This window comes from Brevibacillus composti, from assembly GCF_016406105.1.
Lineage (GTDB): Bacteria > Bacillota > Bacilli > Brevibacillales > Brevibacillaceae > Brevibacillus > Brevibacillus composti.
In genome coordinates this window covers 3,350,155-3,407,355 of sequence record NZ_CP066308.1, presented here as the reverse complement: position 1 = coordinate 3,407,355, position 57,201 = coordinate 3,350,155, and the positions used below count along the sequence as shown (strand labels likewise).

Annotated in this window: 54 protein-coding genes, 2 pseudogenes and 1 other annotated feature (2 of these 57 cut by a window edge); of the genes and pseudogenes, 40 read left to right on the top strand and 16 right to left on the bottom strand. The window is 57.1% G+C overall.

What is annotated here, in order from left to right; genetic code table 11:
- Both JD108_RS17165 and JD108_RS17160 read left to right on the top strand, forming a co-directional pair.
- Positions 1–631 carry the 3' portion of an MraY family glycosyltransferase gene (locus JD108_RS17165; protein WP_198827209.1) on the top strand. 338 nt of this gene lie to the left of the window's left edge, so only the last 631 of its 969 coding nucleotides appear in the window; its start codon lies beyond the left edge, outside the window; it ends in the stop codon at positions 629–631.
- A gap of 174 nt (positions 632–805) precedes the next feature.
- Positions 806–1,129 carry an aspartyl-phosphate phosphatase Spo0E family protein gene (locus JD108_RS17160; RefSeq protein WP_228728184.1) on the top strand — a complete coding sequence of 108 codons (324 nt, stop codon included), beginning with the start codon at positions 806–808 and terminating at the stop codon, positions 1,127–1,129.
- 68 nt (positions 1,130–1,197) lie between these two features.
- Here the strand turns inward: JD108_RS17160 and JD108_RS17155 are convergent.
- Positions 1,198–2,252 (bottom strand): annotated as a pseudogene (locus JD108_RS17155) (DctP family TRAP transporter solute-binding subunit).
- 178 nt (positions 2,253–2,430) lie between these two features.
- On the opposite strand from JD108_RS17155, the gene JD108_RS17150 reads away from it, so the two are divergent.
- The 6 genes from JD108_RS17150 (at position 2,431) to coaA (ending at position 9,116) form a co-directional block, all read left to right on the top strand.
- Positions 2,431–4,032: an ATP-binding protein gene (locus tag JD108_RS17150; RefSeq protein WP_198827208.1), complete on the top strand. Its 1,602-nt coding sequence runs from the start codon at positions 2,431–2,433 to the stop codon at positions 4,030–4,032.
- 4 nt (positions 4,033–4,036) lie between these two features.
- Complete coding sequence (locus tag JD108_RS17145; protein ID WP_267459350.1) at positions 4,037–4,738, top strand: response regulator; 702 nt, start codon at positions 4,037–4,039, stop codon at positions 4,736–4,738.
- A 75-nt stretch (positions 4,739–4,813) separates the two neighbouring features.
- Positions 4,814–6,508 carry a peptide ABC transporter substrate-binding protein gene (locus JD108_RS17140; RefSeq protein ID WP_228728183.1) on the top strand — a complete coding sequence of 565 codons (1,695 nt, stop codon included), beginning with the start codon at positions 4,814–4,816 and terminating at the stop codon, positions 6,506–6,508.
- Between the two features lie 28 nt (positions 6,509–6,536).
- Entirely contained in the window at positions 6,537–7,466 is a 930-nt protein-coding gene (locus tag JD108_RS17135) for a S66 peptidase family protein (RefSeq protein ID WP_198827206.1), read from the top strand.
- Between the two features lie 66 nt (positions 7,467–7,532).
- The gene (locus JD108_RS17130; RefSeq protein ID WP_198827205.1) at positions 7,533–8,021 is read left to right on the top strand and encodes a Dps family protein; all 489 of its coding nucleotides are present in this window, start codon (positions 7,533–7,535) and stop codon (positions 8,019–8,021) included.
- A gap of 159 nt (positions 8,022–8,180) precedes the next feature.
- Positions 8,181–9,116, top strand: a complete 936-nt coding sequence (coaA, locus tag JD108_RS17125; protein ID WP_198827204.1) for a type I pantothenate kinase — start codon at positions 8,181–8,183, stop codon at positions 9,114–9,116.
- Between the two features lie 94 nt (positions 9,117–9,210).
- On the opposite strand, the gene JD108_RS17120 is transcribed toward coaA, so the two are convergent.
- Complete coding sequence (locus JD108_RS17120; protein ID WP_198827203.1) at positions 9,211–10,350, bottom strand: glycosyltransferase family 4 protein; 1,140 nt, start codon at positions 10,348–10,350, stop codon at positions 9,211–9,213.
- A 240-nt stretch (positions 10,351–10,590) separates the two neighbouring features.
- The gene (locus tag JD108_RS17115) at positions 10,591–11,478 is read right to left on the bottom strand and encodes a LysR family transcriptional regulator (protein ID WP_198827202.1); all 888 of its coding nucleotides are present in this window, start codon (positions 11,476–11,478) and stop codon (positions 10,591–10,593) included.
- A 139-nt stretch (positions 11,479–11,617) separates the two neighbouring features.
- Here JD108_RS17115 and JD108_RS17110 point away from each other — a divergent pair, with 139 nt between their 5' ends.
- The 4 genes from JD108_RS17110 to JD108_RS17095 all read left to right on the top strand — a co-directional run bounded on the left by JD108_RS17110 (position 11,618) and on the right by JD108_RS17095 (position 19,765).
- On the top strand, positions 11,618–12,913 hold the full coding sequence (locus JD108_RS17110; RefSeq protein WP_198827201.1) for an NCS2 family permease: 1,296 nt from the start codon (positions 11,618–11,620) through the stop codon (positions 12,911–12,913).
- 214 nt (positions 12,914–13,127) lie between these two features.
- Positions 13,128–14,513 carry a class II fumarate hydratase gene (locus JD108_RS17105; RefSeq protein ID WP_407649441.1) on the top strand — a complete coding sequence of 462 codons (1,386 nt, stop codon included), beginning with the start codon at positions 13,128–13,130 and terminating at the stop codon, positions 14,511–14,513.
- 84 nt (positions 14,514–14,597) lie between these two features.
- The gene (locus JD108_RS17100) at positions 14,598–15,086 is read left to right on the top strand and encodes a demethoxyubiquinone hydroxylase family protein (RefSeq protein ID WP_198827199.1); all 489 of its coding nucleotides are present in this window, start codon (positions 14,598–14,600) and stop codon (positions 15,084–15,086) included.
- 257 nt (positions 15,087–15,343) lie between these two features.
- The gene (locus JD108_RS17095; protein ID WP_198827198.1) at positions 15,344–19,765 is read left to right on the top strand and encodes an endonuclease/exonuclease/phosphatase family protein; all 4,422 of its coding nucleotides are present in this window, start codon (positions 15,344–15,346) and stop codon (positions 19,763–19,765) included.
- Positions 19,766–19,829: 64 nt separating this feature from the next.
- Here the strand turns inward: JD108_RS17095 and JD108_RS17090 are convergent, their stop codons facing one another.
- Positions 19,830–21,551 carry a hypothetical protein gene (locus JD108_RS17090; RefSeq protein WP_198827197.1) on the bottom strand — a complete coding sequence of 574 codons (1,722 nt, stop codon included), beginning with the start codon at positions 21,549–21,551 and terminating at the stop codon, positions 19,830–19,832.
- A 290-nt stretch (positions 21,552–21,841) separates the two neighbouring features.
- Positions 21,842–22,828, bottom strand: coding sequence for a tryptophan--tRNA ligase (gene trpS, locus JD108_RS17085; protein ID WP_198827196.1), 987 nt, complete (start codon positions 22,826–22,828; stop codon positions 21,842–21,844).
- A gap of 59 nt (positions 22,829–22,887) precedes the next feature.
- Positions 22,888–23,163: a binding site (T-box leader), on the bottom strand.
- Positions 23,164–23,315: 152 nt separating this feature from the next.
- Here trpS and JD108_RS17080 point away from each other — a divergent pair.
- The 7 genes from JD108_RS17080 (at position 23,316) to JD108_RS17050 (ending at position 27,247) form a co-directional block, all read left to right on the top strand.
- The gene (locus JD108_RS17080; protein ID WP_198827195.1) at positions 23,316–24,611 is read left to right on the top strand and encodes a helix-turn-helix domain-containing protein; all 1,296 of its coding nucleotides are present in this window, start codon (positions 23,316–23,318) and stop codon (positions 24,609–24,611) included.
- A 52-nt stretch (positions 24,612–24,663) separates the two neighbouring features.
- Positions 24,664–25,089, top strand: a complete 426-nt coding sequence (locus JD108_RS17075) for a hypothetical protein (RefSeq protein WP_198827194.1) — start codon at positions 24,664–24,666, stop codon at positions 25,087–25,089.
- 129 nt (positions 25,090–25,218) lie between these two features.
- Positions 25,219–25,503, top strand: coding sequence for an autorepressor SdpR family transcription factor (locus JD108_RS17070; protein WP_198827193.1), 285 nt, complete (start codon positions 25,219–25,221; stop codon positions 25,501–25,503).
- Positions 25,500–25,736, top strand: coding sequence for a DUF1648 domain-containing protein (locus JD108_RS17065; RefSeq protein ID WP_198827192.1), 237 nt, complete (start codon positions 25,500–25,502; stop codon positions 25,734–25,736). Before JD108_RS17070 ends, JD108_RS17065 begins: the two co-directional genes overlap by 4 nt.
- Positions 25,737–25,746: 10 nt before the next feature.
- Positions 25,747–26,142 (top strand): SdpI family protein, encoded by a 396-nt coding sequence (locus tag JD108_RS17060; RefSeq protein WP_198827191.1) that lies wholly within the window; start codon positions 25,747–25,749, stop codon positions 26,140–26,142.
- The gene (locus tag JD108_RS17055) at positions 26,142–26,924 is read left to right on the top strand and encodes a CPBP family intramembrane glutamic endopeptidase (RefSeq protein WP_198827190.1); all 783 of its coding nucleotides are present in this window, start codon (positions 26,142–26,144) and stop codon (positions 26,922–26,924) included. The genes JD108_RS17060 and JD108_RS17055 overlap by 1 nt, the downstream gene beginning before the upstream one ends.
- 143 nt (positions 26,925–27,067) lie before the next feature.
- On the top strand, positions 27,068–27,247 hold the full coding sequence (locus JD108_RS17050) for a hypothetical protein (protein ID WP_198827189.1): 180 nt from the start codon (positions 27,068–27,070) through the stop codon (positions 27,245–27,247).
- A 45-nt stretch (positions 27,248–27,292) separates the two neighbouring features.
- Here the strand turns inward: JD108_RS17050 and JD108_RS22855 are convergent, their stop codons facing one another.
- Together JD108_RS22855 and JD108_RS17040 are read right to left on the bottom strand one after the other, a co-directional pair.
- Complete coding sequence (locus JD108_RS22855) at positions 27,293–27,439, bottom strand: DUF4367 domain-containing protein (RefSeq protein ID WP_407649354.1); 147 nt, start codon at positions 27,437–27,439, stop codon at positions 27,293–27,295.
- Between the two features lie 160 nt (positions 27,440–27,599).
- On the bottom strand, positions 27,600–28,259 hold the full coding sequence (locus JD108_RS17040) for a SurA N-terminal domain-containing protein (RefSeq protein WP_198827187.1): 660 nt from the start codon (positions 28,257–28,259) through the stop codon (positions 27,600–27,602).
- A gap of 302 nt (positions 28,260–28,561) precedes the next feature.
- Between JD108_RS17040 and JD108_RS17035 the strand changes: the two genes are divergently transcribed.
- On the top strand, positions 28,562–29,791 hold the full coding sequence (locus JD108_RS17035; RefSeq protein ID WP_198827186.1) for a Zn-dependent hydrolase: 1,230 nt from the start codon (positions 28,562–28,564) through the stop codon (positions 29,789–29,791).
- 24 nt (positions 29,792–29,815) lie between these two features.
- Positions 29,816–30,997, top strand: a complete 1,182-nt coding sequence (locus JD108_RS17030) for a M20 family metallopeptidase (protein WP_198827185.1) — start codon at positions 29,816–29,818, stop codon at positions 30,995–30,997.
- Between the two features lie 77 nt (positions 30,998–31,074).
- Here the strand turns inward: JD108_RS17030 and JD108_RS17025 are convergent, their stop codons facing one another.
- Complete coding sequence (locus JD108_RS17025) at positions 31,075–31,845, bottom strand: MerR family transcriptional regulator (protein ID WP_198827184.1); 771 nt, start codon at positions 31,843–31,845, stop codon at positions 31,075–31,077.
- 287 nt (positions 31,846–32,132) lie between these two features.
- Here JD108_RS17025 and JD108_RS17020 point away from each other — a divergent pair, with 287 nt between their 5' ends.
- The 5 genes and pseudogenes from JD108_RS17020 (at position 32,133) to JD108_RS17000 (ending at position 34,996) form a co-directional block, all read left to right on the top strand.
- The gene (locus JD108_RS17020; protein WP_198827183.1) at positions 32,133–32,327 is read left to right on the top strand and encodes a hypothetical protein; all 195 of its coding nucleotides are present in this window, start codon (positions 32,133–32,135) and stop codon (positions 32,325–32,327) included.
- A gap of 153 nt (positions 32,328–32,480) precedes the next feature.
- Positions 32,481–33,119, top strand: a complete 639-nt coding sequence (locus JD108_RS17015) for a cyclase family protein (RefSeq protein ID WP_198827182.1) — start codon at positions 32,481–32,483, stop codon at positions 33,117–33,119.
- A 125-nt stretch (positions 33,120–33,244) separates the two neighbouring features.
- Positions 33,245–33,940: a metal-dependent hydrolase gene (locus JD108_RS17010; RefSeq protein WP_198827181.1), complete on the top strand. Its 696-nt coding sequence runs from the start codon at positions 33,245–33,247 to the stop codon at positions 33,938–33,940.
- 123 nt (positions 33,941–34,063) lie between these two features.
- Positions 34,064–34,456: pseudogene (locus tag JD108_RS17005) on the top strand (ankyrin repeat domain-containing protein); the annotation flags it as partial.
- 81 nt (positions 34,457–34,537) lie between these two features.
- Positions 34,538–34,996 carry a TspO/MBR family protein gene (locus JD108_RS17000; protein ID WP_198827180.1) on the top strand — a complete coding sequence of 153 codons (459 nt, stop codon included), beginning with the start codon at positions 34,538–34,540 and terminating at the stop codon, positions 34,994–34,996.
- A gap of 143 nt (positions 34,997–35,139) precedes the next feature.
- Here JD108_RS17000 and JD108_RS16995 read toward each other — a convergent pair whose 3' ends face one another.
- Positions 35,140–36,432, bottom strand: a complete 1,293-nt coding sequence (locus JD108_RS16995; RefSeq protein WP_198827179.1) for an amidohydrolase — start codon at positions 36,430–36,432, stop codon at positions 35,140–35,142.
- A 243-nt stretch (positions 36,433–36,675) separates the two neighbouring features.
- Between JD108_RS16995 and JD108_RS16990 the strand changes: the two genes are divergently transcribed.
- The 9 genes from JD108_RS16990 (at position 36,676) to JD108_RS16950 (ending at position 45,726) form a co-directional block, all read left to right on the top strand.
- Positions 36,676–37,527 carry a MurR/RpiR family transcriptional regulator gene (locus tag JD108_RS16990; protein WP_198827178.1) on the top strand — a complete coding sequence of 284 codons (852 nt, stop codon included), beginning with the start codon at positions 36,676–36,678 and terminating at the stop codon, positions 37,525–37,527.
- A gap of 133 nt (positions 37,528–37,660) precedes the next feature.
- The gene (locus JD108_RS16985; RefSeq protein ID WP_198827177.1) at positions 37,661–38,701 is read left to right on the top strand and encodes a serine hydrolase domain-containing protein; all 1,041 of its coding nucleotides are present in this window, start codon (positions 37,661–37,663) and stop codon (positions 38,699–38,701) included.
- Positions 38,702–38,749: 48 nt separating this feature from the next.
- Positions 38,750–40,078 (top strand): ABC transporter substrate-binding protein, encoded by a 1,329-nt coding sequence (locus JD108_RS16980; RefSeq protein ID WP_198827176.1) that lies wholly within the window; start codon positions 38,750–38,752, stop codon positions 40,076–40,078.
- A 66-nt stretch (positions 40,079–40,144) separates the two neighbouring features.
- Positions 40,145–41,062: a carbohydrate ABC transporter permease gene (locus JD108_RS16975; RefSeq protein WP_323958382.1), complete on the top strand. Its 918-nt coding sequence runs from the start codon at positions 40,145–40,147 to the stop codon at positions 41,060–41,062.
- Positions 41,063–41,118: 56 nt separating this feature from the next.
- Positions 41,119–41,937 carry a carbohydrate ABC transporter permease gene (locus JD108_RS16970; protein WP_407649440.1) on the top strand — a complete coding sequence of 273 codons (819 nt, stop codon included), beginning with the start codon at positions 41,119–41,121 and terminating at the stop codon, positions 41,935–41,937.
- Positions 41,924–42,922, top strand: coding sequence for an N-acetylglucosamine kinase (locus JD108_RS16965; RefSeq protein ID WP_198827173.1), 999 nt, complete (start codon positions 41,924–41,926; stop codon positions 42,920–42,922). Before JD108_RS16970 ends, JD108_RS16965 begins: the two co-directional genes overlap by 14 nt.
- Positions 42,903–43,805 (top strand): N-acetylmuramic acid 6-phosphate etherase, encoded by a 903-nt coding sequence (gene murQ, locus JD108_RS16960; RefSeq protein ID WP_198827172.1) that lies wholly within the window; start codon positions 42,903–42,905, stop codon positions 43,803–43,805. The genes JD108_RS16965 and murQ overlap by 20 nt, the downstream gene beginning before the upstream one ends.
- A gap of 270 nt (positions 43,806–44,075) precedes the next feature.
- On the top strand, positions 44,076–44,408 hold the full coding sequence (locus tag JD108_RS16955) for a DUF3870 domain-containing protein (RefSeq protein WP_198827171.1): 333 nt from the start codon (positions 44,076–44,078) through the stop codon (positions 44,406–44,408).
- Positions 44,409–44,469: 61 nt separating this feature from the next.
- The gene (locus tag JD108_RS16950; RefSeq protein WP_198827170.1) at positions 44,470–45,726 is read left to right on the top strand and encodes a sensor domain-containing diguanylate cyclase; all 1,257 of its coding nucleotides are present in this window, start codon (positions 44,470–44,472) and stop codon (positions 45,724–45,726) included.
- Here the strand turns inward: JD108_RS16950 and nhaC are convergent.
- Positions 45,695–47,041, bottom strand: coding sequence for a Na+/H+ antiporter NhaC (gene nhaC / locus JD108_RS16945; protein ID WP_198827169.1), 1,347 nt, complete (start codon positions 47,039–47,041; stop codon positions 45,695–45,697). The genes JD108_RS16950 and nhaC overlap by 32 nt on opposite strands.
- 226 nt (positions 47,042–47,267) lie before the next feature.
- Entirely contained in the window at positions 47,268–48,239 is a 972-nt protein-coding gene (locus JD108_RS16940) for a cation diffusion facilitator family transporter (protein WP_198827168.1), read from the bottom strand.
- Positions 48,240–48,533: 294 nt separating this feature from the next.
- Here JD108_RS16940 and JD108_RS16935 point away from each other — a divergent pair, with 294 nt between their 5' ends.
- The 4 genes from JD108_RS16935 to JD108_RS16920 all read left to right on the top strand — a co-directional run bounded on the left by JD108_RS16935 (position 48,534) and on the right by JD108_RS16920 (position 50,967).
- Entirely contained in the window at positions 48,534–49,457 is a 924-nt protein-coding gene (locus tag JD108_RS16935) for an NAD(P)/FAD-dependent oxidoreductase (protein WP_198827167.1), read from the top strand.
- A 24-nt stretch (positions 49,458–49,481) separates the two neighbouring features.
- Positions 49,482–49,727: a glutaredoxin family protein gene (locus JD108_RS16930; RefSeq protein WP_198827166.1), complete on the top strand. Its 246-nt coding sequence runs from the start codon at positions 49,482–49,484 to the stop codon at positions 49,725–49,727.
- A 27-nt stretch (positions 49,728–49,754) separates the two neighbouring features.
- Positions 49,755–50,315 (top strand): peroxiredoxin, encoded by a 561-nt coding sequence (locus JD108_RS16925; RefSeq protein ID WP_198827165.1) that lies wholly within the window; start codon positions 49,755–49,757, stop codon positions 50,313–50,315.
- 124 nt (positions 50,316–50,439) lie between these two features.
- Positions 50,440–50,967 carry a hypothetical protein gene (locus JD108_RS16920; RefSeq protein ID WP_198827164.1) on the top strand — a complete coding sequence of 176 codons (528 nt, stop codon included), beginning with the start codon at positions 50,440–50,442 and terminating at the stop codon, positions 50,965–50,967.
- A gap of 120 nt (positions 50,968–51,087) precedes the next feature.
- On the opposite strand, the gene JD108_RS16915 is transcribed toward JD108_RS16920, so the two are convergent.
- From JD108_RS16915 to JD108_RS16895, 5 genes are read right to left on the bottom strand one after another with little or no spacing between them, the layout of a single operon-like run.
- Positions 51,088–51,558, bottom strand: a complete 471-nt coding sequence (locus JD108_RS16915; protein ID WP_198827163.1) for a GNAT family N-acetyltransferase — start codon at positions 51,556–51,558, stop codon at positions 51,088–51,090.
- A gap of 6 nt (positions 51,559–51,564) precedes the next feature.
- Complete coding sequence (locus JD108_RS16910) at positions 51,565–52,878, bottom strand: YheC/YheD family endospore coat-associated protein (RefSeq protein ID WP_198827162.1); 1,314 nt, start codon at positions 52,876–52,878, stop codon at positions 51,565–51,567.
- A gap of 37 nt (positions 52,879–52,915) precedes the next feature.
- A complete protein-coding gene (locus tag JD108_RS16905; protein ID WP_198827161.1) occupies positions 52,916–54,289 on the bottom strand; it encodes a YheC/YheD family endospore coat-associated protein in 1,374 nt (457 codons plus the stop codon).
- Positions 54,290–54,303: 14 nt separating this feature from the next.
- Positions 54,304–55,383 (bottom strand): YheC/YheD family endospore coat-associated protein, encoded by a 1,080-nt coding sequence (locus JD108_RS16900; protein ID WP_198827160.1) that lies wholly within the window; start codon positions 55,381–55,383, stop codon positions 54,304–54,306.
- 5 nt (positions 55,384–55,388) lie between these two features.
- Positions 55,389–56,804, bottom strand: a complete 1,416-nt coding sequence (locus tag JD108_RS16895) for a YheC/YheD family endospore coat-associated protein (RefSeq protein WP_198827159.1) — start codon at positions 56,802–56,804, stop codon at positions 55,389–55,391.
- A gap of 93 nt (positions 56,805–56,897) precedes the next feature.
- Here JD108_RS16895 and JD108_RS16890 point away from each other — a divergent pair, with 93 nt between their 5' ends.
- Positions 56,898–57,201, top strand: partial view of a DUF445 domain-containing protein gene (locus tag JD108_RS16890; protein WP_198827158.1) — the 5' portion only. 857 nt of this gene lie beyond the right edge of the window; 304 of the gene's 1,161 nt are visible here — the first part of the coding sequence; the start codon lies at positions 56,898–56,900; its stop codon lies beyond the right edge, outside the window.

The window sequence follows — 57,201 nt, the reverse complement described above, 5'->3', positions numbered from 1 at the left end:
ACTGTCAGCGGCGGTCCTCGTCTACGCTTCGGGCATCGCCTTTACCGGCTTTTACAATCCGCTCAGCGGCGAATACGTGCTGCTGCCGGTCTGGCTGCAGTTTATCCTGACGATCCTCTGGATCTTCGGCGTGACGACCGTGATTAATTTCTCCGACGGGATGGACGGGCTTGCGGGCGGACTTTCCGCCATATCGGCGGGGACGCTGTTTATCGTCGCCCTGGCCAAAGGGCAAGGCAATTCCGCGATCATGGCGATCATCCTCGTGGGGGTGGCTGTCGCTTACCTCAGGTACAACAAGCCGCCGGCCAAAGTGTTTATGGGAGATGCCGGTGCGACTTTCCTCGGGTTCATTCTCGGGGTGATTGCCCTGGACGGGGCGTTTAAGCAGGCGACGGTGCTCTCGCTGTTCATTCCGATCCTGGCGCTGGGCGTGCCCATTTTTGACAATCTGTTTGTGGTAACCAGGCGTTTTCTGGAGGGCAAGCCGATCTATCAAGCGGATGCCAGCCAGGCGCATTACCGGTTGCTGCGCACGGGCATGAATCAAAAACAGGTCGTAGCTTTTCTCTGCTTGATCAGTGTCTGCTTCAGCCTGACATCCATTATCCTGCTGTTGCTGCAGGTATAAATCACCGACAAAAGGCCTATTCCACTCGGCAGCGAGGGGGAATAGGCCTTTTTTGATGCATGTAGCAATTTGTCGTATTTTGTAAAACGTTTCCAATTTCTTGTCGACACGATTATGAAGGAACCCGTAATAGTATCATAGTAAAATATTCGCAGAAAGGGTTGAGCACTGGCTATGACCGTAGTCTTAGAAAAAGAAATTACTCTGCCCGCCAACCAGAAAGAAACGGATAAAAATAAACGACCCTCGTTGATGGTATACAGGAAAAAGCAGAAAAAAAGGACGCCCCTTCCGCAGGCAGGGCCGAAGGCAAAAGCATCCAAAGACCTATGGAACGAAAAGATAGACGAAGTGCAGCTGCTGGAGATGATCGAAACGCTGAAGGGAAAAATGAGCCAGCTGGTCAAAGAAAAAGGATTGGGTCACCAATCGGTTGTTGAAATCAGCCAGCAGCTCGATGAATATATCGTCCAATTTCAGCGAATGATTCGCAAGTAATTGGGATACAGGCTTTGGTGTGAACCCCCGAACGCTTCCCGGCGTTCTTTTTTTTGTCCGGTATCCCCTTATCGCGGCGCATGCAGCTTTTCCAGCTCCTCCATGATCCTTTGGCCGATCACCGGCGTAAACATGTCGTACACCGGCTGCAGCGCTTCCTGCCAGACGGCCAGCTCCTCGGGGGATAGCACATGGATCTCCAGCGACGTTTTCTGCAGCTGCTGCCATTGCTGCTCGTTGATGGAGAGGGCCAGCTGGTTGCTGTAGGCGGTCGTCTCCGCCAAAGCGTCGCTGATGATCGCCTGGGTCTCGGGGGAGAGCTGGTCCCAAAAGCGTTTGTTCATAATCACGGCGTAGCCGAGGTAGCCGTGGTTGCTCAAGGTCAGGTATCGCTGCACCTGATACAGCTTGCAGTGTAGATGTTGGAGATGGTGTTCTCTTGCCCGTCCACCTGGCCACTGGCCAGCTTCTGATAGACATCGGTGAAGGAAGCGCCGTAGCCTTTGGCTCCCAGCGCCTGAAACTGGGCTTCCAGCACCTTGCTCTGGATGATCCGGAAGCGCTGTCCGGCAAAATCCTCCGGGGTGCGGATCGGCCGATTGCTGGTCATCTGCTTGAACCCGTTGTTCCAGAAAGCCAGCCCTTTCATATCGAGCGGCTCCAGGCATTGGAACAAAAGCCGCCCCATCTCCCCCTGAAACGCCTCCTCCGCTTCGGCGTGGCTCCGAAAGACAAAGGGCAGATCGAGGACGGCCCACTCGGGTATCTGGTCCGCCAGATTGGAAAAGGCCGGGGCAATCATCTGGATGTCGCCCCTTCTCAATGCGGCATATTCCGTCTTGTCCGAATAGAGGATGCCGTTGGGAAAGACCTGCACCTCGATGCGGCCGTTTGACTTCTCTTTGACCAGCCGGGAAAAGCGTTCGACGGCCAGCCCTTTCGGCGTATTCTCCGCGACGACGTGGCTGAATTTAATGATCAGGCGCTCCTGCAATCCCTCCTGCTCCTCGTCGTATTCCAGCGGAGCAAAAGGCAGGTCGGCTCGAAAACCGATCAGGATCGCGCTCAAAAAGCCCAGAATGACGATCAAGGTGATGCTGAGAAATGATTGGTTGACAGACACCTGCGAATCCCTCGCTTTTTCCAGCTGTTTCCTGGCATCACTCCTATCATAGCAGATTCATTCGTCGGAATAGTATAAAAATTTCAGCCCCTTTTTGGTAGAATAAGGGATAGATTGAAACACTCGCGGGAAAGGAAGAGCCGCACTGATCACGAAACTGAAAATCCAAGGGAAAATCATGCTCCTGTCCGTCGGAATCGTCCTGTTCTCGCTGTTGATCGGCGGCATCATCCTCTTGGGCAGCATCATCCGCATCACCGAGGATGATCTGGAGCTGCGCCTGATGACCACAGCGCGGACCGTAGCCGAAATCTCCGCGATCCAGAAAAGCATCCAGGAGCCGGACGGCTGGAAGGTGATTGCCCCTGTCGTGCGCAGGATCCGCATCGTCAATGATGTCACCTATATCGTGGTGATGAATATGGACAGGGTTCGCTATGCAGACCCGCTGGACGAGCGCATCGGCACGGTCTTTCGCGACAGGCATGCGGAAGCGGCTTTTGCCGAGCACAGCTACCTGCAAAAGGTGCGGGGGGAGATGGGAACGGCGCTGCGGGCCTATGTTCCCCTGATGGACGAGGAGCATGAGCAGGTGGGCGTCGTCATGGTGGGCCACGTGCTGCCCGGCCTCTGGGAGATCGTCAGCAACCAGCGGGAGAATATCGTCATCACCTTTCTCCTCTCGCTCTTTTTTGGCATGTGGGGCTCCTATCTCTTGGCCCGCCATATGAAGAGGCAGATGCTCAATATGGAGCCGGAGGAAATCGCCCGCATGCTGGTAGAGCGGACCGCCACTTTTCACGGCATGCGCGAGGGAGTCATCGCCATCGATCTGCAGGAGCGGATCACGATCTTCAACGACCGGGCCAAGCAGATTTTTCACATTGAGGGAGACGTGCTGGGCAGGCCGATACGCGAGGTGATCCGGGATACCGCTCTGCCGGAGGTATTGGAAAAAAGGCAGAATTTCTACGATCACGAGCTGCGTGTGGGCAATACCCTGCTCTGGTCCAACCGCTTCATGATCAAAGTGGACGAAAAGGTGGTGGGAGCCATCGCGATTTTTCAGGACCGGACGGAAGTGGCCCGGATGGCGGAAGAGCTGACCGGGGTCAAAGCATTCGTCGAGGCACTAAGGGTTCAAAATCACGAACACATGAACAAGCTCCATACGATTGCCGGCCTGCTGCAGCTGAACCAGCAGGAAAAGGCGCTGGAGTACGTGTTTGACATTCGCGTCCAGCAGGAGGAGCTGACCTCCTTCTTGAGTGCGCGGATCGAAAGCGACAGCGTGTCCGGGCTGTTGATGGGCAAAGTCAGCCGGGGCAAAGAGCTGGGAATTCGCGTCGTGATCGACAGGAGAAGTCATCTGGAGCGTTTTCCTCCCCATCTGGACCAGCATCATTTTGTGCTGATTCTGGGCAATTTGATCGAAAATGCCTTCGATGCGCTGGAGAGCAGCAGCCAGCCCGACAAAGAAGTCTCGATCAGCATCGCCCAGGACGAAGAGACCTGCTCGCTGATGGTGGAGGACAACGGCGATGGCATGGAGCCCGAGGTGCAGCAGCGGATGCTGGAGCGGGGCTTTTCCACCAAAAAGACGGAGCATCGCGGCATCGGGCTCTACCTGGTCGATCAGCTGGTGAAAAAGGGACGGGGAGAGCTGAGCTGTCAATCGCAGCCCGGGCATGGGACGAGCATCGTGATTACATTTCCGATGAAGGAGGCAGAGGCCGGTGAACAAGCGAGATTCGCTGCGAGTGGTCGTCATAGAGGATGATCCGATGGTGCAGGAGGTGAACAGGCGGTTCATCGAACGCGTCCCTTCCTTTCAGGTGGCGGGTGTCGCGGTGAACGGAATCGAAGGGATCCGCATGGTCCGCGAGCTGCACCCCGATCTGGTCATCATGGATGTGTTCATGCCAATGCAGGACGGCATTCAGACGCTAAAAGAGCTGCGTGCCCAGGGGCTGGCCGTCGACGTCATCGCGATCACGGCGGCAAAGGATAAGCGGACAATCCAGACCATGCTGAGAAGCGGTGTCGTAGACTACATCATTAAGCCGTTTACCTTTGAGCGGATCAGACAGTCGCTGGAGAGCTACCGGGCCTATCGCTCCGGATTGGATGCGGAGGGAGTCGCCTCCCAGGAGGAAGTGGACCGGCTGCTGTTTCGCACCAGCATGGAAGGCAGCCCCCTCGAAGAGCGAGGCTTCGGCGGGTCATGGTCCCACGGCTTCGCTCCGTTGAGGGAGGAGACTCTTCCCAAAGGACTGCATCTGATTACGCTGGAGCAGATCATCGGACAGCTGCATAGTGCCACCTTGCCGCTCTCGGCGGAGGAGGTGGCGGAGAGGGTAGGCATCGCGCGGGTCACGGCCAGGCGCTATTTGGAGCATCTGGAGAAGACGGGACGCGTCAAACGGGATGTCGCCTACGGAGGCGTCGGCCGCCCGACGAATCGCTACGCGCTGCTCGTTACATGAGATAGGGCGGACGGGAGACAATACACCTGCATCGCCTCGTGCCGGGGCGGGAGTAGACAGCAGGAGGTAGTAGATGTGAAGCGCTATGTCCCCCATCTGCTCAGTATGGTTTTCTTGTGCTCGGCGCCTCTGACGGGAGCGGCGAGCGGCGACGGTGCAGCATTGGCCGGCCGGTTCGAATCCGCTGTCCGCGCAGAGCCCGTCATGCGAGCGGAATCTGCCGTACGGGCCGGATCTGGAGTTCAGGATGAGACGTCCCAGATTCTCCGCTTGAACATAGAGGAGCCGGCGACGCTGGACCCGGTCTTCGCCGAGGATACGGTCTCCGGCGCGGTGATTCGCGCCCTCTTTGACGGCCTGACGAGGCTGGATGAAGCAGGCAAGCCGATCGCCTCGGTGGCATCGGAGATGAAGGTATCGGCCGATCGGACGACGTATACCTTTCGATTGAGGGACTCCCGGTGGAGCAACGGCGATCCGGTGACAGCCCACGACTTCGAATTCGCCTGGAAGCACGCCTTGGATCCCCAGACGGGCTCGCCGGCAGCTTACCAGTATTTCGCGCTGAAAAACGCCAGGGCTTTTCACGCGGGAAAAGCGGGCAAGGGGGATGTCGGCGTCCGCGCACTGGATGACCGGACGCTTACCGTCACTTTGGAGTACCCCATGCCGTACTTCCCGACGCTTGTCTCCGGCTGGATGCCGATTCCGAAAAAGGTGGCAGCCGCCAATCCCGATTGGGCCAGAAAACCGCAGACGCTGGTCGGCAACGGTCCCTTTACGCTGCACGTCTGGGAGCATAAAAACAAGCTGATCCTGGTCAAAAACGACAGCTACTGGGAAAAGGAAGCCGTCCGGCTGGAGCGGATCGAATTCTCGATGATCGCGGATGCCAACACGGAGCTGGCGCTGTTTGAAAACGGCGATTTGGACTGGGCGGGCGGGCCGATCAGCAGCTTGCCCACGGATGCCATCGATCCGCTCAAGCGGGAGGGCAAGCTGAAAACCGAGCCGAAGGCGACGTCGTATTACCTCCGTTTCAATGCGGAGCGGCCTCCGTTTACCCATCCCAAAGTGCGAAAAGCCTTTGCCTATGCGATCAATCGGCAGGAGATTGCGGAGAACATCGGGCAGGCCGGCCAGACGCCGCTGATGGGAATCACGCCCCTCGCAGCCTCGCTCAAGCCGGAGGGATTTTTCGCCGACTGCCAGCCCGATCTGGCCCGCAGGCTTCTCGCCGAAGGGATGAAGGAACTGGGGCTGGACGAGCTGCCGGAGATCACCTATCTGTACAATACGTCGGACCGCAACAAAGCGATCGCGGAAGCGCTCCAGGCCGCCTGGAAAAAAGAGCTGGGCGTACAGGTCAAACTGGTAAACAAAGAGACAAAGGTTATCCTGGACGATCAGGTACAGGGGAAGTTCTCGATCACCCGTTCCGGCTGGACAGCCGACTACCTCGATCCCGTCAATTTTCTGGAAAAGTACGTGGATAAGTACAGTGCCAGCAATATTACCCGCTGGCATCATCCGGCCTATGCGGAGTTGATCCGCAAAGCGCACCGGGAGACGGACGAAGTTCGGCGCAAGAAGCTGTTGCTGCAAGCGGAGACACTGCTGATGGAAGAGATGCCGCTCACAGGCCTGTTCAGCGATGTCCATGCATGGGTGCAGCATGAGAAAGTAAAAGGAGTCCGCATCGATCCGCTCAGCAAGATTGACTGGAAATGGGCGTATATCGAGGAGAGAAGAGATTTTTCGCAGGAATAACCTACCAGGGGAGAGGAGAAGGGTGAAGATGAACAAAGGAAAGGCGATTCGCCCCGGAGATACCATCGGTCTGACTGCTCCGGCCAGCCCGTGTCCGCCGGAGGTTTTGCCGCGGGCAGTGGCCTGTTTGGAAGCGTGGGGATTTCGCGTCCAGGTGGGCGAGACCTGCACGCAGAGCTTTGGAGGCTATTTGAGCGCGCCGGCGGAGATCAGGGCGGCGGAGATCAACCGCATGTTTGCCGATCCAAAGGTGGATGCCATCATGTGCCTGCGCGGCGGGTACGGCACGCCGCAGCTTTTGGAGCTGCTCGACTACGCGTGCATCGCCGCCCATCCCAAGCTGTTGATCGGCTACAGCGACATTACGGCTTTGCATGCCGTTCTTCAGCAGGAGGCTGGCCTTGCGACATTGCATGGACCGATGGCTTCTTCCGATCTCGCCGGAGACTTGGACCAGCCGTCGCGGGACTGGCTGTTTCACGCGATGACCAGTGCGGAGCCTCTGGGGGAGATTCGCAATCCGCACGGGGAGGAGATCCTCTGCTTGATGGATGGATCGGCCGCAGGTCCCATCATCGGGGGCAATCTCTCGCTCGTCGCCGCGCTGGCCGGCACTCCCTATCAGCTCGATACCAGGGGGAAGCTGCTGTTCCTGGAGGATGTGGACGAGGAACCGTACCGCGTTGATCGCATGCTGACGCAGCTGGCTCTCGCGGGCGCCTTTGACGACTGTGCCGGCATCATTTTTGGCACCTGGGAAAACTGCATTCCGAAAAAACGGGACAGCTTTTCCGTGCTCGAGGTAGTAACCCAGATCGTCCTGCCCTACCGTAAGCCGACGATCTGGAATGTTCAGGCCGGCCATGGTTCCACCCACCTCGCCCTGCCGTTTGGCGTGCATGCCCGCCTCGATGCGGAAGCAGGCAGGCTGGTGATCGAGGAAAGCCTCGTCGAATAATTGCCAGTCCATAGCGGGACAATAACTAGCGATCTCACTTACCAATCCGGAAAGGATGAAAGACTGATGAGCAGTTCTTTGCACGCCGTGCTCAACAAGCAGATCGCCAACTGGTCCGTTCTGTACAAAAAGCTGCACCACTATCACTGGTTCGTGAACGGGCCGCACTTTTTTACGCTGCATGCCAAGTATGAGGAATTCTACAACGAAGCGGCCCGCTATGTGGACGAACTGGCAGAGAGGCTGCTGGCCATCGGCGGCAAGCCTGTATCTACGATGAAAGCCTGTCTGGAGACGGCCAGCCTGCGGGAAGCATCCGGAGGCGAGTCGGCAGAGGCTACTGTTGAAGCGATTGTCGCGGATTTTCAGACGCTGATCCGGGAACTGGAGGAAGGCATGGCGGTTGCGGAAAAGGAAAATGACCAGCCGACCCTGGACATGTTCGTCGGAATCAGCGGCAGTCTGCAAAAGCACGTCTGGATGCTGCAGGCTTTTTTGGGCAAAGAGGCCGTGGAACCGCCGCGCCGCACGCCGGTTATGGCTGGCTCCCGCTAGCAGTATCCCCGCAAAAAAGACGCGAAAAAACCCGTATGCCGAAAACACCGGCGACGGGTTTTTTGCATCAAAATTGTTTGCAAGAGCAAATGCAGGTGTTACACTATGGGGGGATTACCGGAAGAGAGGATTCGACCGAGGAAAGGATGTACGGTTCCGATGGCATCACCTTATGTTACCTTCAGTAGGGAGCAGTGGAGAGGACTGCGGGCTTCCACACCGCTCACCATTTCCGATGAAGAACTGGCGTACTTGCAGGGATTGAATGAAAGGCTCTCCCTCTCGGAAGTGGCTGATATCTATCTCCCGCTTTCCCGGCTGCTTAATCTGCATGTAGGCGCCACGCAGGAGCTGTATCAGGCCACACATACATTTTTGGGCAATCTGGAAAAGAAGGTGCCCTTTATTATCGGGATTGCCGGCAGCGTCGCCGTCGGCAAGAGCACAACAGCCCGTATTTTGCAAACGCTTTTATCCCGTTGGCCGAATCATCCCAAAGTGGATCTGATTACGACGGACGGTTTTCTCTATCCCAACCGCGTACTGGAAGAGCGCGGCTTGATGAAGCGCAAGGGCTTTCCGGAAAGCTACAACACCGGGCGGCTGATCTCCTTTTTATGCGATGTAAAGTCAGGGGTCCCGGAAGTGGCCGCCCCCGTCTATTCCCACCTGGTCTACGACATCGTCCCGGATGAATGGCAGCTGGTGCGCGAGCCGGACATCCTGATCGTCGAGGGCCTCAATGTCCTGCAGACTCCGGTGGATGAGAAGCAGCGGCGGCTGTCGGAAGTGTTCGTCTCTGATTTCTTTGACTTTTCCATCTACGTGGATGCCGACGAGGAAGCGATCAAAAAGTGGTATATCGACCGCTTCAAGCTGCTGCGCCAGACGGCCTTCTCCAATCCGGCTTCCTATTTCCGGCGCTACGCCAGCCTGTCGGATGAAGAAGCCATCGAGGTGGCGACCGGCATCTGGAACGAGATTAACGGGATCAATCTGCGCAATAATATCCTGCCGACGCGTGGACGAGCCCGCCTCATCCTGGAAAAGGGCGAGGATCATATGATTCAGACTGTTCGCTTGCGAAAATTATAAGGGAAATAGGAGAAGGGGCTGTCCCAAACGTCTGATTTGCAGACGGAGGGGCGGCCTCTTTTTTTATGGCCATGGACACGGATACATGGGGCATCTATCGAGAACCAATCTGTCGATACTGCCTTTTTAACTGATGTACAGTGCGGTGCCAGCTGAAAGAGGAGACGATTCCCTGTCTTCCGCCGTGAGCCAGCCGCCTTCTCAGCTCGGGGGAAGCCATGATTTTGCCGATGGCGCGCGCAAAGGCAGCGGGGCTTGTATAGGCATGGACGAGCAGACCGCTTCTGCCATGCGTGACTACATTGCGAACCCCTCCCCGGCTGGAGGCTACCAGCGGGATGCCGGATGCCATCGCTTCCGAATTGACGGTGGCGAAACCTTCCCGGAACTGGGTCGGACAGACAAAGACATCGCCGAGATGGTACATACGGTGGACATGGGCGGGCGGGATGTAGCCGGTAAAGCGGATCGGGACGCGCAGACGGGAGGCCAGGCTGCGGACGTGGCGCATGTACGGCGTCTGCCGTCTCACTCCCGGCCAGGAGGAGCCGACTGCGACGATTCGCATGCGCGTATGCTTCTTTCTCAGCAGGGCCACGGCGCGGACGATGGTGTGCAGCCCTTTTTTATAGATGATTCGGCCGACAAACAGCACGTTGAACGAACCTGCCACCCCCCATCTTCTGCGGATCTGCTGCTTTTCGGACGGGGAGCGGGGCCGAAATTTGGCCGTGTCGCAGCCGAGGGTAGCTGTCCGAAATTTATGGGCGTACCGGGGATAGCGCCTTTTCATGGTGTGGGTCACAAAGGAGACGACGGAGGTGACCCCGTTGACCTGACGCAAAATGGAATGGGCTCTCTCGCGTGACAGGAATGACATGAAGGTCAAGGAATGAAGCGACAGCAGGATGGGGGTGTGCGGAAAATAGCGGCGAACGATGGGGACAAAGGTGGGGCGATTTTCAATCTGGATGACATCGAAATGCTGGCCGGAGACGCTCTGCATCGCTTTGTGAATATAAGCCGCCCTGTTGCCGGTAGAGATCCGGATGAATTTCAGATTGCCTCCCAGCGAGCTGCTGGTACGCGGCAAACGGCTGTGGGAGCGGCTGATCAGGACGACTTTATCCGTCTCTGCCATGCGCCGAAAGATGTTGTAGATCGCGGACTCGACCGAGCCCCCTTTGATCGGGGGGACGGGGAGCTGCTCTGGTGCGATGACCAGTATTCGCATGCATTCACCTCCTTTCCGTCCAGTCAATCGTGACATTCTATGCGCAGGGCTTTCGCGATTCTATAGGCGGCTGTTCCCTCCGCTCCGCAAGAGGCGCGGCGGATGGCTGGCCGCCCTTCTCTCTCTTCACTTCCGGAGCGGAGCTACCGAGGAACCCGTCCATTTCCCACTCGGAATGGAGCCTCCAGAGGCCTCTTCGGTCGTCTGTCCCGAACTCGGAGGCTGCACACGCCTCACCAATCAGTGCTCGATTTCTCCCAAGGCGAACATGTCAATAAAGCGGAGGGCGGCTTTGGAGAGGTGGCGCTCTGTCTGCCAGACGATGGCGGAGGAGGAGCTGATGGAGGTGCCGGTGATGTCGAGGCAGCCGATGTTTGCCTGCGGCTGTGTCTCCCATGCTGAACGGGGGACGATCGCGGCAGCCACCCCGGCTCTCACCATGCTGACGATCAGCGGCAGGTCCGGGCACTCGCAGATGACGTTCGGCGTGACGCCGAGCCGGGCGAACTCTTTGTTCAAAAGTTCATAGATGCCAAGACCGGGCGTGCTGGGCATGATAAGAGGGTGGCGGGCGATCTCCTGCATCGGGATGCTGGACTGGCCGAACAGCGGCGACGCGGCAGGGACGATCAGGACAAAGCGCTCCTCCAAAAGCGGGATGGTGGTGCAGTTGGTCAGCGAGTGGGGAAGGCGGACGACGGCGACTTCGATGGTGCGCTGATCCAGCCATTGGCTGAGGAGCTGGGTGTCTCCTTTCCACACTTTGTACGTGATCAGGGGATAGCGCGACTGGAACTGACGGATATGGTCCGGCAGCCGGTACGAAGAGAGCGCGCTGACCCCGATCGAGAGCGTCCCGCGCACGCCATCCCCCGTCTCTTTTACTTCGGCTAGCGCTTCCTCCATCTGGTGTACGATATTGAGGGCTTGTTTGTACAAGGTCTGGCCGGCTTGCGTGAGCGCAATTTTTTTGCCCACCCGCTCCACCAGTTCTACTCCCAGCTCTTCCTCCATCTGCTTCAACTGCTGGCTGAGCGGAGGCTGTGCCATGCGCAATCGGCGGGCGGCTCCTGTAATCTGGCCTTCCTCTGCGATGGCGATAAAATAACGAAGTTGCCTGATATCCACGCAGGTATTCCTCTCTTTCATAGGGAAACGATATGATTTTTAGATAAAACAAATATTTTTTATATTGATAAACCTATGATAGCATAAGTCTCGTTGTCAAAATCAAGAGATAGATAGGAGAGAAAGAAGGGACAGATGCGTGCGCAGTTTGCTGGAGAGGCTCTTTCAGCTTCGTGCTGGAGAAACCACTGTAAAAAGAGAAGTTATTGCCGGAATGATCGGCTTTATTACGATTGTCTACATTGTCGCGGTGAACGCTTCGATTCTGGAGGATGCCGGCATCCCTCTGGAAGCGGGGATTTTGGCGACGGTCCTGACTGCCTTTGCGGGATCGCTGCTAATGGCTTTTTGGGCCAATGCCCCCATCCTGCTGGTGCCGGGGATGGGAATCAATGCCTTGTTTACGTATACCTTGTGTCAGACGATGGGCTTGCCATGGCAAGAGGCGCTGGCCACCGTTTTTCTGTCCGGCGTCATTTTTACCGTCCTGGCGTTTACTCGGGCGGCGGCATTGCTCTCGGCTGCCATCCCGCATTCGCTGAAAGAAGCGATTACGGTCGGAATCGGCCTGTTTCTCACGTTTATCGGCCTGCAAAAAGGGGGACTGGTCGTTACCCATCCGACGACCTATCTGGCGCTGGGCGATTTGGCCAGTCCCGAAGTATGGGTGACGCTGGCAGCGCTGGCCGTCACCGTGGTGCTGTTCGTCCGCGGCGTTCCGGGCCATTTTCTGATCGGGATCGGGGCCGGGACCGGTCTCGCGTGGCTGCTGGGTCTCATCGAGCCGGGTCAGGGAGCGAGCGGGATTTCGCTGGATACCTACGGCCAGGTGTTTGCCGGTTTTTCCTTCAGCCAGATGGCGACCCTGCCTTTTTGGGCGGCTACGTTTTCCCTGACCATGGTGATTGTTTTTGAAAATATCGGGTTGGTGCACGGACATACGGAGATGATGGGGCAGCCGGAAAAATTTCGGCGCAGTCTGCAGGCCACCGCGATTTCGACGGCTTTGTCCGGTATCTTCGGCACCAGTCCGACGGTATCCACCGTGGAATCGGCGGCGGGAATCGCGGCCGGGGCCCGGACAGGACTTGCCTCGCTCGTGGCGGGCCTGTTGTTTCTGCTGTCGCTGTTCTTTCTGCCGGTGATGAGGATGATCCCGGACAGTGCGATTGCTCCGGTCCTGATCATCATCGGGGCATTGATGCTGCAAAATGTGCAGAATATCAACCTGCGGGATTTTACCGAAGGATTCCCCGCCTTTCTCATTATCGCCCTGATTCCGCTGTCGTACAGCATCGTAGACGGCATCGCCTTCGGTTTTGTCGCCTACCCGCTGCTGAAGCTCGCGCTCGGAAAGAGAAAGGAAGTGCCGGCACTCCTGTATGTCGTCGCCGGCCTGTTTTTGCTCAATATGGTATTGCCGATCCTGGCATGACGGACGGCTGCCGCGATCGAGTGAGCCGTCTCTGGCGCACAGCTGCGCCGGAGGGGGCTTTTTGCCACGCCCGCAAGGCCCAGCAAAAAGACCATCCCGCCGGATCCGTTAGCAGCCTCTCTCCACGCCCCCTGCTCCTGGCAGATGACTGGAAACGGGAGCGCTGGGAAAAATAGTCCTGTATGACAATGCGAACGTACCGAAGGGGGAAAGTATAGTGAACGATCAGGCAGTACGCATCGGACGAGATACCCTGGGGGAAGTGAGGATTCCGGCCAATGCCCTGTACGGGCCGCAGACGCAGCGGGCCGTCGAGAATTTTCCCATCAGCGGCCTCAGGCTGCAGCGGGCTTTTATCCGGGCGCAAGGGTTGATCAAGGCTTCTGCTGCCTACGCCAATATGGTGACCGGCCAACTGGACGAGCAAAAGGCCCGGGCCATCATCCAGGCGGCGGAGGAAGTGATCGACGGGATGTGGGACCATCAGTTCGTCGTCGATGCCTTTCAGGCAGGAGCGGGGACTTCGCAGAATATGAATGCCAATGAAGTGATCGCCAATCGGGCGACACAGCTTCTGGGCGGACAGATCGATCAGGGGCTGGTCCATCCCAATGATCATGTCAACATGGCCCAATCCACGAACGATACCATTCACGTCGCAATCAACATCGCCGGGGCCGAGCTGGTGCATCACGTGCTGCTGCCCGTCCTCGACAGAACCGTGCAGGTGCTGTGGAGCAAGGCAGAGCAGTTCATGCCGATCATCAAGGCGGGCCGCACCCATTTGCAGGATGCCGTCCCGATCCGGATGGGACAGGAATTTTCCGGCTATGCCCAGACGCTGGCGAGCGCGGCGGAACGCATCCGTCAAAGCTCCGCCCGCCTGTATGAAATCGGGCTGGGCGGAAATGCCGTCGGCACCGGGATCAATGCGCATCCGGAGTACGCCGAGCGGGCGATTCAGGAGATCGCCCGCCGCACCGGTCTTCCTTTCGTCCCGCCGCGCAACCGCTTCGCCTTCATGCAGAACACGTCGGCGGCGCTGGAGGTGCACGCGGCGGTAAAAGAGCTGGCCGTTCACGTGATTAAGCTCACGAGCGACCTGCGGCTCCTCAGCTCCGGTCCCCGGACGGGGCTGGCCGAAGTGCAGCTTCCCGCCGTCCAGCCGGGCTCGTCGATCATGCCGGGAAAAGTGAATCCCGTCATCCTGGAGATGTCGTATATGGTGGCCGCGCAGGTGATCGGCAATGACGCGACGATCACCCTGGCCGGATGCGGCAGTCAGCTGGAGATCAACGTGATGATGCCGGTCATCGCGTACAATCTGCTGCAGTCCCTCTTGATCATGTCCAGCATGCTGGATGTGCTGAGGGAAAAATGTCTGGTCGGACTGGAAGCGAATGAGGCCCAGTGCGCCAAGTGGATGGCGGCGAGCCTGTCCCTGGTGACGGCGCTCAATCCGCTGATCGGATACGACAAGGCGGCGGCGCTGGCCAAGCAAGCCTTTTCGGAGGACAAAACGCTGGAGCAAGTGATCAGGGAGGCCGGGCTTTGGACGGCGGAGATCGAGCAGGCGCTGCGGCCGGAGAGGATGGTCTGACTCCGGCTGTGCTCTTGCAGACATGCATCATTTGATGGGTGGGTGCATATCCTGACAGGGAAAAAGCAGGAGGAGTCAGAATCGATGAATGGATATTGGTACGGACCCTATGGCTATTCCACGTATACGCCGATCAAGCCTGTATCGATGGACCGCTATGATGATCGCCTGGATGTCGTGACCGGGATGATTCGGGAAGGAATCGCCGGCGAGCGATCTGACGAGCTGTTCTACGATTACCTGATCAGCGTCGCCCCGACTCAACAGGAGAAGGACGTCATCACCAGCATTCGCGATGATGAGCGGAAGCATCGGCGCCTGTTCCGGCAGCTGTATGCGCAGCTCACGGGACAGCGTCCGGGCGCGGCGGAGGAAGGGGAGGCTTTTCAGCGTCCAGCCAGCTACCTGTCCGGGATCGAGCAAGCGCTGATGGGCGAGTTGAAAGCCTTTGAGCGATATCGGACGATTTACCGCCACATCCCGCAGCAGTACCGGGACACCCTCTTTGAAATCATGACCGATGAATTAAAGCATGCCAGCTACTACAATTGGCTGTACGCCAAAAATAAATAAAAGCGGCCTTCGTCCCGCTCCGCCATTGGTAACAGATGGCGAGAAGCATTCTTGTCACGCAAGACAGGGGGGAGAGACAGGACAGATAGGGCCACAGTCTTAACCGTCTAGAGCCTTTCCATGGCTTTAGGCGGTTTTTTGCTGATCAGAGGAGGAGTGTGCAAAAATTTATGTAACATTCACATAACATTTAGACATGTCTTATAAAATCAGGAAATACAGGGAGGAAAGTGCAAACTCCAAAGGAGGGATAAGAAATGAAGTTGACCCAAAAAAGCCGGAGGCAAGGCTGGCGGAAGAGCTTGCGAAATCTGGGGCTGGCCGCGGCAGTGATGTTTTCTGCGGTGCTGCCGGTTGGACTTGTGCCCCAGGCTTATGCCGCCGTAGCGGACCATGTCGTGATCAGCGAAATCTACGGCGCTGGCGGCAATGCGGGAGCGGTCTATCAGCATGATTACGTAGAGCTGTACAATCCCGGCAGCGAGGCCGCAAGCGTAGACGGCTGGTCTGTGCAGTACGCCGCGGCCGACAGGGAAAATTGGCTGGTCACCAGGCTGTCCGGCAGCATTCCCGCACACGGCTATTACCTCGTCCGGCTGGCAAGCGGCGGGACAATCGGGGCGGGGCTGCCTGCAGCAGATGCGACGGGCGGGACCAATATCTCCGCCACCCGCGGCAAGCTGGCTCTGGTCAAACATGCGACAGCTCTGAGCGGAAATCCGGTCACCGACCAGAATGTAGTCGATTTTGTCGGCTACGGTTCGGCGAATGCCTATGAGGGAGCCGGTCCTGCATCTGCTCCGTCCGCGGCGAAGAGCATCGTCAGAAAGAGCGATGCCGACAGCGTGGTGCCTGGAAGGGGGAGCGCCTGGGACAGCGACAGCAACGAGAGCGATTTTCTCGCCATGGACCCTCAGCCGCAAAACAGCATGAGCCCGGCAGAACCGCCCGGAGAAGACGACGGGCAGCCGCCAGGCGGGGAATGGCCGGATGCAAGGCCGATCAGCGAAGTGCGAAATATGGCGGGCGGAACCAAGGCCACGATCGAGGGCATCGTCATCGCAGCTTTTGAAGCGGGCGGCAAGACCAATGTCTATCTGCAGGACGAGACCGCCGGGATGCTGGTGCGGGCCGCCGGACTCGGAAGCATCGTCCAGATCGGGGATAAAATCAAGGCGACGGGAAGCGTGAATGATTACTACGGCCTCCCCCAGCTGGAGCCAGCCAAAGCGGGCGATGTGGCGATTACGGAGAAACAGGCAGGCGCACCGGTTCCGCAGCCGGTTACCTCGGCTGACTTCTCTCTAGCCCGTGGGGAAGCGTTCGAAGCGGAGCTGGTGACCATCGAAAATGTCACCGCGCTGACGCGGGATTCGCGGGGCAATGTCACCCTTCAGGACCAGTACGGCAGCTTTCTCGCAAAGCCCTTTGACGCGGCGCTGCTGAAGCCGGGGGCCACCTATGAGCGGCTGACCGGGGTGGTCACGTATGATTTCAATGAATACAAGCTGGTCCCCCGCTTTGCTCAAGATGTGATCGGGGAAGGCGGAAGCCAGCCGGATAAGCTGCACATTCGCGATATTCAGGGAAAGGGACATCGCTCGCCCTATGAGAATGCCATGGTGTCAATGGTCGAGGGCATCGTCACGGCTGTCGTGCCCAGCGGAACGGGCACGGCGGGATTCTATATGCAGGACCCCACTCCCGATGACGATCCACTTACCTCAGAAGGCATCTATGTATACGAGCCCAATGCGCCTGTCCGGGCCGGCGATCACGTCGAGGTCAGCGGAGTGGTCAAGGAATACGTCACGAAAAGCCGGGAAGCAACCGATCTGACGCTGACAGAGATTGACGCTGCGGGGGTTGTCGTCAAGGCGCGAAACCTGCCGCTTCCCGAACCGGTGACTCTCGGCGAAGGAGACTACGTGTACCCCGCGAAGGTGATTGATAACGACAGCTTCGCCCTCTTCGACCCGAGCGAAGACGGGATTGATTTCTGGGAGAGCCTGGAGGGCATGCTGGTGCAGGTGAATCAGCCGCGTGTCGTCGGAGGGACGCGGACGTTTGCGAATCCGCCCAGCGTCGAGTTTGTGATCATCTCCGACGAGGCAGATCCGGACAAAGCGAGGACGCCTCTGGGCGGGGTGGCGATCGCAGAAGACAATTACAATCCGGAGCGGATCATCGTCGGTGACCGCCTCGTCGCCGGAGCGCCGGAAGTGAAGGTAGGCGACCGCTTTGACGGGCCGATCGTGGGCGTCATTGACTACAGCTTTACCAACTTCAAGCTGTACAACACCGCGCCGTTGCCGGATGTGGTCGACAGCGGCTTTGAGCGGGAAGTGACGGAGATCGCAGGGGACGAGGATCACTTGACTGTCGCCACCTACAACATCGAGAACTTCTCTGCGCGGGCCGCGGCTGAAAAGGTATCGGGACTTGCCGCGTCCATCGTGCACCATATGCAGCAGCCTGACATCGTCGCCGTCGTCGAGATGCAAGACAATAACGGTCCGCAGGACAACGGCGTAACCGATGCCAATCAGTCCGCCCAGGTGCTGATCGACGCGATCATCAGCGAAGGCGGGGAGCGCTACCGCTACGTGGACATCGCTCCGGAGAACAAACGCGACGGCGGGCAGCCGGGAGGCAATATCCGCGTCGGGTTCCTCTATAATCCCGCACGGGTGAGTCTGGCCGATCGCCCGGCAGGAGATGCGGTGACGCCGGTGAGGGTCGTGAGCACGGACGGCAAGGCCCAGCTTTCGCTCAATCCCGGCCGGATCGACCCGCTTCATCCTGCCTTTACCGACAGCCGCAAGCCGCTGGCAGCGGAATTTCTGTTTGGCGATGAGTCGGTGATTGTCATCGCAGGCCATTTTAATTCCAAAGGCGGAGATGACGGCCTCTACGGCAAACAACAGCCGCCGGTGCTGGCGAGCGAGCCGCAGCGCGTGGAAATTGCCAGGGTGGTGAACGATTTTGTCCAAGAGATCACGGAAACCCAGCCGGACGCCAATGTCATCGTGCTGGGCGACCTGAATGATTTTCAGTTCTCGCGCCCGCTGCGCATACTGGCGGGAGAGGAATTGACCAATCTGGTCGAGACGCTGTCTCCAGGTGAGCAGTACACCTACAATTACCAAGGAAACGCCCAAGCGCTGGATCATATTCTCGTAAGCAACCATCTGGCGGACCGGTCGGAGCTGGATATCGTCCACATCAACGCGGACTTTACGGAAGCGGACGGACGTGTGAGCGACCATGATCCGCTCGTGGCCAAAATCAAGCTGTCGGCTGGCACGGAGCCATGGCCCGGTGAAATCACGCCGGAGAAACAGCGCGAGCAAAACCGCAAGGCTGCCGAAAAGATCCGTGCAGCCACTGACGAAGCGACAGTTCTCCATCAATTTGATGCAATCCTCACGAGCTTGAAAACATTGATTGAATCAGACCAGGTCTCTGCATGGGACAAATGGTCCGTGATCGCCGATACCATCGAAACCGTGCTGGCTGCCGCAGCCGAACAGGCGGAGGATGGGATTGTGACGGAAGCCGCTCTGGCTGCGCTGGCCACCGATTTTCTGAAGGAGGCCATCAGCGAAGCCATCCGCGCTGCCGGACTTGCCGGCGAGGATGTCAGCGGTCAAGCGCTGTCGGCTCTGGAGGCTTTTCTGCAAACAGCGGTGCTCCCGCTGGATGAAGACGAGCGACCCGCAGAATTGCTAGAAGAGCTGCAAGCCGCAGCTGAAAAATTGCTCGATATGGGCGGCGCCCTGAGTGTACCGCGGGGAGCGATCATCGACGAGGGAGATTCCCATGCGGAGCTGGTGCTCTCGGTTCTGGAAGCACTGACAGAAGCATTCGAAGACGGCCCGGTAGAATACGAGCCGCTGTTCTCTATCCGGGTAAAAGCATCGGGGGATCACACGGCGGAGTCTGCTGCGGTGCTCAGCGAAGAGGTAACCAGCCGTCTGGCTGAGATCGAAGCGGCGGTACGGCTGGAGGAAGCCGCGGGAGCGTGGGTGCTCCTGCCGGCGGAAGCGCTCGGCAGCTTCGTAGAGGAAGCGCTCGGCATCACGCTGGAGCCGGCAGATGATCCCGCCGTTTCCGGGGAGCTGGAGCCGTTCAGCTCCGTCTACGACTGGAAGCTGCTCGCGGAGGGAGAGCTAGTCAAAAAAATCGAGGGAGCCGAAGCGCAGCTCGGCATCCCGGTGAGCGACGCGGATTCACGGAATCTCACTGTATTCTGGCATGACGGCAAGAAGTGGAGGACGCTGGAGGATGAAGCAGGCGATCCGATCAAAGTAGATGTGGCCCAAGGCATCGCCCGCTTTGCCGCAGCCCAGACAGGTCCGATCGTACTGGGCCAGGAGAAGAAGCAGGAAGAGCAGCCCCCTGTCCGCGCCTTGATCATCAAAGACCGCCACTTCAAGCTGAAGCCGGGCGAGGAGGCCCAAATCGAGGTCACCGCCAATCTGGGCAATGGCGGAAAGCATGACGTGACCCGTGCCGAGGGGATCACCTATGAATCCGACCACCCCGAGCTGTTCTCGGTCAGCGCGGACGGCGTGATCCGCGTCTCCAGCAAAGCGACGGAGAAAGACAGGGCGGTCATCACCATTACTTACGGCGGAAAGACCGCCAAGGTACAAGTATCTGTGAAAAAGAAATAGGCGAAGATGGAGTGTTCATCAAAAGAGAGGGCCGTCCCCGTCTCGGACAGACGGGGGGCCCTCTTTACTCTTTTGCCTCTTTCCAATACTCGTAGGCGTGGACCACATTCCCTTTGTAGGAGGGGTGGTCCGCAAGCAGGCGGGGGAGCATGCCGAGCTGCCGGCGCATCTCCGCTTTTCCCTCTTCGTGAAAAGAGACGTAATCCCCTTCGCCGCTTTGCTTCATCTCCACGGCGATCAGGATTTCTTTGCCCAGCTCGCCGGCAAAGCGCAGCTCGTCCTGCGAGATCGCCGCGATGCCGCCGGGTCCCTCCGCCCGGTCGCGGAAGGCCATCAGTGTGATGTGGTCATGCTGCGCAATCATCCATTTGCTAAAGGAAGTGCCGGGTTCACCGGGCACATCGTAGCGGTCCAGCCAGACAGCCAGGTCGCTGCTCGTCTGCAGGCTGCTGTCCCGCTTGGTTTCCGCCACGAATGCCCGGATATTGTCTCTCCACTGCCGCAGAACCAGCTCCGGGTCTTGCCTCCATACGGGGAGAACATAAGGCTCGATGTCCAGATGGATGCCGCGGAACTGCTCGCGCGGTTCGGCGCGGCTGTTGTAGCTTTTTACGTAGCGGACCAGCCTCAGCATCCGCTCCCTGTGTGAGTCCAGCGCCCAGAGCGGATGGCCTCCCATGGCGTGCACCTCGATGCCCGCGTCAGCTGCTTTCCCGACCAGCTCGCGATAGACGGAGAAGGGCTGTTCCAGATCGAGTCTGACATACAGGAGGTTGAGTCCCTCCTGTTTGGCAAACGACACGATCTCATCCGCTTCCTCGATGGCCGCCTCCGCATGCCATATGTAGGTCCCGAGCAGAGGGGCCGTATGGGAAGACGGCGGCGGCGCCGGCTGCGGGGCGTTCGGACTCTCTCCATTGCGCAGGGCTTGCCAGTAACGGTAGTCGTGGATGGCCGTACCGGCAAAGGAAGAGTGGAGCCGGAGGCGTTCTGACGCCTGGGCCAGCACCTGCTGCATGACCGTTTCCCCGTCATGATAAAACGTGGTATGCGGCTCCCCGGGCATTTCCTTGGCGTTCACCGCGACGACGACCTGTTTGCCCAGCCGGTCGGCTGCCGCCAATTCGTCCTTGACCAATGCCACAATCCCATTGGGACCGTCGACGCGATTCCGATAGGCCATCAGGGTCACGTGGTCAAAGATGTCGATCATCCATTCGCTTACGGTGACGCCTTCCCCCGGCACGTCGGTGCGGTCCAGCCATACGGCCAGATCGGCGCTGACCTGCAGGCCGGGCTCCCGTCTCGCTGCGTCGGCAAAGCTTTTCATGTTGGCCGTCCATTGGCGCAAGACCTCGGCTTGCTCTGTTTCCCACTCGCGCAGAAGATACGGTTCAATATCCAGGTGGAGACCGGCGAATCGGGCATCCTCACTGCTTTGGCTGTTGTAGGCATGGACCCAGGAGACCAGCTCCAGCATGCGCTGACGGTGGCCTGAGAGCGCCCAGGCCGGGTGTCCGCCCAGCGCATGCACCTCGATGCCCATGCGTCCCGCCGCTTGGATAAAGGGGGAGTAGTGGGCAAACGGCAGCGCTTTGTCCACCCGCAGATAAATCGTATTGATCCCGTTTTGCTCGGCGAATTGCAAAATTTCCTGCTGCCGGTCGCCAGCCAGCTCCGCCTGCCAGATCCAGGTGGCTTTGACCGTTTTCTCCGGGGACGAAAAGCCGGCGAGGAGTCCAGCCCCCAGACAGAGCAGCACGTACAAAAAGCGAGTCAGTCTCATGTTCGTTCCTCCATCAAGAATCGCCATGTATGCTTGTCATACAGAGAAAATCAGCCGCACCGGCCAGCCGGCGGCCAACCGGGAATGACTGCCAGCCAGCAGAGTGCGGCAAATTTTTTCCATCGTAGTACAGCGAGGCGACCGGCCACAAGCCCTGAAAAGCCTACTTTCTTGTGAAAAAACGCCCAGTGGGAACCCGCGCGCATGAAAAGAGGGCCGACCCTCCCAGAAGGCCGCGGCGCAAGGTCGCAGCGTCCTTTAGAAGGGGCAGCCCTGTATCGGTTTGCGGATTAGAGACGGGCCATGCCCATCGCCTTCTCCACTTTATAGAGCATCTTATTTGCCGCTTGGTTTGCTTTCTCTGCGCCAGCCGTGAGAATCTTGTCCAGCTCGGGGGAGGAGAACAGCTGGTGGAAGCGATCCTGGATCGGTTTCAGGGTCTCGACGACGACTTCGGCCAAATCCGTCTTGAACGCACCGTACCCTTTGCCTTCGTACATGGTTTCCAGCTCCTGGATCGGCTTGCCGGAGCAGAGCGAATAAATGGTCAAAAGGTTGGAGATTGCGGGCTTATTTTCCTTGTCAAAGCGAATGCTGTTGTCCGAGTCGGTCTGGGCCCGTTTTACCTTTTTCACGATGGTATCCGGTTCATCCAGCATGGAGATGAAGCCCCCTTGGTTCGGGTCCGATTTGCTCATTTTTTTGGTGCCGTCCTGCAGCGACATGATGCGGGCTCCGACTTCCGCCACGCGGATGTCCGGGATTTTGAAGATCTCGCCGTAGCGATTGTTGAAGCGGGTAGCCAGATCGCGGGTCAGCTCCAGATGCTGTTTTTGATCCTCGCCGACAGGGACAAAGTCTGTGTCGTACAAGAGGATGTCGGCAGCCATCAACGGCGGATACGCCAAAAGTCCGCCCGGTACCGATTCGCCGCGTCCCGACGATTTATCCTTGAATTGGGTCATGCGCTCCAGTTCGCCGACGTACGATGTGCAGAGCATGATCCAGCCAAGCTTGGCGTGGGCGGGAACCTCTGATTGGATAAACAAGGTCACTTTCTGCGGATCGAGTCCGACAGCCAGATAGAGGGCTGCCAGGCGGCGGATGTTCTCCTTGAGCACAGCCGGCTCCTGGGGCACGGTGATTGCGTGCTGATCGACGATGCAGTAAAAACAGTTGAATTCATCCTGGAGCGGGACGAAGTGCTTCATCGCGCCCAGATAGTTGCCCAGAGTGAGAATGCCGCTGGGCTGAATGCCGGAAAAAATCGTTTTCATGGCTGATCTTTCTCTCCTTTCCATATGGGGAACGAAAATAAAAAAGGCCCATCCGTCCAAATAGGGACGAATGAACCGTGGTGCCACCCTTGTTATCCCCGCTCCGTGCATCGAAAAGCACAGCAGGGATCACTCTGCTTCGCATCAAAACAAAACTCCGATGCGAAAGGTCCGTGGTAACGTGCGGACGTGCACGCCAGAGCCTACTGCCGCAGCGGGCGGGTTCGGTCTGGGGCTCGGAAGCCCATTCAACATCCATTCGACGCTGATTCGCACCAACCATCAGCTCTCTTGAGTCTCCCCGGATGTTTACTCTCCTTCTTCAACGCCGTGTTGTCTTCCTTTGAGAGATTATTTTACTCCCTGCGAGTGCAGAAATCAACTGGTGAAAATGACAGAGACTTCCGGCAGGCCTTCATTCCCTTCTGCTCCGGAATTTGCTAAGGTAATTAGTAAGAACTGTCAGCACGAAAGAGGGAACACACAAGTGAAGATGCGATTGGGAATCCTCGGAGCGGATGACACCCTGGATCTCATCCTGTCCGTTGTCCATGCCTATCCGGAGATCGAATGCCTGCCGATCGTCTACGATGCGGAGGGAGAAATTTTTGAGCGGCTCGGCCCGCATGCCGATGAGGCGGACATGTGGCTGTTTTCCGGCCAAGTGCCCTACGCCATGGTGAAGGAGTGGGGCCGGATCAAAAAGCCGATGGCCTATGTGCCCCATACCGGGGCCAGTCTCTACCGCACGCTGCTGCACCTCTCCCATGAGAAAAAGCTGGCGGCAGATGAGCTCAGCTATGACACCATCCCGCCGGGCGAACTGGCGCATATGCTGGAAGAAGCAGGAATCGCGGCGGGCCGCCTCTGGCTGAAATCGTATGAAGGGGCCATCAGTGCGGACGAATTGGCTGATTATCATGAAGCGCTCTGGCGGGAGGGCAAGACAAAAGCCGCGGTGACCTGCCTCAGGACGGCACAGCTGGAATTGAAACGGCGGGGCGTCCCTGTATACCGCGTGCTGCCGACTCGCGCAGGTGTCGAGTCGGTCATCGGCATGCTGCTGCGGACACATGAGATGCTCCAGTTCAAGGACACGCAGATCGCCGTACAGATGATCGAGCTGGAAACGCCGGGCATGACCGGGGGCGAGGCTGCCGACCCGAGCGAGGGGGGCGTCCTGGAGCTCATCGAGGAAAAGCTGCTCCGCTACGCCAAGCAGCTGCACGGATCGCTGAAGACAGCCGGAACCGGCCGCTACGTCATCTTTACGACGCGCGGCATCCTGCGGGAATGGACCTGCGATTTTTCGGCGGCGCCCCGGCCGGAGGAGCTGGCGGGGTTTGCGGACGGGCGGTTTACCTGCGGCATCGGGATCGGCAGGACGGCGGGCGAGGCAGAGATCCACGCGGGGACGGCCCTTCTGCACGCCAAGGAGAGCGGACCGGGCTCCTGGATGGTGTTCTTCGATGACAAGCGAATTGCCGGACCTTTGGGAAAAGGCGAGCAAATCACGTTTAGCGGCGCTTCCGACCAGCTTCGGGAACTGAGCCGCCACACCTCGCTCAGCGTCCAGACGCTGAGCAAGCTCAAGTCCATTCTGAAGAAGCGCGGGTCCGCCGAAATCAATGCGCATGAGCTGGCCATGCATATGCAGATCCTGCCGCGAAGCGCCCGCCGCATCCTGATCGAGCTGGAGGCCAAAGGGATCGCGCGGGTAAGCGGGGAAGAAAGCCCTCATCCGCGCGGCAGGCCGCGCAAGGTGTATCGAATCGAGCTGTAAACAAGGTATATCGCATCGAACTGTAAACAATAGCCGGGAAGGGAGCGCTTGCATGCGGAACCGCTTTCTCGCATTATTCGGGTACGCGATCATCTACGGACTCGTTTTTTGGCAGCTGTTGGAAGTGCAGATACTGCTCCGGGAGCAGGCCGCCGCCACCTATCGCCCTCTGGCCTACATGATCTATTCGACGGTGCTGTCCGTCATTCTGGGTCTGCTGGCGGCTGTCCCCCATTTGGTCCGGATGTTCAGGGCAAGGGGAAGCTGGCGGTATGACTGGGCAGCGATCCTGGCGGTGGGAATTCCGGCACTGATCGGGGCAGCTTACGCCTGGCTCTATTACAGCCCTGTCGGGGTATATCTTCCTTTGCCGCAAGCGATTCTGACCGAGAATAGCCCGGTTCGGCCCATCTGCGGGTTTGTGCTCGGTTACCTCCTGCTTCACTCCGTGCAAAAAAGAGAACGGGGAGAACGGTAAAAAAATGTTGACAACGCCCCGAAAAGGGCGTACTTTTTTCTTAGACAGTTAGACATTTTTCTAAATATCTAATACCGATCATCCCGTCTTTTTCTCCGGGATGATCGTGAGGCAAAAGGTTGTGATGCTGTGAATGATACGTTCAAGGCCCTGGCTGACCCGACGCGCCGCCAGATCATCCGGCTGCTGAAGGAGAGAGATCTCACCGCGGGGGAAATTGCCGAACACTTCGCGATGACGAAGCCCAGCATCTCCCATCATCTGAATACGCTCAAGCAGGCAAAGCTCGTGCTCGATGAGCGTCAGGGGCAAAATATCATCTACTCGCTGAATACGACGGTGGTCCAGGATGTCATGGGCTGGTTTCTGGAGATTATCGACGGGAAAAGCATGGGGGGGAATGAACAAAAATGAATCGAATCATTGCGCTGGTAATTCTGCTCGTCCCCATACTGATGGGAATCTATGCCTATCAGGATTTGCCTGACCAGCTGGCGATCCACTTTGGCCCCACTGGAGAGCCGGACGGCTATCAGAGCAAACAAACCTTTTTTCCGGCCTATGTGCTGCTCAGCGCGATCGTGATGGGGGTTGCCGCTGGCCCGGAAGATCGATCCCAAAAAAGAAAATTACGCGAAGTTTGCTAAAGCCTACAGCATGATCCAGGTGCTGGTCGCCCTGATCCTCGGCGGCACGTTCACCCATCTGCTGCTGTATAATCTGGGCATCAAACCGGTGGGAGCCGAAGTGTTTGCCAAATTGCTGCTGGGCCTGGCCTGGCTGGTCATCGGCAATTATCTGCCGCAGCTGCGGAGCAACTATTTTCTGGGCATCCGGACGCCTTGGACCCTGGCGCATCCCGAGGTCTGGCGCAAAACACACCGCATTTCCGGCCCGATCTGGGTGATCGCGGGGGGACTGATGATTCTCTCGGCCTTCCTGCCGTTTGGGCGCGGGAGCAGCTGGCCGATGCTGATCCTCCTCCTCATCTCCGCGATTATCCCTGTCGGGTACTCGTACCTGGTCTATCGAAAAGTGGAGGAGTCTCGCTGATGAAACATGAAATGCCGCGTAAATCCAGCTATGGCAAGGTTTTTCTCGTTCTCTTGCTGGCAGGGCTGATCGGGGTGATCGCCCTCGTGCCTACTGCTGTCAAACAGCTGCAAAGCATTCCAGGGCTGCCGGAGATGCCTTTTGGGCTGCTGGTTTTCCTCTCTGTCCTGCAGCCCATGATCTTGCTGGTGATCGCCGTCGCCTTGGGTACTTGGATGGCCCCTCGGGTCGGCCTTACCTCTTTGATCGCGGAGAAGCTGACCAGCGGAGCGCCGCTCCGGAGCCGCCTGCGTGCGCAGCTGCCTGCCGCCCTCATCGCGGGCATTACCGCTGCCGTCGCTTTGCCTCTGCTCGATCTTTTCTTTCAGCCCTGGCTCCCCGCGAGCTTTTCGACCGAAGCGCCGCCGCGTGATCTCGTCTTTACCGCCGGGGCGATGCTGTACGGGGGGATTACCGAGGAGTTGCTGCTGCGCTGGGGCATGATGTCGGTGCTGGCCTGGGCAGGCTGGCGTCTGTTTCAGCGTGGCGGGGATCGGCCTGGAGGTGCTGTGTTCGCGGCGGCTCTTTTGATCAGTGCAGTCCTGTTTGGGATCGGCCATCTCGGGGCAGTGGCCATACTTGCCCCGCTGACTCCGATGCTGATCCTGCGGACGATTCTCTTGAATGCCGTTGGCGGAATTATTTTTGGCTGGCTGTATTGGAAAAAAAGCCTGGAGGCAGCGATGATCGCCCATGCTGTGGCGCATCTGATTATGACACTGCTGTCTCTCATTACGGGGTAAACGGGTGGCTCAGTTTCAGATGAGCTGTGGGATGCAGCAAAGTATGGCTGGATAAGCAGGAAGAGGCACAATTTTCCACATGGGGAGGGCAACATTCTAAAGAAAAATTCGTCTATATATAAAGTGAGCTGAGGAGGGATTGTATGCCAATGTGGGCCTTCCTTTTAACGATTGTTGGTGGTTTGATGACGTTTGCTGTGATTTATGACCAAGTGAAAAAACGGAAAAAGACGATTCCGAAAGAATTAAGCAGCTCTCAAATTATGTATACAGAGACGTATTTGAATGAAGTGCGTAACGATATTAACAACCCACATATTTAAAAATACCCCCTTTTCGGGGGATTTTATTTAATAGAGCTAGCAAACTTACTTATCTTTAGATAATTTATCAGATGTGCGTGCAATTAAGAAATAACTAACTCCTTTATGCTTCCAGGATAACGTGATGAATTTTTCGTTTTCTTGAAATTCAGCTTTATTACCGTTAATTTCAAACTTTTCGCTGTTCCCCATGATTCCATTATCACCTTGAGTTATAGAAAGGTGTATAAAAGAATCATCAGTAGTACTTGTATATCTGATGTCCCATTGATGTTTATTATTGGGACTCAATACAAAAGAATGACCGCCTTAGCCATCCAAAGCTCAAGAGCGGTCACGGGACTATTTACATTTAGTCTTTTAATTGGATTTCATCGGTAAAAATCTTCACGTTTTTAGAGTGGCTTTCGTACAGATCTTCTTTGTAATTCCGATATGCCTTGTCAAAGGAGTCAGGATCTTCAGTCGCATTCGGAAGTACTCCGTCTTGAACAAGTTTTTCAATCAAATTTTCGATGCTGAGCTGATTTCTGTAAGCGTTTGGAGCATGTTTTTTCCAATACTCCTCCTCACTTAAACCAGTTACCTCGATGACATTCTTTTGGAAATCTTTTGCTTTTTCATCGTCTGTATTCTCCAATATTTTTCTCATCTCTTGGGAATGTACTTCTGCATCCTTTAAACTAACAGCTACACCTTGATTTTCGGCCTCTTGAACAAGCAGCTTATCTATTACCAAATCCTTCAACAACTCACTATCTGACAATTTTCCTTGGATGTTATTGAGTTTTAGATTAGCATTCATGTACGCTTTGTAGATCTGAAATTCTTTATTCGTGATATCTTCATTTTCAACCTGCGCTAAGCTCATTTCTTTGGTGGCGTTTATATCCATGAGTTCAGCTTTAAGTGAACGAAATATGTCGGTCTGCTCATCAGTTGCGAAAGAGGAGAACGCCAGAGCTGAGCCTACTAAAGCAACTACGGAAAGGGAAATAGCTAGTTTTTTCATACCCGATTTTTACCTCCCTCATCATTACCAGCGAAAGTCTACTTCGCCAGTGGTATTTGTTTGGTAACCTTTGCTTCCAGATACAATATACGAACTTGTACCGTAACAATCATCTTCAGATCCAGTATTCTTCTCCCCACGGCCTCGTATATAACCGCATCCTTTCAGGAAGGGGCTTTTCTTATATACTGATGATAACGATCTTTTCAAAATTCCCGGACTATTATACAATTTGGACACGACCGTAAATCAACCGTTAATCAAATAGAGCATACCAACAACAGAAAAAGAGGTGAGAGCGTATGATCAATCCGGAGCGTTTGTGGGATCGGTTAATGCGTCTGGGGGAACTCGGAAAGCAAGAGTCGGGCGGCATCACGAGGCTGAGCTTCACCCCGGAGGAGAGGGCGGCGAAAGACCTCGTTCGCTCGTTTATGGAAGAGGCGGGTCTCGCTGTTCGTGAAGATGCGGTAGGCAATCTGATCGGCAGACGGGAGGGACGGAATCCGGAGGCGCCGGTCGTCCTGGTCGGCTCGCATATCGATTCTGTTTACAACGGCGGCAATTTTGACGGCCCGCTGGGAGTGCTGGCAGGAGTGGAGATGCTCCATGCGATGGCCGAACAAAATGTCGTGACCGAACACCCGATCGAAGTAATCGCCTTTACCGACGAAGAGGGGACGCGTTTTCGCTACGGCATGATCGGAAGCCGCGGCATCGCCGGCATCCTGGAGCGAAGCGAGCTGGAGCATCGCGACGATGAGGGCATCTCGATCGCGGAGGCGATGCGGCAAAGCGGTCTGGACCCCGATGCCATCCACGAGGCGGCACGCCCCAAAGGCAGCGTCAAGGCCTATGTCGAGCTTCATATTGAACAGGGCAAGGTGCTGGAGTCCCGCGGTCTCTCCGTGGGCGTCGTCAGCGGCGTAGCAGGCCCCCTCTGGGTCAAATTTATCCTCGAAGGCGAAGCCGGTCATGCGGGAGCGACGCCGATGTCACTCCGCCGCGATCCGCTGGCGGCGGCAGCCGAGATCATGCTGGCCATCGAAGCGGCGGCGGGCAAAACCGATGCGGCTGTCGGGACGGTGGGTCAGATGCAGGTATTCCCGGGCGGCGTGAACGTCATCCCCGGACGGGTCGAGTTCTCCCTCGATCTGCGCGATGTCGATCAGGCCATCCTCGATCAGGTCGAAGCCGAGATTCATCACATGACCGAGAAAATTTGCGAAAAACGAGGCATCTCTTACAAAATAGAGCTCTTGCAGCGTATCCCGCCCGTTGTCTGTTCCGAAGAAATCCAACTGGCTGCCCGGAACGCCTGCGAATTGCTCGGTTTTGAACCATTTACCCTTCCGAGCGGAGCCGGACATGATTGCATGCAATTGACCAGCCTCTGCCCGGTCGGCATGATTTTTGCCCGCTCACAGAAGGGCATCAGCCACAATCCGGCTGAATATACCACCAAAGAAGACTGTGCAAACGGGGCAAATGTCCTGTATCATACCGTACTTTCTCTGGCGCAAAAAGCGTAAACGAATGACAAGGAGGGCAAGAGCATGACGACGACAGCCGCACTCAATCAGGAAGCAGAACAGATCAAGGAGCAGGTGATCGCATGGCGGCGTTACTTGCATGAGAATCCGGAGCTCTCTTTTGAAGAAGAAGAGACCGCCCAATTCGTCTATGATACGCTGGTCTCCTTTGGCAACCTGGAAGTGTCGAGACCGACCAAAACCAGCGTCGTGGCCAGGCTGATCGGTTCCGCGCCGGGACGCGTCCTGGCGATGCGCGCCGATATGGATGCGCTGCCGATTACCGAGGAGAATGATTTTGAATTCGCCTCGAAAAAGCCGGGTGTGATGCACGCCTGCGGGCATGACGGCCATACGGCGATGCTGCTCGGGGCAGCGAAGATCCTGTCCGGTATGAAAGACCAGATCAAAGGCGAGGTTCGCTTTTTCTTTCAGCATGCGGAGGAAATCTACCCGGGCGGCGCCGAGGAGATGGTGCAGGCAGGCGTGATGGACGGCGTGGATCTGGTGATCGGGGCCCATCTGTGGGCGACGACGGACTACGGAAAAGTGGGGATTTGCCCGGGGCCGATGATGGCAGCGCCGGACAGCTTCGCGATCACCGTAACCGGCAAAGGGGGGCACGCCGCCCTGCCGCATCAGACGATCGACAGCATCGCGATTGCCGCCCAGGTGGTAACCAACCTGCAGCATATCGTCTCGCGCAATACCGATCCGCTGGATAATCTGGTCCTGTCCGTGACACAGTTCGTCGGCGGCACGGCCTACAATGTGATTCCGGGTTCGGTGAGCATCGGCGGTACCGTCCGCAGCTTTGACCAGAAGCTGCGCGAGTCTGTGCCTGCCTTGATGGAGCGCGTCGTCAAGGGGATTACGGAAGCCCACGGGGCCAGCTATGAATTCTCGTACAACTTCGGCTACCGTCCGGTGATCAACGATGAAGAAGTGACGCGCCTGATGGAGAGCGTCGTCGTCGAGTCGCTGGGCGAAGAGTGGGTAGAGCGGATCAAGCCCAACATGGGCGGGGAGGACTTCTCGGCCTTTTTGCAAAAAGCGCCGGGCTGCTTCTTCTACGTCGGAGCCGGGAACAAGGAGAAGGGGATCGTGCATCCGCATCACCACCCTCGCTTTACCGTCGATGAGGATGCGCTGGAAGTGGGCGTAAAAATGTTTGTAGGTGCGGCGCGCAAAGTGGTCATGGCTTAACCGTCGCCAATAAGATCAGGGCTGTTCCGAGCAGGAGGAGTATTCCGCTCGGGACAGCCCTTTTTCGTGCTGCTCGCTCAGTCGATCCGGAACAGGCGATGCCAGATCGAGGTCTTGCGCTGCTTGTCCTGGAGCCGGGCCAGTTGTTTCTTCATCTCGAAAATCTCGTTCATGGCGCTGCTCAAACGGCGGTCGCGCTCCTTCAGACTGTTGCGAATATAGGCTCCCTGCTGCTCGAGCTGTTCCATCAGGGACGTTTGCACCGAATCTTGCTGCTGGACGTGCTGGGCGAGAGCGAGCAGCTTTTCCTCCAGCGCATCGACGTGACTGCTGGTGCGCAAGGCCAGTGCAGCAGCGGTATTTGCCGATTCCACGGCCGCCGGATGGGGGGATGGCCGCTGGGCAAGCGTCGGGCTGATGTCAGATGCAGGGTATGGAGACGGATGGGTGTTTGCTTGGTAGGGTTGTTGGTAGGCCTGGTGGTAGGCCTGGTGGGAGGTCTGGTGCGGAGTTGGGTGGGCGGTCGAGACAGGGGGAGGAGCGAGACTGATTGCGGCGGCTGCCCCCCTTTTTGCCATTTCGGGCGAGGCTTGGCCGGCAATGATCCTGGCGGCATCCTCCAGCGGCGTCATCTGTTCCTTGGTCAAATGGTAAAATCTGCGCAAAGCCGTGACATCGGCTCCTCTGTACTCTCTTCGGTTCTGGTTGTCGCGCTGAAACCAGTAGCCTTGCTGTTCCAGCAGCATGCTCCATTTCCGCAAGGTGCTGGCTCCGACTCCGAGCATCTCTGCCAGTTCGCGCCCGGAGTAGGTTTTCTCCATGGCAACCAGTTCGATCACATTTTTCATCGGCGATCCCCCCGTTTCGAAAAAAGAATGGTTCCGAACGATTTGAATAGATTGTAAGTAGACTTTTCGCTGGGGCGAGGGAAACTCCTGTTGCCAACCGTGCGACAATTTCCAGCAGCGTTTGTTGGAAAAAGAGAGATGGGGTCATGTCCCGTCGCATCATGAAAAAGCGTTGATCCCCTAGGTTTTTTCCCGAGGGTAGTGACACATTTTCAAGCAATCTCCACGTTTGTTTTGGTTGATTGGCTCTGCATGTACATAGGATGCAGAGAAAGGAGGGATCAACCATGGGATTTCGCGATCAGGCAGAAAAACTGGAAGGAGAAAAGGTGAGGGTTGATACAGTGAATGGCAGCTACGTCGGACGGTTGGTCGATGTCAAAAGCTCCACGCTGATTTTACGTGACAGTGAAGGACGCCGCACCATTATCCGCGATTCCGAGATCATTGCGGTTATCGGAATCAAAGATCACCATAAATAACAACACCTCGAGTCCCCTCTTTTTTTCCTTGGGCTGTCGGCTCCGGCAGCCTTTGCTTACATAGAAAAAGTGCTTGCGCCTGAGAGAGAGGTATTGGATAATCATAGAAAAATACTCACTAATCCTACTTGTTAGATGGGAAAAGGAGGCTCTATGCGAATCATTGATCTTTCTCAGGTGCTGGAAACAGGCATGCCCCAGTATCCGGGACAGCCGGATGCGGTGTTCAGGCAAGTGGCACAGGTGCAGTCAGACGGATACCAGGTTACGGATTTTCATGCTGTCGTGCACGTCGGTACACATTGCGACGCCCCCGCCCATTTTATCGAGGGCGGCGAGACGATCGAGTCGATTCCGTTGGAGCGTTTCGTGGGGGAAGCCGTCATCGTGGATGTCCGGCTGCCGGACGGTCAGCGGGAGATGGGCCCGTCTGTGCTGGCGGGAGCGGATATTCGCCCGGGCGACATCGTCCTGTTCCGCAGCGGGCTTAGCCAAAAATGGGGGACGGAAGCATACGAGACCGCCTTTCCATACTTCGGCGAAGAGTTGGCCAGGGAGCTGGTGGAGCGAGGGGTACGCGCGGTCGGCCTTGACTTTATCTCGCCTGATCCGATCGAGACGGACAGCTATCCCGCTCACCATATCTTTCTGGGAAATCGGCTGGGAATCGTGGAGAACTTGAAAAATCTGGAGCTGATTGACCGCGAGCGCGTCTTTTTTGCGGCCGCGCCTCTTGCTATCAAGGGCAGCGACGGAGCGTTCACCCGCGCTTTTGCCGTGCTGTTCGACTAATGCCGTGCTCTTCCATTGATGCGGTTCTGTCCGTTTTGATGGCGGGCAGTTGATCATTTGACATGGGCAGATTTCCCACCTATCATCAAAACAGAGAGATTGTTGTGAAAAGGAAGGGGATGCACATGTTGGAGATCCAGTATCACGGTCACTCCTGTGTCCAGCTGACCAGCGAAGGACATTCGATCATCATCGATCCGTTTATTTCGGGGAACCCGCAAGCGGTCACGAAGCTGTCCGATATTCGGGTGCAGTACATTCTCTTGACGCACGGCCATCAGGATCATATTCTCGACGCAGTCGAACTGGCCAAGCAGAATGACGCGACCATCATCGCGACCTTTGAGCTGGCGAACTACCTCGGCTGGCAAGGGGCGAAGACGATGGCGCTCAATCTGGGAGGCTCCGCCGCGTTTCCGTTTGGCCGGGTAAAAATGACCCAGGCTTTCCACAGCTCCGGCATGGTGTATGACGAAGATCAGCGGATCGTCTACCTGGGGATGCCCGGCGGCTTCATCGTCACGATGGGCGGAAAAACCGTCTATCATGCAGGAGACACCGGCCTTTTCGGGGATATGAAAATACTGGGCGAACGCCATGACATCGATGCGGCCTTCCTGCCGATCGGCGATGTATTCACGATGGGGCCAAAGGATGCTCTGGTTGCCGCGGAATGGGTGAAGCCCAAGCTCGTCGTCCCGATTCACTACAATACATTCCCGCCGATCCAACAGGATGGGGAGGCGTTTGTAAGCAGTCTGAAGGAAAAAGGAATCAACGGAGCAGCGCTAAAGCCGGGGGAAACGACCCGATTGTCGTGATCCGGTGCACATAAAACAGGGAGAAGTCACGGGGAATCGCGGTGGTCAACCGCCGCCCCGATGGCTTCTTTTTTCGTCCGGTTACGAGGACACTCGCCGGACGATAACTATTTGTGAAGCCTTGACAATCCGCTGCTGTACGCAGGGGCCGAGGGACGGCTGGAGATTTTGAAGCTGGTCATCGCGGCGGGAGCCGATACGAAGTTGACCAACCGTTACGGCGGGACGGCGCTGATCCCTGCGGCGGAACGGGGACATGTCGAAATCGTCCGGGAGCTGTTGGCAAACTCGGACGTGGACGTGAACCATATCAACCATTTGGGCTGGACGGCCTTGATGGAGGCGATTGTGCTCAGCGACGGCGGGCGGAAGCACCAAGAGATCGTGCAGCTGTTAATCGAGCACGGGGCCGATGTGAATATCCCCGACAAGGACGGGGTTACCCCTCTGCAGCATGCCAAACAGCGCGGGTACAAGGAGATCGCGGAGATGCTTGCCAAAGCCGGTGCTCGCTAGGGATCCTCGGACAAAACCGTGATGAAAGCACAGCATGTCTCATAAACTATGGCAAGACATGGTCAAAGGATGGGATGTGCGGTGAAAATCGGGACCTCCGCGCTGTTGTTTTTCGCTGTCTACGCACTGTACTCATTGGCTGGATTTCTGTATCCCGAGGGTGGAGCATGGTATGACGCATTGGTCAAACCGCCAGGCACTCTGCCTGCCGGACTTTTCTCAATCATTTGGGGAATTTTATATGGACTGATATCCTTATCAATTGTGCAAGTCATTCGTCAGCGGCAGCTGCACGGGGAAGTGCTTTTGTTTTTCACGATCAATTGGGCGGCCAATCAAGCTTTTACCTGGCTGTTCCTGGAAGAACACTTGCTGCTTCCGGCGGCAGTGGATACGTTCATCGTGGCTTATTCCACCTGGCTATTGATCCGGGTGCTGCAGCCTCGCCTTCCGGTCGCGGCTTATCTCTTGGTTCCCTATTTGCTCTGGGATCTGTACGCCACCTATACGGCCTGGGGAATCTACCTGCTGAATCGGTAGCGGACGTCTCCCGATGGCTTGCAGGAATCAGGGAGATGCGTTGTGCCCGAACGGCGATGCGCCCGTAGCCCGAATCAGTCAGGCAGCCGCGCCAAGCCCCTGTGATTGTACAGGGGCTTTTTTCTGTGCGGATCAAAGCGGAACTATAAACCGTGAACCAATCGGGCGGCCCTGCCCGCAGCTTCCTTCTGCACTTCCTCCCAGGAGAGAGTCGTCAATTGTCTTTTTCTCATCAGGACTTTGCCATTGACGATCACTGTGTCCACATCGGAGCCATTGGCGCTGTATGCGAGCAGCGAGGCGAGGTTATGGACCGGCTGGAGGTGGGGCTGATTCAGGTCGATCAGGATCACGTCCGCTTTTTTGCCCGCCTCCAGGGTCCCTACCTCATGGTCAATCCCCAGCAGCTTGGCGCTTTCGATGGTGGCCATGCGCAGGGCCTCCTCTGCTGACAATTGGGTGGGATCGCCAGTATCCAGCTTTTGCATCCAGGTCGCGGCCTTGATCTCGGCGAACATGTCCAGCGTCGTGGCGCTGCCTGCCCCATCGGTGCCGAGACCGACGGTGATGCCGTGCTTCTTCATCTCCATGACCGGGGCGATGCCGCAGCCCAGCTTCAGATTGCTGACCGGATTATGGGCGACGCCGCCGCGCATGCCGCGAAGGAAGCCCAGATCCCGGCGGGTCAAATGTACGGCATGGGCGAGCAGGACGTGGCTCTGCTCGAACATCCCGAGATGATACAGGTATTCCGTTGGAGTCTGCCCGTACTTTTCCCTGATTTTTACGATCTCTTCTTTGGTCTCGGCGAGGTGAATATGCAGGGGGATCCCGCGTTCCCGGGCGAGGGCGATCACATCGTGCAGCGGCTCAGGCGGGCAGGTGTACGGGGCATGCGGTCCCAGCATCGTCGTGATCCGTCCCTCCCCGGCACCCGACCATTTTTCGATGAGGTCGATCCCCTCCTGCATTCTCTTGCCGCCGTCATCTTCGAGGAACACCAGCCCGCGTGTGAGCGATGCGCGCATCCCGCTGTCCAGCACGGCCTGTGCGACCGCATCCATGTAGACGTACATGTCGGCAAACGATGTCGTGCCCGAGCGGATCATTTCCGCAATGGCCAGCTGGGTTCCCCAGTAGACGTCCTCTTCGGTCATCCGCGCTTCGGCCGGAAGCATTTTTTTCTCCAGCCAATCCATCAGCTTGCGATCGTCGGAAAAAGCGCGCAACAGCGACATCGCCCCGTGATTATGGGCATTGATCAGGCCCGGTATGACGGCCATGCCTCTCGCCTCAATCACCAGGTCGGCCGGCTGCTCGATGAAGGGCGCCACCTCCAGAATCCGGTCTCCCTCGATCAGCAGGTCTCCGGCAATCGGCTGCTCGCCCTCCCGCATCGTCAGAATCGTTCCGTGTTTGATTAACATACGTTTCATCCTTGCTTCCTCCCTTTCTTTTCCGCTATGGCAGGCAGTTTTTCCATCTTTCTAACCGTGCTGCGGCTTTCAGTGTAAGGGCTGACGTGACGGAAAGGTCAAGCGGGCAAATGTCGAAAGAGTATGGAGCCCGAAGCTGGCATTTTTCTTTCTTGTCGTAATATTATTTACCATCAGATAATTGACGAGGGAAATAAAATTTCATAATATTGAGGAAAGTATTGGAAGAAGGTCGGTGTGAGGATGCTACACGGAGGTCTCGTCAGTATACAGGCCATCATTGAAGAATTGAAGCCATCCGAGAGGAAAGCGGCGGAGTTTATCCTGGCTCATCCCGAAGAGGTGGTCAAGCTGTCGGTGCAGAAACTGGCGGACCTGAGCGGTGTGTCGGAAGCGACGATCATCCGGCTGACCCGCTCGCTCAATATGAAGGGGTTTCAGGAGCTCAAGCTGCGCATCGCGGGCGATCTGAACAAACAGACGTCCATGGGCAGCTACCAGGAAATCATGATGGAAGGCTCGGTCGAGTCCATCATGCAGGCAGTCAGCTGGAACAACATCCAGTCGATTCAGGATACCTTGTCCGTCCTCTCCGGGGAGGAGGTCGCCCGCGCTGCCGAGGCCATGGCCCGTGCGCGAAAAATCGACGTGTACGGGGTCGGAGCATCCGCGGTGATCGCAGCGGATATTCGGCAAAAATTTTCCCGGATCAATCTCTGGTGCGAGGCTTACTCCGATTTCCACGCCCAGCTGACTTCGGCCGTGACGTTGAAGGAGCGGGATGTGGCCTTCGGCATATCGTACTCCGGCCAGACCGAGGACATTATCCAGTCGCTGATGGAAGCGAAGCAGCAGGGGGCGACGATTATCACCCTGACCAAATTCGGCCCCTCGCCGGTCGCTGATTTGGCGGATATCCGGCTGTACACGAGTTCCGTGGAAAAGAGCATCCGCAGCGGCGCGATGGCTTCCCGCATCGCCCAGCTCAATGTGATCGACATCCTGTTTATCACGCTGGTCAGCAGGCGGCAGGAGGAAGTGATCCCGCTGCTGGAAAAGACGCGTTTGGCCGTCAGCCGCAACAAGCGTTCCTGAATGAGCAGCGGTTTCTGAAACTAGCTCGCTGATCTGAATCAATCAAGCGTACTTGAATCACCACGTCATCCTGCATGGCCAGCCGTTCGCGGAAACAGCTGGCGATTCGGGACAAGAGGGAAGGGGTAGCGGAATGGAAGCGGTTGGGCAGCTATTGCGGGGATGGATCGACGAAGGACTCGTCCCCGGTGCATCATTGCGCATCATGCACAGAGGAGAAGTGATCTTCGCATGTGATGCGGGGCGGACCAGCCTGGAAGCGGACGGCCTGCCGGTTACAGCAGATACCCTGTTTGACCTGGCCTCGCTGACGAAAGTGGCGGCCACTTTGCCGGCTCTGCTGCTGCTCATGCAGGCGGGCGCGCTGCGCGAGGACGATCCGCTCTCCCGCTTTTTCCCCGATTGCCCGGAGGAGAAGCGTTCGATCACCATTTTGCAGCTGTTGACTCACACCTCGGGCCTCCCCGCCGATCTCGCCGAGCGGCGGCGTGACAGCCTCCTCCGATTGCCGGAACTGCTCTACGCGCTTCCGCTGCAGCATGCGCCGGGAGAGCGGGTCGTCTACAGCGATATGGGCATGATCTGGCTGGGGCTGCTGGCAGAAAAGGCAGCCGGAGAGCCTCTTGCGCAGTTTCTGGAGCGCAGTGTGTGGGGGCCGCTCGGGATGAAACAGACCTGTTTTTGTCCGTCTCAAAAGAGTTATGCGAATATTGCGTCTACGGAGTATTGCCAGCTGACCCAGCGCTATATCAGCGGAGAGGTTCACGATGAAAAGGCGTATGCCATGGGCGGTGTCGCCGGGCATGCCGGCTTGTTTGCGACCGCGGACGACCTCTGCCGCTACGCCCGGATGTGGCTGACCGGATCGCCGCCGCTGCTCTCGCCGGAGATCAGAAGCCGGGCCACCCAATGCCGGACCGAGGGACGGGGGGGCTGGCGCGGACTGGGCTGGGAGATCAAGGGTGCGGCGGAGGGCAGCAGCTGCGGCTCCGGCTTCTTCCCGGGCAGCTACGGCCATACGGGATTCACGGGCACCAGTCTCTGGATCGACCCGCAGCAGGAGCTGGCCGTGGTCTTTCTGACAAACGCCGTCCATCTCGGGCGCGATCATCGCCTGCGCCAGCTGCGCCCGATCCTTCACGACGCTGTCACGGCTCAGCTAAACAGAGCCTGACATAAATCACTGCCTGCGGGCAGAAGAAAAAAGAGGGGGAGAGTTTTGATGAGGAGGTTCCGAATACACAGGTTTGGGTCTATGATGCTGGCGGGCTTGCTCTTGCTGGCGGGCTGCAGCGGCAATGCCGGTCCCTCGCCGGCTGACAGCGGGCAGACGGGTCAGAGCGGGCAAACCGGCAGCAGTGCCGGCGGGAGCACAGGCGGCGGCGAGCAAGTCACCGTCTCGATGCACAGCTGGCGCGTAGAAGACGCCGAGGGGTACAAAAAGATCATTGAGGCTTTTGAGAAAGAGAACCCCAACATCAAGATCGACTTCAAGCCGTTCAAGGCGACTGAGTACAACACGATTCTCAATACCGCCCTGCAGAGCGAGAGCGGGCCGGACATCCTGCAGCTGCGGCCGTATGCGCCCGGCGTATCCCTGGCAGAGGCCGGACATCTGGAGCCGCTGGACAATCTGCCGGGCATCCAAAACTTCTCCAAAGACGTGCTGGCCGCCGCCACCGGAAAAGACGGCAAGGTATACGGCGTCCCCCTTTCGCTCAATTCGACCCAAATCTACTACAACAAGAAGCTGTTCGAACAGCACGGCCTCTCTGAGCCGAAGTCATGGGACGACCTGATCGGCACGGCCAAGACGCTCAAGGAAAAAGGCATTATCCCCTTTGCCTTTGGCGCCAAAGAAGGCTGGCTGCTCTCGCTGAGCCACGGCGTCATCGCTCCCGGCACCTACAACGGGAATGCTTTTGTAAACAAAATATTGCAAGGGCAGGCTGATTTTACCAGTCCAGAGTTCGTCCAATCCATCCAAAGGATGCAGGAGCTCGTGCCTTATTTCCCGGAAAATTTCGCCGGCCTTGATTTGAACGATACCCGCACGCTGTTCTTTACTGAAAAGGCGGCCATGTTTATCAATGGCAGCTTTGAGCTGGAAGGACTGCAAAAGATGAATCCCGATCTGGCCATCGACTTCTTCCCGATGCCGACCGAGGATGGAAACACCGTGCTGACTACCTGGGTAGACGGCTCCTACGCGGTTAATTCCAAGGCCAAGCATAAAGCGGAAGCGCTCAAATTCCTGGAGTTTATGGCCACCAAGCAATTCGGGGAGCTTTTTGCAAATGAGTTCAAACGGATCAGTGCAGTGCCGGGTGTCCAAACGAGCGATCCGCTCGTCAACAAAATGGCGGAGCTGTCGCAGAGCAACGCCACGCCATACCTGATGGTCGTCCACTTTGCGGAAGGCAACCCGACGACCAAGCAGACGCTGGAGAATGCGCTGCAAGGGATGTATCTGAACAAGCTGACGCCGGAGCAGGTGGTCGATGAAGTGCAGAAATCGGCGGCGAGCTGGTTCCCGCCATTTAAAAAGTAGAAAAAAACGACGCGCAGGGAGGTGGCTGCGATGGGCACAGGCGCACCCGGGAGGCAGCAGGAGGGCATGAAAAAAAGAGGAAAATCGCGATGGCTGCTTCATCTGTTTCCCCTTCCTGCCCTGTTGATCTATGTCATGTTTGTGGTCTATCCGATATTCTCTGCTTTTACCTATAGCATGTACGAGTGGAAAGGGATTGCCCGGGGCGCTTTTGTCGGATGGGATAATTTCCTGACTCTGTTTCAAGTGGAACCATTTAACAAAATGTTCTGGAACGCGTTCGGCCATAATGTGATCTATTTTGTCGTCGAAATGATCGTCCAGAATGGCATCGCATTTGCCCTCGCCTTTTTGATTTACCGCAAAATCAGAGGATCGGGATTTCTCAAGATTGCCTATTTCATGCCCCGGCTCCTCTCGGTCATCGTCGTCGGATTTTTGTGGAAGCTGATTCTCAACCCCAATTACGGCGCGCTAAATACGCTCCTGGGCAAGCTGGGGCTGGAGGAATGGGCGAAGCCCTGGCTGGGGGACCCGGATACGGCCCTGCTCGCGATCATCCTGGTCAACTGCTGGTTCGGCATCGGCTTTGCCATGCTGATCTTTCTGGCCGGACTGCAGTCCATCCCGGAGGAGCTGATCGAAGCCGCCAGACTGGACGGAGCGCGGGGGGCGACTCTCCTTTTCCGGATCATTTTGCCGCTGGTCATGCCCTCGATCACGATTATGACCGTTTTCACCTTTATCCAGGCATTTGAAGCCTTCGAGCTGGTCTACGCGATGCAGGGCTCGCAGGGAGAACCCTTCCGCTCTACGGATACGCTCGCCGTCTACTTTTACCGTCTGGCCTTCAGCGGTTCCGGCGGGGCAGGCGATGTGTCCATCGGCCTTGGCTCGGCTCTGGCCGTCGTCCTGTTCGTCATCGTCGCTTCCGTCTCGGCGATCTCGCTCAAGCTGATGCGCAAGCGTGAGGTGCAGCACTGAGCGCGGCTAACGTTTGAAGAGGCGTCTTCTACAAAAAGGAGGTGAGCGGGGTGAAGATGAAGATCGGCACTCGTTCCTTGCAGTATCTTTTCGCCTATCTGTTCGTGCTTGTAGCCTTGTACCCGATCGTGCTCATGATCGGCTCGTCGTTTAAATCAAATGTGGAGATATTTACGAATCCGCTCTCTTTTCCGAAGTCCTTTCAGCTGGACACGTATCGGAAGCTGTGGGAAGCCGTGCCGTTTGCCGATTTTCTGATGAACAGCATCATCGTCAGCGTCACCTCCGTGCTTTTGATCGCGGTCACCTCAGCCATGGCGGCTTTTTATCTGGCTCGCTTTTCCTATCGGTGGACGGGGGTGCTCTACTTCTTTTTCATCCTCGGCTTGATGATTCCGGTAAAGCTGGGGATTGTTCCGCTCTTTCTGCTGATGAAAAAGCTGGGGCTTTTAAATTCGCTCTGGTCGCTGATCCTCATCTATACGGCGAGCGGCATACCGATCTCGGTCTTTATCTTGACCGGCTTTTTCCGGACGCTGCCGGTCGAGCTGGAGGAAGCGGCCCGAATCGATGGCTGCAATCACTTCCAGGTGTTCTGGAAAGTGCTGCTTCCACTGATCAGGCCCGCTCTCGGAACGGTTGTGATCATTAACTTTATCAGCGCCTGGAATGATTTTTTCTTCCCGTTGATTTTTATCCAGGAAGAGGCCTTGAAAACGATACCGGTCGGCATGATGGTGCTGTTCGGCGAGTATGAAACAGACTGGAGCCTGCTGTTTGCCGGACTGACGCTGTCCGCTTTGCCGATGATCGCCGTCTTTCTGCTCGCATCCAGGCAATTTATGGAAGGGTTGACCGCTGGTGCAGTTAAATAATACGCGAAACTGGTTTATCGGCATTGACGGAGGAGGGACCAAGACGGAGGCGGCCATCTGTGATTCTTCGGGCAGTGTGCAGGGGCGCGCCGCCGGGGATGGCAGCAATCCTCTCTCCCGTCCGTGGCCGGAGGTCGAAGAGACGCTGCGGGCGCTGGTCGGCGAGGTATGCAGGCAGGCGGGGGCAGATCCCGGCGAGGTGCAGGGGCTTTTCCTCGGCATGGCGGGAGCGGACCGTCCGGAGGTGCGGACGAGGGTGGAGGAAGCCTTTCGCCCGAGCTGGGGAGAGCGGCTCCACATCGACAATGACGCCCTCGCCGCGCTGTATGCCGGGACGTGGGGCGCCCCCGGCATCGTCCTGATCGCGGGAACCGGTTCGATCGCCTACGCGGTGACCGCGGACGGCCAGCGCCATCGGGCGGGCGGCTGGGGCTATCTGTTGGGAGACGAGGGCAGCGGGTTTGATCTGGGCAGGCAGGCTGTCATCTCCGTCTTGCGGGCGTGGGACGGACGGGGCGAGCCGACGGAGCTGAGCGAGCTCGTCACTGGCCACTTTGGGATCGACCGGCCTGATCAACTGATTGCCCGCGTATACGGTACCTCCAATCCGCGAAAAATGCTGGCCGAGGCAAGCGTCCTCGTCGAATCGGCGGCACGGGCGGGCGATGCCGTCGCTGCCCGGCTGATCAAACAGGCGGCAGCATCGCTGTTGGAGCTGGCCGAGAGCTGCAGGGCCAGGGCGGGAAGCGATCTGCCCGTAGTCCTTGCGGGCGGCATGCTGGCAGCCGATACTCTTTTGCGGCGATGTCTGCTCGAATCGGCTCGCTTCGAGGTGAGACGGCCGCAAGCGGCACCTGTGGCCGGCTGCCTGGCCGCCGCGATGATGCGGGCCGGGCTGCCAATGGATGAACAGGTGAGAGCCGGACTTGCGGTTTTGCAAACAGACGGAGTAGAGGAGGACGCTCATGGCGGAGAACTTGCATGAATTGACCACGGAAATGCGCAATCAGGCGAGCTTGTCGCTCGATCAAATGACCAGTCTGGAAATGATAACGCTCATGAATGAAGAGGATAAAAAAGTGGCCCATGCCGTCGAGCAGGTATTGCCGGAAGTCGCTCATGCGGTCGATTTGATTGCCCATGCCCTGGAGGGAGGCGGCCGGCTCTTCTATTTCGGCGCCGGCACGAGCGGCCGGCTGGGCGTGCTGGATGCCGCCGAATGCCCGCCGACATTCGGGACCGATCCTGAGCTGGTGCAGGGAGTGATCGCCGGAGGGGCGGATGCCTTGATCGAAGCGATCGAGGGAGCCGAGGATTCGGCGGAACTGGGCAAGGAGGATGTCAGGAGGAGCGGCGTCCGCGCGGGAGACATCGTCGTGGGGATCGCCGCCAGCGGCAGAACGCCGTACGTCATCGGAGCGCTGGAGGAGGCAAAAGCGCGCGGGGCGAAAACGGTATCGCTGTCGTGTAACCCTGCCCCGGATATCGCCCAGGGGGTGGATGTGTCGATCAATATCGTGGTGGGCCCGGAGGTGGTGACAGGCTCTACCCGGCTGAAAGCGGGAACCGCCACCAAAATGGTGCTGAACATGCTCACCACGGCCAGCATGGTGCATCTCGGCAAGGTGTACGGCAATCTGATGGTAAATGTGCAGGCGACCAACCGCAAGCTCCAGGAGCGGGCCAAGCACATCGTGATGGAGGTGACGGGCGCAGACTACGACGAGGCCGGCCGGCTGCTCGCGCTGGCGTCGGGCGATGCCCGGGTGGCGATTGTGATGAAGCGGACGGGGCTGGCGGCAGCAGATGCTCGGGAGCGGTTGATCCGCGCGGGGGGCAAGCTGCGGCTCGCGATCGGGGATGCGTAAGCCTTGCCCGCTGGAGAATAGGTGGACAGGAGGTACCTTTGGGGTATCTCTTTTTCTATCTCCCGGCTGGTACCATACATCGCAGGAAACCCGTTATTTGGAAATTTTCTTTGCAAAAAGGGCAGAGAGGGATGGTAAGAAATAGGCGAATGGAGTAATATGTTTGTACATAGCAGATGAGAACAACAATGGCTATTTCCCGAATGAGAAGTAGCCGTTTCTCGTATTCTCTTATAAACAGTCAATACGAGGATTGAGGAGGAGACGCTCATGACGGATTGGTCACAACAAAATACAGTGCTGACAGCGGGATTTGCCCAGATTCCGAAGGGAACCACGCTGTACGAGGTGTCTACAGTGGTTGGCTGCGTACTCATCATCGATGTAGAGAAGGAAGTGATTTGTGACGCCAGCTTTACTTTCTACATGGAGGAGACAAGCGAATTTTTAGCGGGGCTGCTCCGGGGAAGATCCGTCGCTGGCGGGATGTCGGAGATCACACAGGTGGTGCAAAATCGTTTTTTGGCTCCCGGGCAGGGGGCTGTATTGCAGGCTATTCGAGCAGCGGTCGAACGCTTTGCCGAGAAAAAAAGGCAGTCCTAATCCCGCCTTAAAAGGTCTGTCATCAAGAGTGGATTGACCGATTGGTACGAGGGGGTTCTACATGGTAGACAAAGCGACGCCAAGGGAAGAGTTCGTCAAGCAATTGCTGCAGCATTACAATCACTGGCTCACCCATATCGAATCGGTAGACCCGGAGGAGGTATTCTCCCTCTCCCGGGAGCTGGGGGAATTGCGGGATATTCCCGATCAGGAGACGCACGCGCAGATTCTCGAAAATATTGTCAAACTAAACGAAAAAGTGGCACATTTGTCATGGCTTTCCGAGCATCTGAAGATCTTGCACGATCTCAGCCATATCTTTTCGCGAACCTACGAGGAAGAGGAATTCCTCACCAAAGCCTTTGAGCTGGTCTCCCGGGTGATGCGCACCGATGCGTTCTTCATTGCGCTCTACGACGAGGGAGACAGTGAAATCCACATCCCCATCAGCATTGACAATGGCGTCAATTACGGTCCATTGACGCTGCCTTTCGGAGAAGGGATCATCTCCAAGGTGATTGCCACCAGGGAAACCGTCCACCTGCGCACCTCCCGGGATGACACGGAGGGAGCATCCTACGTTCGATGGGGGAATCCGGAGAGCGACACCAACACTTGTATTTTCGTCCCCCTGATGCTGGGCAATCAGATGAAGGGGGTCATCTCAGCGCAGTCCTACCAAGAGTTTGCATACAAAAAAGAGCATGAGGAACTGCTCAAGATCATCGGCTCCCAGGTGGCGAGCGCAGTGGAAACGGCCAGACTGTACGACCGGATGTACCAGATGTCTTTTCGCGATGAAATGACCGGAATCTTGAACTATCGGGCCTTTCACCGCGATCTGGAAGATCTCCTGAAAGGAAAGCAGCCATCTGTTGCGCTCATCATGCTCGATTCGGACCATTTGAAAACCGTAAACGATCAATACGGGCATCACGTCGGAGACGCGCTGATCTGCCGGATCGCAGAGGCGCTGAAGAAGAATACGGAGCCGGGGGAAAGTGCGTATCGGTACGCTGGCGATGAATTCATGTTTCTCACGCCCCGGGCTACGCTTCCTGAAGTGATGAACAAGGTACATCATATCCGCCACTATCTGAACAGACACCCGCTGACCTACCAGGGGCGGGTGATTCCTGCCAATGTCAGCGTCGGCATCGCCCTTTTCCCCGATCACGCCGACAGTGCCGACGGGCTGAAAAGGGCTGCGGACGAAGCGCTGTACCTCTCCAAAAACAGCGGCAAGAACTGTACCACCGTATATGGCGCGAGCTGTTCGCTATTGCCTACCTTTTTGTCCAGGCCAACAAGAAGGTAAACAGCGGGGACAGCCAGAGGAACAGGGCATACGGCAGGTAGTCGAGCGTCGCGACGTCCAGGGTCGACGTGAAAAAGGCGCCGCTGACTCCCCAGGGGATCAAGGGATTGACCAAGGTGCCGCAGTCCTCCAGGGTGCGGGAGAGACGCTTGGCAGCGATCCCCCGCTGCCTGAATACCTCCCGAAACATCTGTCCGGGCAGCAGAATCGACATGTACTGTTCGCCCGTCAGCCCGTTTACCAGGATCGAGGAGGAGCCGGCCAGCGCAATCAGGCTGCCGTCCCGCTTGGTCCTGGTGAGCGTGGCAGCGAACAAGGCATGAAAGACGCCTGTGTGCTGCAGCATTCCTCCCAGACAGAGGGCGATCAGGATCAGCGTCATCGACCAGGTCATGGACATCAGTCCGCCCCGGTTCATGATCGACTGCACGATCTCGCTGGTGAACGTCTGCTCATAGCCGTTTTGCATGACGGACAGCCAGACGGTCGGGGAGGTGACTCCTTGCACGGTGGCCGCGATGACGATCCCGCTGCCGATTCCGGCGATCAGGGTGGGCAGAATCGGCTGGCGCAGGATGGAGCAGAGAATGACGGCGAGCGCGGGCAGCAGGGTGTACCCGGAGATCGCAAAATGCGACTGCAGCTCGCTTTGGATCAGAGCGATCGAAGTCAGCTGCACCGTGCCGGGCTGCCCTTGAAAGGCAAAAAACAGCGCGGTCAACAAGATGGCCGGCACCGTCGTCCTCGTCATATACGCCACATGCGTCAGGAGCGGGACATCGGCTACCGCCGCGGAAAAATTGGTCGTGTCGGAGAGCGGGGACATCTTGTCGCCAAAGCATGCGCCCGAAATGACGGCGCCGGCCGTCAGCACCGGATCGATGCCCAGGGCGGTGGCGATTCCCATCAATGCGACGCCGACAGTGCTCACGGTCGTAAAAGAGCTGCCTGTGGCAGTGGAGACCAGGATGGTGAGAAACAGGGCGCTGACCGCAAAATACGCCGGATCGATGAAGCGGATTCCGTAGGAGAGTATGGTGGCGACGGTGCCGCTCATCATCCAGACGCCGATCAGGATGCCGATCGAAGCGAGGATCAACAGGGGCATAGCGGCGGCTTGCACCCCTTTGATCATGCCGCCTTCGATCTCTTTCCATGCTACGCCGTACAGCCGCAGCAGCGCGGCAGAAGCGACCAGTGCGGCCAGCAGCGGCATATGGGGTTCGGCTTTTCCCCAGAACAAGGCGGGGAAGAGGATGGAAAAGACGATGAGCAAAAGAAAAAGACTTCGCCCAAACGTCACGGATGGTTTCATGTGGACTACAACTCCTAGCTGTATATGCATCTCCGCTTTTCTGCGACTTGGCTTTGATGCTTTTTGGCAGTGAAGCGATAGGGCTACTGTAGCTGGAATGGCGAGACTCGTCAATCCATTCGCTTGTATTCGAAATCGCAAAATAATTATGTAAACAATGTGAAAAGAGGCAGCCCATGCCGCAGCGTCATCTGCGTGCGGGGCCGCCTCTTTTTTCTGTGCCTGCTTATTCCGCTGTCGGGTCCGGCTGCGGGAGAGAGGAGCTTTCCCGCTGCTGCAAAAACTGCTTGCCGTACTCCCCGTGGTCGTGGAATTGGGCGTGCTCCACCTGTATCGTGGAGTGATTGATGCCGTATTTGCTCTTCAAGGTTTCGTTCACCGCCAGAATGACGCAGAAGGGCTGGATGTCTTCCCTCACAAAGACGTGAGCGGTGATCGAATAGTGGTCCGTCGAAATCGCCCAGAGGTGCATCTCATGGACGTCCTCCACGCCCTCGACGCTGGCGATGTCCTGGCGGATTTCTTCCAGATCAAATTTTTCCGGGACCGACTCCATGATGATCAGGTAGGAAGCGCGGATAATCTTGGCTCCCCCGGTGAAGATAATGCCCCCGATCACCATGCTGATCAGCGGGTCAAACACGAGGTACCCGGTGAAAAAAATAATGATGGCGGAAACGATGACCCCGACCGAGCTGAGCAAATCGCCGATAAAATGCCACAAGGCGCTTTGGATGTTCAGGTTCTCCTCTTCCTTGGTGCTGCGGTGGAGCATCACGGTAAGCACAATATTGACGATCAAACCGATCGTGGCGATCGTCAGCATCAGCTTCAGATCCACCTCCTGCGGCGTGATCATCCGCTTGATCCCCTCCACGAAAATCCCCACCGCGATCACAGCCAGCGCCAGACCATTTAGAAAAGAGGCAATGATTTCAAAGCGCAGATATCCAAAGGTGAAGCGGCTGTTAGGTTTCCGCGAGGCCATGTAGATGGCGATCATGCTCAGTCCCAGGGCGAGCACGTCCGAAATCATATGAGCCGAGTCGGACAGGAGGGCCAGGGAGTTGGAGAGCAGCCCCCCGATAATCTCCACGATGGTAAAGAACAAGGTAATAAACAAAGTAATCCACAGCGTTCTCTTCGACGTCTGTTGATCTTTCACGTGATCCAGATGGTGGAAGTCTACCTTTTTCATCTGATCAACCTTCCTCTCGCATGAATTTGAGAAACGGTCTCACCGCCTATAAAGCACAAAAGCTGCCAGCAGCGGCAGCATTCTTTCCAAAGGGTACGGATATGTGAGGGTGCCTCAAAAGAGTTTCCTTGTACAAAATGTAAAGCATCTGAAGAAAAGAAGCAAGAGTCATTTGCCTCTTTTTTAAAATGATTTTAAAAAGATATTGACTTTCAGATTGTATTAAGTAAAATAATAATAGTTCCTAGTTAATAATCATTTTAAAAAGAAGTCCACTGAGAGGGGGATACCTGCATGTACGATGTCATTATCATCGGTTCCGGACCGGCAGGTGCATCTGCCGCTATCTATACAGCACGCGGCAACCTGAAAACGCTGGTCATCGACAAAGCGCCCGGAACGGGAGCGCTGGCCCTGACTCATAAAATTGCCAACTATCCCGGTGCCGAAGGAGAGCGTACCGGAAAAGAACTGCTCGAGATCATGCGCAGACAGGCTGAGAGTTTTGGCGCTGAATTCCTCCAGACCACGATTACCGCTGTAGATGTCGAGGATGAAGTCAAAAGCGTCTACACGGCGGACGGAACCTTCGAGGCCAAAGCGGTCGTCATCGCGACCGGCTCCAAAGGGCGCAACCGCATGCTGCCCGGAGAGGAACGGCTGCTGGGGCGAGGCATCAGCACATGTGCCACATGCGATGGCGCTTTTTACGAAGGCAAAACTGTAGCGGTCATCGGCGATAATGAAGAAGCACTGGAGGAAGCCCACGCTCTGACCAAATTTGCCGATCGGATTGTGTTCATTGTTCCGCGGCCGGACCTGCAGGGCGTAGAGGAAGTGCCTGAGCTGCCGAAGACGCAGTTCTTGTTCCGCACGCGTCCCGTGGAGATCGTCGGGGAACAGTCTGTCCAAGGCGTGCAGGTCCGCCATCCCGATGGCAGCGAGGAGCTGATCACCGTCGATGGGGTGTTCGTCTTTTTGTCGGGGAGCAAGCCGGGTACCGATTTTCTGGAAGATCAGGTGCCACTCGATGAGGAAGGCTTCATGATTCTCGACGAGTACATGCAATCCTCTGTCCCTGGCGTGTTTGGCGCCGGCGAGGTGCGGCGCACGCCAGTGAAACAGGCGGTCGTGGCAGCGGCAGACGGAGCGATTGCCGCCATGGCTGTGGACCGGTACATCAACAAGCGGAGCAAGATTGTTCCGCAATACAAATAATCGCGTATAAAGGAGAGTATGATCATGGCACAAGCTATCGTTTATTCCAGCACCAACTGCGGTTTCTGCAAGCAATTGAAAGGCTATCTGGAGGAGCAGAACATCTCTTACGAGGAGCGCAATATCGACGAGAATGAAGCGTATCGCGAAGAACTCGCCCGCCTCGGCATGATGTCGGTTCCGTTGACCGTGATCGGCGAAAAGCAGATCCTCGGCTTCAATCCCAACCGCATCAAAAAAGCACTGGCTGCCCTGGAAGCCGCCGAATAAAGCGTAAACACGAGAGGAGAAACGACCATGACCATCCATACAAACGATCGAGTACAACTGCAAGTCGGCAAACCGGCACCGGATTTCGACATGGTGACGACCAAAAATCTGGAGACGCTGGATGTGCGCGCGACGCTGGCGGATTACAAAGGCAAATGGCTGATCCTGTTCTTCTGGCCGTTCGACTTCACCTTCGTCTGCCCGACAGAGGTGACCTCCTTCAGCGACAGCATCGAGGAATTCCAGGATTTGGACTGCGAGGTGCTGGGTGTCTCCGTAGACAGCGTACACGTGCACCGCGCGTGGATCCGCACCCCCCGCGACCAGCAAGGCATCGGCGAGGTGAATTTCCCGCTGGCTAGCGACATCACCAAGAAAACGGCACAAGCCTACGGCGTGCTGGATGAAGAGACAGGAGCCGCGCACCGCGGACTGTTTATCATCGACCCGGAAGGCATCCTGCGCTATCAAGTCGTGACCGACATGAACGTGGGCCGCAGCGTAGCCGAAACGCTGCGCATCCTGCAAGCCCTGCAAGCGGGCGGTCTCTGCCCGGCGAACTGGAAGCCTGGCATGAAAACCTTGTAAAACAATCGCGATACGATGCTTTAATAGCCTGCTGACCGCCATCAGCAGGCTTTTTTTCGTTTCCGTGTATGGAGTACAATGGAGGGAAAAATCGTGATTTCTGCGGGAAAGCGAGAGAGAAAGCATGCGGGATGTACCGAATCGATACCGCGGACTTGCGCCGCGCACGCCGGAGATGCTGCGGAGCATCGTGCGGAAATTTTACCGGGGGGCCGTCAGCCACTACGACCTGATTCAACTGAAAAAAGCGGATGTCCGACAAGCGCTTGCTCAAGCGGGCGGCTCATCGGATGAAGAGAGCCGGCGGGAGATCGCGCGGGCGCTGCATACCTTGTTTTTGGAGTTTCACTTCTACGTCACCTGCTGGCTGCAGATCGAAATGGCCCTGTACCGTCTGGCCCGGGAAGACGAGCGCTATGCCCGGATCATGCAGCGTTTTGGCTGCGAGCTTCAGACCCATGTGACGGTCCGCCATCATTTGGACCAAACGGAGGAATGCGTCCGTGCCCAGTGGGACGAGGAGCGGCGGACATGGCTGGGAGCGGAACGAGATCAGTACCGCTTTGGTGAAATTTTATTCACTGTAGATGAAAAAAGTCTCGCCTCCCTGCACGAGTTGTACGAGGCGGTTCAGGCCGTCTCTTCATCGTGAGTCCGGGAGTCCAGCAGTCCAGCAGTCCAGCGGGCCGTCGACCATCAGCTTGGTTAGGCCGGCGGATAGAAAAAAGGTCCCCCAAGCGATGCCGCCGAGATGGCGTGCCTGGAAGACCCGCTAAGGCGCGGATACGTGCAAATCCTCCGGAGTCCACTGGCCAAAGGCAAACCAGAGGGTGGGTTTGCCGGTCGGACCGATACTTGCCTTTACCGGTTGGAAGCCGAGATTGCGAAAGAGCGTCAGACTAGGTTCATTGTCGATGGCGACACGGACATACAGTTTGGGCAGAAGCCGGCACATTCGGGCGGCCAAAGCCTTGCCCACGCCGCGGCCCCGGTACCTTCTGTCCACGACCAGAAACGCGTGGCCGAGACCGCAGTCCGAGACGGCAAACAGGCCGACCAGACGCTTTCCCTCTACCGCGAGCAGCAGGCGGGTGTCCCGGCTTTTCAGCGATTCCGGGGAAAGCTCTCCCAGCCAGTCTCTGGATTGGACCGTGATGCGCCGTTCGCCTTCCCTTCTGACAAAACGGAGCAGGGTCGCCTTGATCGAGGGGAGCAGATGGGGGAAAACGGTGAACAGCTTCATCGCCGGTTACCCCGAGGCGGCTCCCCGTCCGCTCTGGAGACGGGAGACGTATTGCGAATAGTGGATGATGTTGGACAGGGATATGCGGCGAATCGAAGGCTCGTCGAATTTCTCCGGCTTGGCATTGGCCTCAAACAGCCAGAGGCGCCCCTCCTTTGTCAGTCCGAGATCCATCGACATTTCGGCAAGTCCGGCTATGGCCTGATTCAAAGCGCTCGCGATGGTCAGCGCCGTTTCTTTGATGCTCGCTTCAATCGCTTCCGCCTCCCCTTTAAAAATCGCTTGCAGGACAGTTCCGAGTGAATGGATGGAGCCGCCGCGGGGCACATGGGTCGTAATGCTTTGCGAGCCCGCCCTGCGGATGCCGATGCCGGTCACCCCCCACTCCCCCTTTCCGTTTTTTTGCACGAGCACGCGGACATCAAAGGGTTTCCCCATGTACTTCGCGCGGTCGATGCCCTGCTGCATGATGTAGCGTTTTCTTCCCGCATGCCCCTTCACGTGCTTCCATACCCCTTCCAGCGTAACAAACCGGCGGGTAATGGCCTTCTGTTCCTTGAGCCGATGTACGACCCAGCCGTTTTTCTTTTGCTCGACGCGCATAATTCCTTCCCCTGCTTTGCCCAGCACGGGCTTCAGGTAGACGTAGCGATGCTGATGGCAAAACTGGCGGAAGCGTGACAGCGAATCCAGCTTTGCCGTTTCAGGCAGATAAGGCGTCACTTCCTCATATTCACCCAACGTATGGAACAGCTTCTGCTTGTCAAAAAAACAGCGGTTAAACAGCGTGACATTTTGCAGACTGTCAAATTGGCTCAGCGTTTCCTGGACTTCGGTCCGTTTTTCCGCTTTCCGCGAAGGAATCCGGTTGTAGACCACATGTGGAAAAGGCAGCATCTCTTCGAGCCAAAGCCCTTGCTGTTCATCGTAGAGGTAGCCGCGCACTGTTTTTTTACTCCAGTCAATTCCTTCAGGGGTAAAGACGTAGACGAGAGCGCCCAGTTTTTTTCCCGTGAGCGCGATGTCTTTAAAGTTTTCCCGATTGCCCAAAAAATGCTGACCCTTTCCCACGGTCAAGATTCCGATCAGCGGTCCCAGCTTGAATGTGTCATTGCCCACTTTCCAATTGATCCGGGTACGGATACGGCCAGGCTGTTGTTTGGGAAGGCCGAGGGACACCCGTTTGATTGTTTGAAACGGTCCCAAACTGGCCCGCAGTTTTTTCCGCCCGCGCAGGGCGAGAAGATGTTGACGCGGAACTTGCAAATACCAACGGCCGCCGGGGAGGATCGTCAACCACCCGGAGCGCAATTGAGGCATGGGTGTTCCTCCTTCCTTACGGTGGTACGGTTGATTGTTAAAAGTTGGCCAGATAGCAGCTGTAGTCAACCAGCAAGTTGCGGGATTCCAGATCCGCCTGTTTCAGCCGGGCATGCTTGAAGATCGAACGGCCAGGCTTGGAGTTGGCTTCAAACATCCAGACATGCCCGTGTTTGTCGATGCCCATATCCAGCCCCAATTCGCCGAGGTCCATGCCTTTGGCCTGCTCGATGGAGGTGGCAAGCCGGATAGCGGCTTGGGAGACGCGCTCCTTCATCAGGGCCTTCTGCTTGCCGAAGAGGTACGTCAACAGCTCGTCGCCGGGGATCACGGTTCCGCCCGTTCTGACGTGAGTGGTCACACTTCCGGAACCGGCTACCTTGGCGGCCATGCAGGAGACGACCCACTCGTTTTGCAGATTTTTGTGCAGGTGGACGCGGAAGTCAAAAGGACGTCCCTGGAAGGTCAATAGCGAGATGCCTTGCTGCGCCAGATAGGCGCTCGGCCTGCGCGTGCGAAAGACATGCTGGTAGAGGGCGGACAGCTTGGAGAAGCGACGTTTTACATTGCCGCTTCCACTGTGATAGGAGAGCTCATAGCCGCCAGGCGACAGGGAGACAATTTTCAGAATGCCGTAGCCCAGACTCCCGTTTTTCGGCTTGAGATAGACGATCGGGTACTTGCGCAAGAGGGAACGGACGGTTTGCAGGGTCGGGGAGGTGTACGTTTCCGGGATAAATTCGTTTACCTCGGGATTGGGATAGAGGAGCTGATGTATGCCCCATTTATTGAAAAAACCCTGGTTAAACATCGGCATGCTGTAATTGGCCAGCTTCGTTTTGAACTCCTGGACGGCTTCATGGCGTTCCGCAGTCCGGGACGGTATCCGGTCGTAGACGACGTCGGGCAAAGGAGCGATCATCTTTTTCCAGACGAACTCTCCCTGTTTGGATCGTCTGAGGAACCAGGCCCTGACCCGATTGGTCTCCCAATCGATGTCGCCTGGCGCGAAAATGTAATAAAACACGCCTTTTCCTTCCTGGGCCTGCAGCAGATTATAGAAGAATGATGTGCGCTGACCGATAGGCTGGCGGGGAGACGGCTTGAGACCGGTTGTGACGATACCAATTGCGGGACCAATCCGCAGGGTTTCTCCTTCTTTTTTTATCTGAATCAGACCACCGTGCGGGATGCCCAAGTCCGTTTTCAGCATGCTTGTTGCTTTGATGACATTGCTTTCGGGATTACGACGGTCTTGAAAGATCGTGGCCACCACTTCCCGTTTTCCCAGAGAAATGCGGATTTTTTGCCGCGGGCGAAGCTGCAGCTTTTGACAGAGCAGGGATGGCAGGATAATTCCGGCTACATGGGGATAGGAAAGGAAGCGGAGCCGCACTCTGATCGATTCCATGCTTGTATGACCTCCTACGCATGTTTCATGAGATAGCGGGCGTAGCGGACCGGTTGGGTGATGGAGTGGATGCGCGCTTGGGGATCATCAATCATTTTGAATACGGTTCGCCCCGGCCTGCTGTTCACTTCAATAATCCAGACATTGCCTTCTGTATCGATGCCGACGTCGATGCCAAGCTCGAAGAGTCGGCCGTGTTCACTCTCCAAAAAAGGAGGCAGTTCTGCCACCAGGCGATCCAGTTGCTGCTCGATCTTGCTTCTCGTCTTGGCGGGATAGTGATTGGCCAGAAAGCTGCTCAGGGAGACGGCCTTTCCGCCGCCATGCAGATTGGATGTGATGCTCCGCTTATCGCCGAGGCGGACGGCTCTTCCCGTGGTCTCCCATTGGCCATCTCCGTTTTTCTGCACCAGGACGCGGACATCGAACGGAGTGCCGTCCCGCGTGTGCAGGGAGAGGTACGGCTGGACCAGGAAAGACCGGCTGCCGACAAACCCGGCCAAGAAAGCTTTGAGCCCGGTTTGGCCCCGGCAGGCTTTCTCGAACGGCTGATTTTCCCGATTGCGGCCGGACACGCGGTATCCCTCGGGTGACTTGTCGATCCGAACGACCCCGATGCCATGTGTCCCGGCAATCGGCTTGATCACGGCAGAGCCGTGCGCCTGAAGCGTGCGCTGGAGCGATGAAAAGGAGTACAGATCAGTGGGCGGCAGCCATTTTTTCAGCAGCGGTGATTTGACCAGCATTTGATGAACCTGCCATTTTCCCGACAGGCCATGGCCGAGGAAGGTGATCGCCGGATCGTTTTGCAACTTCTCTACAAATGGTTTATAGTGGCGATAGGACGGGCCGACGAAGCAGCGGTCGTAGATGTAGGCAGGCAACGGAAAATTCCGCTTCTGCCATTCGCCGTCCCGAAATTCAAAGCCATTTACGGTGCGTGTGTCAAAGTCGACTTCACGCGGAGAAAAGACAAAGACACGGATGCCGCTTTTGCGACCAATCAATGTCAGCTTTTTGTAATACGCTTTTTCAAGAAAGGAAGAGCCGCGGCATATCGTGATGATGCCTAGGCTTTTTTGGTTTGCCGTCATAAGTGTCACCTTCGTCTTGGTTTCTTGCGCGTCCCTGCTGTCTGCTTGGGCGAGCGGGGAAATCCGCTCAGATAAGAAGCGTAATCCAGCATCTGCAAGACTGAGGGCCGAACCCGGCGAGGAGTTTCAGGGTCCCCGCCCTGACCAGGGAGGCTGTTAGTGGTTTTCGAGGGCTTGCTGTTTACCTCGAGGAGCCATACCTGTCCGTGGACGTCTACTCCCAGATCGATGCCGAATTCCGCGTAATGGCCAGAGAGCGACTGCTCCAGCAATTGCGCCAGCTTCAAGGCAACGCTGCGAAGGGTCTGGACGCTCGGACGAATGTTGGTCATCCAGGGGCCGCACATCCGGAGAGCGGAAGCGGGCGAGGTCATGGAGCCGCCGCGGGAGACGTTGGAGACGATCCGGTTTTGCCCCAGTCGGGCCACCATGGAGGTCACCCCCCATTTCCCCTGCCGGTCTTTTTGCACCAGTACGCGGAAGTCGGTCGGGCGCTGATTGATTCCGATCAGCGGGAGACCTTGCTGCAGCAGATAGGTTTTTCCTTTTGTCCGTCGCGACAGCTGGCGGTGCAGGTCGCCGAGGCTTCCATACACCGTGGAACTGCCGCCTGCGAGACTTAATTGATAGCCGCTGCTTGCTCGGCGTATGCGTGCAATCCCTCTGCCCATGCTGCCGTTTGCGGGCTTGGCGTAAATCGTCTTGTAGGAGGAAAGCATGGTTTCCAAATCGGCTTTCCCCAGGTAACGGATCGTGCGGGGCAGGTGTTTGGCGGCTTCCGGTTCATTTTCCAAAGCGGAATGCACATGCCACTTATTCAGGAACTGTTCATTAAAGAACGGGATGTTGGCCTCCTTGCACCGCTCTTTCCAGGCGGCCATGGCTTCACTCCGTTCTCGCTGACGGGAGACCATGCGGTTGTAGATGCATTGCGGGAGCGGCAAAACGGTTGGCTGCCAGGCTCCATTTCGTCGGACCAGGCCTTTGACGATCCCCGCATCCCAATCGACATCCTCCATCCGGAAGACGCAGACGATGCCTCCCCGTTTGCGGCAGCTGTCGGTCACCTCGTTGAAGAACGCGGTGAATCCGCCAAAAGGAGACAGCGGATATTGGGCAAGATACGTGGAAACGAGAATGCCCAGATAGGGTCCAAAAACAAGACGCTGCTGGCTCGCTTGATAACGTACCAGCAGAGGAACTCCCTTGGGCAGATGGAGGGCCTTGGCCATAGACGGCCGGATCAGGGCGTATCGGCCTTGTTTGATTCCTTGAATGTGGGCTCGCGCCGTTTTTCCGCCAAATTGAACGGTGAGGGTAGTCGGTGTCAGATTCCATTTGCGCATGTGCGCCTGGGGCAGGTACAGGTCGATGTCGGTTTTGGGTTCGTACGATTGCAAAGTAATGGGAGCATACGACATGGCAATCCCCTTCCCATCAGGCATGAAGTTAGTCTATTTTATGAGCAGGCAGATACTTTGGTTCCATGAGGAAAAGAGAGGTTGTTACAGAGAATGAATTTTTGGATGTTGGCAGTAAACGTTGCAGTAGGCTCCGTCATCGGCGGAGTGACCAATGAACTGGCGATCCGAATGCTTTTCCGCCCTCATCGCCCATGGCGAATTGGCGGATGGCAAGTGCCTTTTACGCCAGGCTTGATCCCCAGGCGGAGAGATGACATCGCTGTCCAGATGGGCCGTCTGGTAGAGGAGCACCTCTTGACCACCGAGGGGATAAAAAAGGCGCTTGCCCACGGGGAGATGGAGCAAAAATTGACCCTATGGATGGCTCGCTCGGCGGAGGAGTGGCTGTCAGACA

Coding starts and splice junctions, on each gene's coding strand:
- JD108_RS16915 (WP_198827163.1), bottom strand. CDS start 51,558: ATGAAGCTGTTCACCGTTTTCCCCCATCTGCTCCCCTCGATCAAGGCG.
- JD108_RS16990 (WP_198827178.1), top strand. CDS start 36,676: ATGCTACACGGAGGTCTCGTCAGTATACAGGCCATCATTGAAGAATTG.
- nhaC (WP_198827169.1), bottom strand. CDS start 47,041: ATGAAACCATCCGTGACGTTTGGGCGAAGTCTTTTTCTTTTGCTCATC.
- JD108_RS17020 (WP_198827183.1), top strand. CDS start 32,133: ATGGGATTTCGCGATCAGGCAGAAAAACTGGAAGGAGAAAAGGTGAGG.
- JD108_RS16910 (WP_198827162.1), bottom strand. CDS start 52,878: ATGCCTCAATTGCGCTCCGGGTGGTTGACGATCCTCCCCGGCGGCCGT.
- JD108_RS16905 (WP_198827161.1), bottom strand. CDS start 54,289: ATGGAATCGATCAGAGTGCGGCTCCGCTTCCTTTCCTATCCCCATGTA.
- JD108_RS17065 (WP_198827192.1), top strand. CDS start 25,500: ATGAATCGAATCATTGCGCTGGTAATTCTGCTCGTCCCCATACTGATG.
- JD108_RS17015 (WP_198827182.1), top strand. CDS start 32,481: ATGCGAATCATTGATCTTTCTCAGGTGCTGGAAACAGGCATGCCCCAG.
- JD108_RS16930 (WP_198827166.1), top strand. CDS start 49,482: ATGGCACAAGCTATCGTTTATTCCAGCACCAACTGCGGTTTCTGCAAG.
- coaA (WP_198827204.1), top strand. CDS start 8,181: ATGGCATCACCTTATGTTACCTTCAGTAGGGAGCAGTGGAGAGGACTG.
- JD108_RS16900 (WP_198827160.1), bottom strand. CDS start 55,383: ATGACGGCAAACCAAAAAAGCCTAGGCATCATCACGATATGCCGCGGC.
- JD108_RS17100 (WP_198827199.1), top strand. CDS start 14,598: ATGAATGGATATTGGTACGGACCCTATGGCTATTCCACGTATACGCCG.
- JD108_RS16955 (WP_198827171.1), top strand. CDS start 44,076: ATGACGGATTGGTCACAACAAAATACAGTGCTGACAGCGGGATTTGCC.
- JD108_RS17135 (WP_198827206.1), top strand. CDS start 6,537: ATGAACAAAGGAAAGGCGATTCGCCCCGGAGATACCATCGGTCTGACT.
- JD108_RS17025 (WP_198827184.1), bottom strand. CDS start 31,845: ATGAAAAATGTGATCGAACTGGTTGCCATGGAGAAAACCTACTCCGGG.
- JD108_RS16995 (WP_198827179.1), bottom strand. CDS start 36,432: ATGAAACGTATGTTAATCAAACACGGAACGATTCTGACGATGCGGGAG.
- JD108_RS16940 (WP_198827168.1), bottom strand. CDS start 48,239: ATGAAAAAGGTAGACTTCCACCATCTGGATCACGTGAAAGATCAACAG.
- JD108_RS16925 (WP_198827165.1), top strand. CDS start 49,755: ATGACCATCCATACAAACGATCGAGTACAACTGCAAGTCGGCAAACCG.
- JD108_RS17145 (WP_267459350.1), top strand. CDS start 4,037: ATGGTGCAGGAGGTGAACAGGCGGTTCATCGAACGCGTCCCTTCCTTT.
- JD108_RS16980 (WP_198827176.1), top strand. CDS start 38,750: ATGAGGAGGTTCCGAATACACAGGTTTGGGTCTATGATGCTGGCGGGC.
- murQ (WP_198827172.1), top strand. CDS start 42,903: ATGGCGGAGAACTTGCATGAATTGACCACGGAAATGCGCAATCAGGCG.
- JD108_RS17035 (WP_198827186.1), top strand. CDS start 28,562: ATGATCAATCCGGAGCGTTTGTGGGATCGGTTAATGCGTCTGGGGGAA.
- JD108_RS17160 (WP_228728184.1), top strand. CDS start 806: ATGACCGTAGTCTTAGAAAAAGAAATTACTCTGCCCGCCAACCAGAAA.
- JD108_RS17130 (WP_198827205.1), top strand. CDS start 7,533: ATGAGCAGTTCTTTGCACGCCGTGCTCAACAAGCAGATCGCCAACTGG.
- JD108_RS16975 (WP_323958382.1), top strand. CDS start 40,145: ATGAAAAAAAGAGGAAAATCGCGATGGCTGCTTCATCTGTTTCCCCTT.
- JD108_RS17060 (WP_198827191.1), top strand. CDS start 25,747: ATGATCCAGGTGCTGGTCGCCCTGATCCTCGGCGGCACGTTCACCCAT.
- JD108_RS16970 (WP_407649440.1), top strand. CDS start 41,119: ATGAAGATCGGCACTCGTTCCTTGCAGTATCTTTTCGCCTATCTGTTC.
- JD108_RS16895 (WP_198827159.1), bottom strand. CDS start 56,804: ATGTCGTATGCTCCCATTACTTTGCAATCGTACGAACCCAAAACCGAC.
- JD108_RS17075 (WP_198827194.1), top strand. CDS start 24,664: ATGCGGAACCGCTTTCTCGCATTATTCGGGTACGCGATCATCTACGGA.
- JD108_RS17050 (WP_198827189.1), top strand. CDS start 27,068: ATGCCAATGTGGGCCTTCCTTTTAACGATTGTTGGTGGTTTGATGACG.
- JD108_RS22855 (WP_407649354.1), bottom strand. CDS start 27,439: ATGGGGAACAGCGAAAAGTTTGAAATTAACGGTAATAAAGCTGAATTT.
- JD108_RS17150 (WP_198827208.1), top strand. CDS start 2,431: ATGCTCCTGTCCGTCGGAATCGTCCTGTTCTCGCTGTTGATCGGCGGC.
- JD108_RS16935 (WP_198827167.1), top strand. CDS start 48,534: ATGTACGATGTCATTATCATCGGTTCCGGACCGGCAGGTGCATCTGCC.
- JD108_RS16985 (WP_198827177.1), top strand. CDS start 37,661: ATGGAAGCGGTTGGGCAGCTATTGCGGGGATGGATCGACGAAGGACTC.
- JD108_RS17090 (WP_198827197.1), bottom strand. CDS start 21,551: ATGAGACTGACTCGCTTTTTGTACGTGCTGCTCTGTCTGGGGGCTGGA.
- JD108_RS16950 (WP_198827170.1), top strand. CDS start 44,470: ATGGTAGACAAAGCGACGCCAAGGGAAGAGTTCGTCAAGCAATTGCTG.
- trpS (WP_198827196.1), bottom strand. CDS start 22,828: ATGAAAACGATTTTTTCCGGCATTCAGCCCAGCGGCATTCTCACTCTG.
- JD108_RS16920 (WP_198827164.1), top strand. CDS start 50,440: ATGCGGGATGTACCGAATCGATACCGCGGACTTGCGCCGCGCACGCCG.
- JD108_RS17055 (WP_198827190.1), top strand. CDS start 26,142: ATGAAACATGAAATGCCGCGTAAATCCAGCTATGGCAAGGTTTTTCTC.
- JD108_RS17120 (WP_198827203.1), bottom strand. CDS start 10,350: ATGCGAATACTGGTCATCGCACCAGAGCAGCTCCCCGTCCCCCCGATC.
- JD108_RS17030 (WP_198827185.1), top strand. CDS start 29,816: ATGACGACGACAGCCGCACTCAATCAGGAAGCAGAACAGATCAAGGAG.
- JD108_RS17040 (WP_198827187.1), bottom strand. CDS start 28,259: ATGAAAAAACTAGCTATTTCCCTTTCCGTAGTTGCTTTAGTAGGCTCA.
- JD108_RS17010 (WP_198827181.1), top strand. CDS start 33,245: ATGTTGGAGATCCAGTATCACGGTCACTCCTGTGTCCAGCTGACCAGC.
- JD108_RS17095 (WP_198827198.1), top strand. CDS start 15,344: ATGAAGTTGACCCAAAAAAGCCGGAGGCAAGGCTGGCGGAAGAGCTTG.